Source organism: Nocardioides lijunqiniae (assembly GCF_015024225.1).
GTDB classification, from domain to species: Bacteria; Actinomycetota; Actinomycetes; order Propionibacteriales; family Nocardioidaceae; genus Nocardioides; species Nocardioides lijunqiniae.
In genome coordinates, this window is the sequence record NZ_JACJGM010000018.1 from 1 (window position 1) to 54,223 (window position 54,223).

The 54,223-nt window shown below is 72.8% G+C and carries 53 protein-coding genes and 1 other RNA gene; 26 read left to right on the top strand and 28 right to left on the bottom strand.

Annotated elements, in window-relative coordinates; genetic code table 11:
* Positions 1-516 precede the first annotated feature (516 nt).
* From IRQ30_RS11975 to IRQ30_RS11990, 4 genes are read right to left on the bottom strand one after another with little or no spacing between them, the layout of a single operon-like run.
* Positions 517-3,492: a bifunctional [glutamine synthetase] adenylyltransferase/[glutamine synthetase]-adenylyl-L-tyrosine phosphorylase gene (locus tag IRQ30_RS11975; protein ID WP_193613189.1), complete on the bottom strand. Its 2,976-nt coding sequence runs from the start codon at positions 3,490-3,492 to the stop codon at positions 517-519.
* Entirely contained in the window at positions 3,489-4,199 is a 711-nt protein-coding gene (locus tag IRQ30_RS11980) for a type 1 glutamine amidotransferase (RefSeq protein WP_193613080.1), read from the bottom strand. The genes IRQ30_RS11975 and IRQ30_RS11980 overlap by 4 nt, the downstream gene beginning before the upstream one ends.
* A 14-nt stretch (positions 4,200-4,213) precedes the next feature.
* Positions 4,214-5,554: a type I glutamate--ammonia ligase gene (glnA, locus tag IRQ30_RS11985; RefSeq protein ID WP_193609843.1), complete on the bottom strand. Its 1,341-nt coding sequence runs from the start codon at positions 5,552-5,554 to the stop codon at positions 4,214-4,216.
* A 41-nt stretch (positions 5,555-5,595) separates the two neighbouring features.
* Positions 5,596-6,048 carry a hypothetical protein gene (locus tag IRQ30_RS11990; protein ID WP_193609844.1) on the bottom strand — a complete coding sequence of 151 codons (453 nt, stop codon included), beginning with the start codon at positions 6,046-6,048 and terminating at the stop codon, positions 5,596-5,598.
* 101 nt (positions 6,049-6,149) lie between these two features.
* On the opposite strand from IRQ30_RS11990, the gene IRQ30_RS11995 reads away from it, so the two are divergent.
* On the top strand, positions 6,150-6,842 hold the full coding sequence (locus IRQ30_RS11995) for a response regulator (protein WP_193613081.1): 693 nt from the start codon (positions 6,150-6,152) through the stop codon (positions 6,840-6,842).
* Position 6,843: 1 nt separating this feature from the next.
* The gene (locus IRQ30_RS12000) at positions 6,844-8,160 is read left to right on the top strand and encodes an ATP-binding protein (RefSeq protein WP_193613082.1); all 1,317 of its coding nucleotides are present in this window, start codon (positions 6,844-6,846) and stop codon (positions 8,158-8,160) included.
* 10 nt (positions 8,161-8,170) lie between these two features.
* On the opposite strand, the gene IRQ30_RS12005 is transcribed toward IRQ30_RS12000, so the two are convergent.
* The 3 genes from IRQ30_RS12005 to IRQ30_RS12015 all read right to left on the bottom strand — a co-directional run bounded on the left by IRQ30_RS12005 (position 8,171) and on the right by IRQ30_RS12015 (position 11,113).
* Complete coding sequence (locus tag IRQ30_RS12005) at positions 8,171-8,554, bottom strand: hypothetical protein (RefSeq protein WP_193613083.1); 384 nt, start codon at positions 8,552-8,554, stop codon at positions 8,171-8,173.
* 47 nt (positions 8,555-8,601) lie between these two features.
* Positions 8,602-8,976, bottom strand: a complete 375-nt coding sequence (locus IRQ30_RS12010; RefSeq protein ID WP_193613084.1) for a hypothetical protein — start codon at positions 8,974-8,976, stop codon at positions 8,602-8,604.
* Between the two features lie 97 nt (positions 8,977-9,073).
* The gene (locus IRQ30_RS12015; RefSeq protein WP_193613085.1) at positions 9,074-11,113 is read right to left on the bottom strand and encodes an NAD(+) synthase; all 2,040 of its coding nucleotides are present in this window, start codon (positions 11,111-11,113) and stop codon (positions 9,074-9,076) included.
* An 866-nt stretch (positions 11,114-11,979) separates the two neighbouring features.
* Here IRQ30_RS12015 and IRQ30_RS12020 point away from each other — a divergent pair.
* Complete coding sequence (locus IRQ30_RS12020; protein WP_193613086.1) at positions 11,980-13,254, top strand: HNH endonuclease signature motif containing protein; 1,275 nt, start codon at positions 11,980-11,982, stop codon at positions 13,252-13,254.
* Positions 13,255-13,311: 57 nt separating this feature from the next.
* Here IRQ30_RS12020 and IRQ30_RS12025 read toward each other — a convergent pair whose 3' ends face one another.
* Positions 13,312-13,890, bottom strand: a complete 579-nt coding sequence (locus tag IRQ30_RS12025) for a GrpB family protein (RefSeq protein ID WP_193613087.1) — start codon at positions 13,888-13,890, stop codon at positions 13,312-13,314.
* A 98-nt stretch (positions 13,891-13,988) separates the two neighbouring features.
* Between IRQ30_RS12025 and IRQ30_RS12030 the strand changes: the two genes are divergently transcribed.
* The 3 genes from IRQ30_RS12030 (at position 13,989) to IRQ30_RS12040 (ending at position 16,645) form a co-directional block, all read left to right on the top strand.
* Positions 13,989-14,456 carry a VOC family protein gene (locus IRQ30_RS12030; RefSeq protein ID WP_193613088.1) on the top strand — a complete coding sequence of 156 codons (468 nt, stop codon included), beginning with the start codon at positions 13,989-13,991 and terminating at the stop codon, positions 14,454-14,456.
* Positions 14,457-14,556: 100 nt separating this feature from the next.
* Positions 14,557-15,429 carry a 3-methyl-2-oxobutanoate hydroxymethyltransferase gene (gene panB, locus IRQ30_RS12035; RefSeq protein ID WP_193613089.1) on the top strand — a complete coding sequence of 291 codons (873 nt, stop codon included), beginning with the start codon at positions 14,557-14,559 and terminating at the stop codon, positions 15,427-15,429.
* 19 nt (positions 15,430-15,448) lie between these two features.
* The gene (locus tag IRQ30_RS12040; protein ID WP_193613090.1) at positions 15,449-16,645 is read left to right on the top strand and encodes a PQQ-dependent sugar dehydrogenase; all 1,197 of its coding nucleotides are present in this window, start codon (positions 15,449-15,451) and stop codon (positions 16,643-16,645) included.
* 13 nt (positions 16,646-16,658) lie between these two features.
* Here the strand turns inward: IRQ30_RS12040 and IRQ30_RS12045 are convergent, their stop codons facing one another.
* Positions 16,659-16,874, bottom strand: coding sequence for a hypothetical protein (locus IRQ30_RS12045; RefSeq protein ID WP_193613091.1), 216 nt, complete (start codon positions 16,872-16,874; stop codon positions 16,659-16,661).
* An 80-nt stretch (positions 16,875-16,954) separates the two neighbouring features.
* The gene (locus IRQ30_RS12050; RefSeq protein WP_193613092.1) at positions 16,955-17,140 is read right to left on the bottom strand and encodes a hypothetical protein; all 186 of its coding nucleotides are present in this window, start codon (positions 17,138-17,140) and stop codon (positions 16,955-16,957) included.
* Positions 17,141-17,351: 211 nt separating this feature from the next.
* On the opposite strand from IRQ30_RS12050, the gene IRQ30_RS12055 reads away from it, so the two are divergent.
* Together IRQ30_RS12055 and IRQ30_RS12060 are read left to right on the top strand one after the other, a co-directional pair.
* On the top strand, positions 17,352-18,011 hold the full coding sequence (locus IRQ30_RS12055) for a hypothetical protein (RefSeq protein ID WP_193613093.1): 660 nt from the start codon (positions 17,352-17,354) through the stop codon (positions 18,009-18,011).
* Between the two features lie 48 nt (positions 18,012-18,059).
* Entirely contained in the window at positions 18,060-21,626 is a 3,567-nt protein-coding gene (locus IRQ30_RS12060; RefSeq protein ID WP_193613094.1) for a PKD domain-containing protein, read from the top strand.
* A gap of 9 nt (positions 21,627-21,635) precedes the next feature.
* On the opposite strand, the gene IRQ30_RS12065 is transcribed toward IRQ30_RS12060, so the two are convergent.
* Complete coding sequence (locus IRQ30_RS12065; protein ID WP_193613095.1) at positions 21,636-22,079, bottom strand: tetratricopeptide repeat protein; 444 nt, start codon at positions 22,077-22,079, stop codon at positions 21,636-21,638.
* A 208-nt stretch (positions 22,080-22,287) separates the two neighbouring features.
* Here IRQ30_RS12065 and rnpB point away from each other — a divergent pair.
* Positions 22,288-22,658, top strand: an RNA gene (rnpB, locus tag IRQ30_RS12070) — RNase P RNA component class A.
* Between the two features lie 49 nt (positions 22,659-22,707).
* Positions 22,708-23,616, top strand: a complete 909-nt coding sequence (locus tag IRQ30_RS12075) for an NAD(P)H-binding protein (protein ID WP_193613096.1) — start codon at positions 22,708-22,710, stop codon at positions 23,614-23,616.
* Here IRQ30_RS12075 and IRQ30_RS12080 read toward each other — a convergent pair.
* The 5 genes from IRQ30_RS12080 to IRQ30_RS12100 all read right to left on the bottom strand — a co-directional run bounded on the left by IRQ30_RS12080 (position 23,570) and on the right by IRQ30_RS12100 (position 31,299).
* Positions 23,570-24,733 carry a hypothetical protein gene (locus IRQ30_RS12080; RefSeq protein ID WP_193613097.1) on the bottom strand — a complete coding sequence of 388 codons (1,164 nt, stop codon included), beginning with the start codon at positions 24,731-24,733 and terminating at the stop codon, positions 23,570-23,572. The two genes, IRQ30_RS12075 and IRQ30_RS12080, sit on opposite strands and share 47 nt — an antisense overlap.
* A 1-nt stretch (position 24,734) precedes the next feature.
* The gene (locus tag IRQ30_RS12085) at positions 24,735-25,265 is read right to left on the bottom strand and encodes a SigE family RNA polymerase sigma factor (RefSeq protein ID WP_193609862.1); all 531 of its coding nucleotides are present in this window, start codon (positions 25,263-25,265) and stop codon (positions 24,735-24,737) included.
* Between the two features lie 147 nt (positions 25,266-25,412).
* Positions 25,413-28,265, bottom strand: coding sequence for an Ig-like domain repeat protein (locus IRQ30_RS23795; protein ID WP_193613098.1), 2,853 nt, complete (start codon positions 28,263-28,265; stop codon positions 25,413-25,415).
* Positions 28,266-28,477: 212 nt separating this feature from the next.
* Entirely contained in the window at positions 28,478-29,764 is a 1,287-nt protein-coding gene (locus IRQ30_RS12095; protein WP_193613099.1) for a fibronectin type III domain-containing protein, read from the bottom strand.
* Positions 29,761-31,299 (bottom strand): dicarboxylate/amino acid:cation symporter, encoded by a 1,539-nt coding sequence (locus IRQ30_RS12100; protein WP_193613100.1) that lies wholly within the window; start codon positions 31,297-31,299, stop codon positions 29,761-29,763. The genes IRQ30_RS12095 and IRQ30_RS12100 overlap by 4 nt, the downstream gene beginning before the upstream one ends.
* A gap of 129 nt (positions 31,300-31,428) precedes the next feature.
* Between IRQ30_RS12100 and IRQ30_RS12105 the strand changes: the two genes are divergently transcribed.
* From IRQ30_RS12105 to IRQ30_RS12125, 5 genes are read left to right on the top strand one after another with little or no spacing between them, the layout of a single operon-like run.
* Positions 31,429-32,013 (top strand): sugar O-acetyltransferase, encoded by a 585-nt coding sequence (locus IRQ30_RS12105; RefSeq protein ID WP_276529950.1) that lies wholly within the window; start codon positions 31,429-31,431, stop codon positions 32,011-32,013.
* A 15-nt stretch (positions 32,014-32,028) separates the two neighbouring features.
* Positions 32,029-32,304 (top strand): YciI family protein, encoded by a 276-nt coding sequence (locus tag IRQ30_RS12110; protein WP_227467498.1) that lies wholly within the window; start codon positions 32,029-32,031, stop codon positions 32,302-32,304.
* Between the two features lie 7 nt (positions 32,305-32,311).
* The gene (locus tag IRQ30_RS12115) at positions 32,312-33,454 is read left to right on the top strand and encodes a DUF6596 domain-containing protein (protein ID WP_193613101.1); all 1,143 of its coding nucleotides are present in this window, start codon (positions 32,312-32,314) and stop codon (positions 33,452-33,454) included.
* A 49-nt stretch (positions 33,455-33,503) separates the two neighbouring features.
* Positions 33,504-33,659: a hypothetical protein gene (locus tag IRQ30_RS12120; RefSeq protein ID WP_193613102.1), complete on the top strand. Its 156-nt coding sequence runs from the start codon at positions 33,504-33,506 to the stop codon at positions 33,657-33,659.
* A gap of 48 nt (positions 33,660-33,707) precedes the next feature.
* Positions 33,708-34,154 (top strand): NUDIX domain-containing protein, encoded by a 447-nt coding sequence (locus IRQ30_RS12125; protein ID WP_193613103.1) that lies wholly within the window; start codon positions 33,708-33,710, stop codon positions 34,152-34,154.
* 7 nt (positions 34,155-34,161) lie between these two features.
* Here the strand turns inward: IRQ30_RS12125 and IRQ30_RS12130 are convergent, their stop codons facing one another.
* Complete coding sequence (locus IRQ30_RS12130) at positions 34,162-35,625, bottom strand: RNB domain-containing ribonuclease (RefSeq protein WP_193613104.1); 1,464 nt, start codon at positions 35,623-35,625, stop codon at positions 34,162-34,164.
* Positions 35,626-35,663: 38 nt separating this feature from the next.
* Between IRQ30_RS12130 and yaaA the strand changes: the two genes are divergently transcribed.
* Entirely contained in the window at positions 35,664-36,443 is a 780-nt protein-coding gene (gene yaaA, locus IRQ30_RS12135) for a peroxide stress protein YaaA (protein ID WP_193613105.1), read from the top strand.
* Here the strand turns inward: yaaA and IRQ30_RS12140 are convergent.
* The gene (locus IRQ30_RS12140) at positions 36,440-37,324 is read right to left on the bottom strand and encodes a MarR family transcriptional regulator (protein ID WP_193613106.1); all 885 of its coding nucleotides are present in this window, start codon (positions 37,322-37,324) and stop codon (positions 36,440-36,442) included. The two genes, yaaA and IRQ30_RS12140, sit on opposite strands and share 4 nt — an antisense overlap.
* A gap of 106 nt (positions 37,325-37,430) precedes the next feature.
* Between IRQ30_RS12140 and IRQ30_RS12145 the strand changes: the two genes are divergently transcribed.
* The gene (locus IRQ30_RS12145) at positions 37,431-39,005 is read left to right on the top strand and encodes an MFS transporter (RefSeq protein WP_193613107.1); all 1,575 of its coding nucleotides are present in this window, start codon (positions 37,431-37,433) and stop codon (positions 39,003-39,005) included.
* Positions 39,006-39,023: 18 nt separating this feature from the next.
* On the opposite strand, the gene IRQ30_RS12150 is transcribed toward IRQ30_RS12145, so the two are convergent.
* Entirely contained in the window at positions 39,024-39,749 is a 726-nt protein-coding gene (locus tag IRQ30_RS12150) for a TetR/AcrR family transcriptional regulator (RefSeq protein WP_227467499.1), read from the bottom strand.
* Between the two features lie 98 nt (positions 39,750-39,847).
* On the opposite strand from IRQ30_RS12150, the gene IRQ30_RS12155 reads away from it, so the two are divergent.
* Positions 39,848-41,311: an MFS transporter gene (locus tag IRQ30_RS12155; protein WP_193613108.1), complete on the top strand. Its 1,464-nt coding sequence runs from the start codon at positions 39,848-39,850 to the stop codon at positions 41,309-41,311.
* Positions 41,312-41,320: 9 nt separating this feature from the next.
* On the opposite strand, the gene IRQ30_RS12160 is transcribed toward IRQ30_RS12155, so the two are convergent.
* The 3 genes from IRQ30_RS12160 to IRQ30_RS12170 are packed head-to-tail and all read right to left on the bottom strand — an operon-like array spanning position 41,321 to position 44,424.
* On the bottom strand, positions 41,321-42,529 hold the full coding sequence (locus IRQ30_RS12160) for a bifunctional RNase H/acid phosphatase (protein ID WP_193613109.1): 1,209 nt from the start codon (positions 42,527-42,529) through the stop codon (positions 41,321-41,323).
* A 22-nt stretch (positions 42,530-42,551) separates the two neighbouring features.
* A complete protein-coding gene (locus IRQ30_RS12165) occupies positions 42,552-43,295 on the bottom strand; it encodes a zinc ribbon domain-containing protein (protein ID WP_193613191.1) in 744 nt (247 codons plus the stop codon).
* A 10-nt stretch (positions 43,296-43,305) separates the two neighbouring features.
* Positions 43,306-44,424: a Nif3-like dinuclear metal center hexameric protein gene (locus IRQ30_RS12170; protein ID WP_193613110.1), complete on the bottom strand. Its 1,119-nt coding sequence runs from the start codon at positions 44,422-44,424 to the stop codon at positions 43,306-43,308.
* A gap of 189 nt (positions 44,425-44,613) precedes the next feature.
* Here IRQ30_RS12170 and IRQ30_RS12175 point away from each other — a divergent pair, with 189 nt between their 5' ends.
* The gene (locus tag IRQ30_RS12175) at positions 44,614-44,931 is read left to right on the top strand and encodes an antibiotic biosynthesis monooxygenase family protein (RefSeq protein ID WP_193609880.1); all 318 of its coding nucleotides are present in this window, start codon (positions 44,614-44,616) and stop codon (positions 44,929-44,931) included.
* A 197-nt stretch (positions 44,932-45,128) separates the two neighbouring features.
* Here IRQ30_RS12175 and IRQ30_RS12180 read toward each other — a convergent pair whose 3' ends face one another.
* Positions 45,129-46,697, bottom strand: coding sequence for an AMP-binding protein (locus IRQ30_RS12180; RefSeq protein ID WP_193613111.1), 1,569 nt, complete (start codon positions 46,695-46,697; stop codon positions 45,129-45,131).
* Between the two features lie 150 nt (positions 46,698-46,847).
* On the opposite strand from IRQ30_RS12180, the gene IRQ30_RS12185 reads away from it, so the two are divergent.
* The 4 genes from IRQ30_RS12185 to IRQ30_RS12200 are packed head-to-tail and all read left to right on the top strand — an operon-like array spanning position 46,848 to position 49,918.
* On the top strand, positions 46,848-47,228 hold the full coding sequence (locus IRQ30_RS12185; RefSeq protein ID WP_193613112.1) for a hypothetical protein: 381 nt from the start codon (positions 46,848-46,850) through the stop codon (positions 47,226-47,228).
* Entirely contained in the window at positions 47,212-48,693 is a 1,482-nt protein-coding gene (locus tag IRQ30_RS12190) for a sensor histidine kinase (RefSeq protein WP_338089681.1), read from the top strand. Before IRQ30_RS12185 ends, IRQ30_RS12190 begins: the two co-directional genes overlap by 17 nt.
* Positions 48,678-49,349: a winged helix-turn-helix domain-containing protein gene (locus tag IRQ30_RS12195; protein WP_193613114.1), complete on the top strand. Its 672-nt coding sequence runs from the start codon at positions 48,678-48,680 to the stop codon at positions 49,347-49,349. The genes IRQ30_RS12190 and IRQ30_RS12195 overlap by 16 nt, the downstream gene beginning before the upstream one ends.
* Positions 49,350-49,384: 35 nt before the next feature.
* Positions 49,385-49,918 carry a hypothetical protein gene (locus tag IRQ30_RS12200; RefSeq protein WP_193613115.1) on the top strand — a complete coding sequence of 178 codons (534 nt, stop codon included), beginning with the start codon at positions 49,385-49,387 and terminating at the stop codon, positions 49,916-49,918.
* Here IRQ30_RS12200 and IRQ30_RS12205 read toward each other — a convergent pair.
* Together IRQ30_RS12205 and IRQ30_RS12210 are read right to left on the bottom strand one after the other, a co-directional pair.
* Positions 49,902-50,783 carry a serine/threonine-protein kinase gene (locus IRQ30_RS12205; RefSeq protein ID WP_193613116.1) on the bottom strand — a complete coding sequence of 294 codons (882 nt, stop codon included), beginning with the start codon at positions 50,781-50,783 and terminating at the stop codon, positions 49,902-49,904. The genes IRQ30_RS12200 and IRQ30_RS12205 overlap by 17 nt on opposite strands.
* 43 nt (positions 50,784-50,826) lie before the next feature.
* The gene (locus IRQ30_RS12210; protein ID WP_193609886.1) at positions 50,827-51,216 is read right to left on the bottom strand and encodes a hypothetical protein; all 390 of its coding nucleotides are present in this window, start codon (positions 51,214-51,216) and stop codon (positions 50,827-50,829) included.
* Between the two features lie 317 nt (positions 51,217-51,533).
* Between IRQ30_RS12210 and IRQ30_RS12215 the strand changes: the two genes are divergently transcribed.
* Positions 51,534-51,722: a hypothetical protein gene (locus IRQ30_RS12215; protein WP_193613117.1), complete on the top strand. Its 189-nt coding sequence runs from the start codon at positions 51,534-51,536 to the stop codon at positions 51,720-51,722.
* Between the two features lie 141 nt (positions 51,723-51,863).
* On the opposite strand, the gene IRQ30_RS12220 is transcribed toward IRQ30_RS12215, so the two are convergent.
* Genes IRQ30_RS12220 through IRQ30_RS12230 form a run of 3 tightly spaced genes read right to left on the bottom strand, consistent with a single transcriptional unit; the run spans position 51,864 to position 53,442 of the window.
* Entirely contained in the window at positions 51,864-52,421 is a 558-nt protein-coding gene (locus IRQ30_RS12220; RefSeq protein WP_227467500.1) for a DUF2510 domain-containing protein, read from the bottom strand.
* The gene (locus tag IRQ30_RS12225) at positions 52,390-52,872 is read right to left on the bottom strand and encodes an ImmA/IrrE family metallo-endopeptidase (RefSeq protein ID WP_193613118.1); all 483 of its coding nucleotides are present in this window, start codon (positions 52,870-52,872) and stop codon (positions 52,390-52,392) included. The genes IRQ30_RS12220 and IRQ30_RS12225 overlap by 32 nt, the downstream gene beginning before the upstream one ends.
* 42 nt (positions 52,873-52,914) lie before the next feature.
* A complete protein-coding gene (locus IRQ30_RS12230; RefSeq protein WP_193613119.1) occupies positions 52,915-53,442 on the bottom strand; it encodes a hypothetical protein in 528 nt (175 codons plus the stop codon).
* Positions 53,443-53,714: 272 nt separating this feature from the next.
* Between IRQ30_RS12230 and IRQ30_RS12235 the strand changes: the two genes are divergently transcribed.
* Both IRQ30_RS12235 and IRQ30_RS12240 read left to right on the top strand, forming a co-directional pair.
* Complete coding sequence (locus IRQ30_RS12235) at positions 53,715-53,972, top strand: helix-turn-helix domain-containing protein (protein ID WP_193613120.1); 258 nt, start codon at positions 53,715-53,717, stop codon at positions 53,970-53,972.
* Positions 53,969-54,214 carry a hypothetical protein gene (locus IRQ30_RS12240; protein ID WP_193613121.1) on the top strand — a complete coding sequence of 82 codons (246 nt, stop codon included), beginning with the start codon at positions 53,969-53,971 and terminating at the stop codon, positions 54,212-54,214. The genes IRQ30_RS12235 and IRQ30_RS12240 overlap by 4 nt, the downstream gene beginning before the upstream one ends.
* Positions 54,215-54,223: the final 9 nt, after the last annotated feature.

The window sequence follows — 54,223 nt, forward strand, 5'->3', positions numbered from 1 at the left end:
GCGACGAGGACGACGGAGGCGAGGATCTTGGTGGAGCTGGCCTTGAGGGCGGTCTTCTTCATGGGGGGCTTCTCTCTGGTCCGGGTGGTGGCCGTGGTGGCCGTCGTGCTGATGACCAGAACTCTGCCGCCCTCAGATCAAGCCGCCCCCAGGCAAAGCCGCACGTTTCCTCAAGCAACCATCAAGGCTTGCGAGCGGCCCCGTGACCACCGTCACCCGGGAGGTTTGACGAGCCACCCAACGGGCACCGTGAGGAAGCACGCGCGCCACCGCTCGGCCTCGTCTCGGACGTTCCACAGCCAGCCCGCAATCCCGGGGGCGGACTGCCACTCGCAGGCCTGGAGCGGGGCGCGCGTCGCGGCGTACCGGACGCATCAGCGCAGGTGAGAGGCCCCTAGAGGGGCCGCGACGGGGCCGGAAGCCGAACGAGCCAGGACGCGACCCCTGGGGGGCAGTCGGTCGCGTCCCGGCTCTTCATGGATTCTCTCACAAACTCGGACGGATGGCGTGTTCGGCTCAGCCCCAGAACACGCGCTCGACCACGCCCCGGGCCCGCCGCATCCGTCGCAGGTAGTCGTTGACCATCTCGTCGGTGGCGCCGGGCGGGTAGCCCAGGACGCTCGCCACGGCCGCGCGCTGGCGCGCGTCGCGCGGCAGCTCGTCGGCCGCCTGCCCCCGCACCAGCGTCACCGCGTTGCGCACCCGGCTGACGGTGCGCCAGCCGAGGGCGAGGACCTCGGCGTCGTCCTCGGAGATGAGCCCGGCCTCGGCGGCGCCCGCGAGGGCCCCCAGGGTCTGCGGGGTGCGCAGCCCCGGGACGCGTCCGGCGTGCTGCATCTGGAGCAGCTGCACCGTCCACTCGATGTCCGCGAGGCCGCCGCGCCCGAGCTTGAGGTGCAGCTGCGGGTCGGCGCCGCGCGGCAGGCGCTCCTTGTCGACGCGCGCCTTGATCCGTCGCACCTCGACGACGTCGTCGTCGGAGAGCCCGTCCTCGGGGAAGCGCAGCGGGTCGATGAGCTCGACGAAGCGGCGCCGGACGTCCTCGTCGCCCACCACGGCGTCGGCCCGCAGCAGCGCCTGGGCCTCCCACACCTTCGACCACTTCGCGTAGTAGGCGGCGTAGGAGTCGAGGGTGCGCACGAGCGCCCCCTGCTTGCCCTCGGGGCGCAGGTCGGCGTCCACCTGGAGCGGCGGGTCCCCGCCGGGCAGCGCGAGCAGGCGCCGGATCTCGTTGGCGACGGCCTGCGCGTACGACGTCGCCTGCTGCAGGTCGGCGCCCTCCACGGGCTCGTGCACGAAGAGCACGTCGGCGTCGCTGGAGTAGGAGAGCTCGAAGCCGCCGTAGCGCCCCATCGCGATGATCGCGATCCGGGTCGGCGTCTCCTCCAGGGAGCGCTGCTCGCGCACGGTCCGCGCGGCGACGTGCAGCGTGGCCTGGAGCGTGGCGTCGGTCAGGCGCGAGAGCCCCTGCCCGACGTCGGCCACGTCGGTGAGGCCGAGCGCGTCCCCGGCGGCGATCCGGTAGAGCTCGCGGCGGCGTACGGCGCGGATGCCGCGCACGGCCTTCTCGAGGTCGTCGTGCCGTCCGGCGGCCGCGAGCATCTCCTGCGCGACGGGCTCGGCGGACAGCGGCGTGAGGTCCTCGCCCAGCATCTGCACGCCGAGCGGCTCGCGCTCCAGCAGGCTGGTGACGTAGCGCGACGACGAGAGCAGGTGGGCCAGCCGCTCCGCGACCTGGCCCTCGTCGCGCAGGGTCTTGAGGTACCACGGCGTGCGGCCGAGGGTCTCGCTGATGCGGCGGAAGCCGAACAGGCCGGCGTCGGGGTCCGGTCCCTCCGCGAACCAGTCCAGCATCGCCGGCAGGATCGCGCGCTGGATGGTCGCCGTGCGCGAGACGCCGCTGGTGAGGGCCTCGAGGTGGCGCAGCGCGGCCTGCGGGTCGGCGTAGCCCAGCGCCGCGAGCCGCGCGCCGGCCGCCTCCGAGGACAGCCGCGCCTCGGACCCGGGGATGCTCGCCACCGCGGTCAACAGCGGGCGGTAGAAGAGCTTCTCGTGCAGGCGCCGCACCTCGCGCCGGTGGTGCTGCCAGGCGCGGTCGAGCGCCACGACCGGCTCCTTGAGGAACCGCATGCTGCGCCCCAGGCGGCGCAACGACGGCTCGTCGGAGGGGACCACGTGGATGCGACGCAGCTGGAAGAGCTGGATGCGGTGCTCGAGGGTCCGCAGGAACGAGTAGGCCTCGTGCAGCGCCTCGCCGTCCTCGCGGCCGACGTAGCCGCGGGCGGTGAGCTGGGCGAGCGCGCTGAGCGTCGTGGCCGGCCGGATCGCCTCGTCCATGCGCCCGTGCACGAGCTGCAGCAGCTGGACCGCGAACTCCACGTCGCGCAGCCCGCCGGAGCCGAGCTTGAGCTGGCGGTCGGCCTCGCGCGCCGGGATGTGCTCGATGACGCGGCGGCGCATCGCCTGGGCGTCACTGACGAAGCCGTCGCGCTCGGCGGCGCTCCAGACCATCGGCGCCACCATCTCGACGTACTCGCGCCCCAGCGCGAGGTCGCCCGCCACCGGGCGGGCCTTGAGCAGTGCCTGGAACTCCCAGGTCTTGGCCCACCGCTCGTAGTAGCCGCGGTGGCTCGCCAGGGTGCGCACCAGCGGGCCGGCCTTGCCCTCGGGTCGCAGGGCGGCGTCGACCGGCCAGATCGTGCCCTCACCCGTGTGGTCGGAGCAGACCCGGATCATCTGGCTGGCCAGCTGGGTCGCGGCGCGCAGGGCGGGCTGCTCGGCGGCGCCCTCCACGGGCTCGTAGACGAAGATCACGTCGACGTCGGAGACGTAGTTGAGCTCGTGGCCGCCGAGCTTGCCCATCGCGATGACCGCGAGGCGGGCCAGCGCCGCCGGCTCCCCCACCCGCTGGCGCGCGATCGCGAGACCGGCCTCGAGGGTGCCGGCCGCCAGGTCGGACAGCTCGGCCGCGGCGTCGTCGATACCGACGTCGTGCGAGAGGTCGCGCGAGGCCAGGCGCAGCAGCACCCGGCGGTACTCCACGCGCAGGGCGTCGACCGCCTCGGCGTCGGGCAGCGTGGCCGTCGGGTGATCGTCGTGCGGGTCGGCGCCCACCGCCTCCAGCAGACCCGCGCGCACGGCGAACGCCGCCGGTCGGGTCGAGCCCAGCGTCGGGTCGGTCAGCTCGCGCCAGTGCTCGGGATGGCGCACCAGGTGGTCGGCCAGGGCCGTGCTCGCGCCCAGGACGGACAGCAGCCTCATGGCCGTGCCCTCGTCGTCGACCAGCTCGTCGAGCAACTCGGCCGGCTCCGCCACGACCTCGCGCAGCCGGACCAGCTCGTGCAGCGCGATGTCGGGGTCGGCGGTGCGTCCGATCATGGCGAGCAGCGGGTCGGCGGCCCCGCCGAGCTCCTGCAGGTGGCTCAGCGCGGTGTCGGTGTCGGCGAACCCCAGGCGCAGCAGGCTGCCCTTCGTGGTCGCGGCGCGGATCACCGGGTGCCCGCCACGATCTCGGCGAAGGCCGTCGCCAGAGGTCGCCACGACGCGCTCAGCTCCTCGGCGGCGTCCTCGACGGAGGCGAGCAGCGCCTCGTGGTCGACGCCCCGCAGGACGTGGGCCTCCCGGTCGTCGTCGGCCCAGGGGCGCAGCGTGGCGGCGTCGACCTCGGGGTGCAGCTGCACGCCCCACATCCGCGGGGCGAAGCGCGCCGCCTGGAGCTCGCCGGCCGGCGCCTCGGCCAGCACGACCGCGCCGTCGGGCAGCTCGGTGACGACGTCGTCGTTCCAGTGCACGCCGCGGCGCCACGAGGCCACGGACGACGTCAGCGGGTCCGCCGCGGCCGCGGGCGTCCAGCCCACCTCCAGCAGCCCGAGCTGCTGCCCGCGCGGGTTGCGCCCGACGCGCCCGCCCAGGGCGGAGGCCACGAGCTGGTGACCGAGGCAGATGCCGAGCGTGGGGAGGCTGGTGTCACGCGCCTCGCGCAACCGGTCCTTGAGCGGGCCGAACCACGCCACCGAGTCGTCCTCGGCCGACTGCGGCCCGCCGAGCACCAGCAGCCCGTCGTACGCCGCCGGGTCGGGCAGCCCTTCGCCGGCGTAGGGACGCGCGACGTGCAGGGTGCACCCGGCGTCGCGCAGCCAGTCGCCGACGAGCGCCGGAGGGCACTCGTCCTCGTGCTGCACGACCAGGACCGACGTCATGGCGGGCCCGACGGTCAGATCACCGGGAGCATCTGGTCGCGCTCGAACGTCGAGACCTGGCCGCGGTACTCGTCCCACTCGGCGCGCTTGTTCTTGAGGAAGAAGTCGAAGACCTGCTCCCCCAGCGTCTCGGCCAGCAGCTCGGAGTCCTCGGCGATCGCGATCGCGCTCTGCAGGCTCGTGGGCAGCGGCTCGATGCCCAGGCTGGTGCGCTCGCGCTCGGTGAGCTGCCAGACGTCGTCCTCGGCCTCGCGGGGCAGCTCGTAGCCGTTCTCGATGCCCTTCATGCCGGCGGCGAGCACCACGGCGTAGGCGAGGTAGGGGTTGCAGGCGGCGTCGAGCGTGCGCAGCTCGACGCGCGTCGACTGGCCCTTCAGCGGCTTGTACATCGGCACCCGGACCATGGCCGAGCGGTTGTTGTGGCCCCAGCAGATGTAGGAGGGCGCCTCGCTGCCGAACATCATCCGCTTGTAGCTGTTGACCCACTGGTTGGTCACGACGCTGATCTCGCGGGCGTGGGTGAGGATGCCGGCGATGAACTGGCGCCCGGTGCGGGACAGCTGGTACTCCGCGCCCGCCTCGTAGAAGGCGTTCTCGTCGCCCTCGAAGAGCGAGACGTGGGTGTGCATGCCGGAGCCGGGGTGGGTCGTGAACGGCTTGGGCATGAACGTCGCCCAGACGCCCTGGCTCAGCGCGACCTCACGGATGACGGTGCGGAACGTCATCACGTTGTCGGCGGTGGTGAGCGCGTCGGCGTAGCGCAGGTCGATCTCCTGCTGGCCCGGGCCGTGCTCGTGGTGGCTGAACTCCACCGAGATGCCCATCGACTCCAGCATCGAGATCGCCTCGCGGCGGAAGTCGGCGCCGCGCGACTGGGCGGTGTGGTCGAAGTAGCCGCTGCGGTCGACCGGCACCGGCTCGGCCCCCGGCTCGGGGCTGTCCTTGAAGAGGTAGAACTCGATCTCGGGGTGCGTGTAGAAGGTGAACCCCTTGTCGGCCGCCTTGCTGAGCGTGCGCTTCAGCACGTTGCGCGGATCGGCGTACGACGGGGCGCCGTCGGGCATCACGATGTCGCAGAACATGCGGGCCGTCGACGGGCCGTCGCCCTCGCGCCACGGCAGGATCTGGAACGTCGAGGGGTCGGGCTTGGCGAGCATGTCGGACTCGTAGACGCGCGCGAAGCCCTCGATGGCGGAGCCGTCGAAGCCGATGCCCTCGTCGAAGGCGCCCTCGAGCTCGGCCGGGGCGACCGCCACCGACTTCAGCGAGCCCAGCACGTCGGTGAACCACAGCCGCACGAAGCGGACGTCACGCTCCTCGAGAGCGCGGAGTACGAAGTCCTCTTGCTTGCCCATGCGCCCAGCGTAGGGGCAGCACGCCCCCGCCCTGCACCAGGTCAGTCGTCCTCGGGGAGGGTGTTGCGCTCGACCTCGCCGATCGCGGGACGGCCGCGGTTGCAGAAGACCTCGATCTCGACCGACTCGGCCTGGCGCGCCAGCACCGCGTCGACGTCGTCGTCGGGGCCGCTGTCGTAGCTGACGGTGCGCCAGCCGGTGGCCGGCTCCACGCTCACGCCGTAGGCGACGGCGTCACGGCACTCGACGACGAAGCTGCCGAAGTCGTCCTGGAAGGTCTTGCGCACCGCGGTCGCGTCCGCGGCGGGGGTGAGCTGCCCCTCGCTGTCGACCTGGGCGTCGCGGGCCGCCTCGGTGACCACCGGGCCGCGGTCGCGGATGCTCGCCCCCAGCGACGAGACGGCCAGCACGCCGACCGCCACGGCCAGCACGGCCGCGACCAGCCACCCGGCGGCGTACCCCCAGGCGCGCGAGGTCCTGCGCTCGTCGCTCATGGCCCCATCGTGCCCGCCCCGGTGCTGCGAGGTCACCAAGCCACGGTTAAGGGAGTGCTAAGGCGGCGGGGACCGGCACGGCACTGGGCTAGGTTCGACGCGTGGCGCAGGTGCTGATCATCGAGGACGACGCGCGCATCCGGCCGCTGCTGATGCGCGCGCTCGACGAGCGCGGGTACGCCGTCTCGTCGGCCGCCACCGGGATGCTGGGGCTGTCGATGGCCGTCGAGAACCGGCCCGACCTGGTCATCCTCGACCTCGGGCTGCCCGACGTGGACGGCACCCAGGTGCTCTCGATGCTGCGCGCCGTGAGCGACGTGCCGGTCATCGTGGCCAGCGCCCGCGACGACGACCCGTCGCTGGTGAGCTGCCTCGACGCCGGCGCCGACGACTACGTGGTCAAGCCCTACACGACCGCCCAGCTCGAGGCCCGGATCCGTGCGGTCATGCGACGGGTGGGGTCCGGGGCGCGCACCCCACGCACCAACCTGGTCGTCGGCGAGCTCGAGATCGACGTCGCGGCCCGGCGCACCGCGCTGGACGGGCGCGAGCTCGACCTGAGCCCGCGCGAGTTCGACCTGCTGCGCCACCTCGCGGAGCGCGCGGGCGAGGTCGTCACCAAGCGGGAGCTCCTCACCGACGTGTGGCACCAGGCGTGGGGCGGCTCCGACAAGACCGTCGACGTGCACCTGTCGTGGCTGCGCCGCAAGCTGGGCGAGTCGGCCTCGGAGCCGCGCTACCTGCACACCGTGCGTGGCGTCGGCGTCCGCCTGACCGCCCCCGACGAGACCTGACGTGCGGCGCAGCCTGATCCTCACGGTCGCCGCCGCCGTCACGATGGTGCTGCTGGCGATGCTCGTGCCGATGGCGGTGCTCCTGCGCGACTACGCGCTCGAGGACCGGCTGTCGCGGGCCGCGCTGGAGGTGCAGGCGACCGAGTCGGTCGTCTCCGGGCAGGACCGCGGTGCCGTGTCGCTCTACCTCGAGAGCATCAACGAGGACCCCGACACCCGGACGACCGTGCTCTACCCGCCCGACGAGGTGCACCCCGACGGCCAGGACGTGGGCCCCGACCCCGGCCAGGACTCCCGCGTCATCCAGGCACGGGCCACCGGCCAGGCGCGGGTCGACGACGTCGACGGCGGCGCCGAGTTCCTCGTTCCGGTCTCGCTCAGCGGGAGCTCGGCCGCGCCCGAGCGGACCCCGGTCATCCGGGTGGTGGTGGCGCAGCCGGGGCTGCAGTCGACCGTCGCCCGCAGCTGGCTGGTGCTGCTGGCGCTCGGCATCGTGCTGCTCGCCGGCGCCCTGCTCCTGGCCGACCGCCTGGGGCGCTCGTTCGTCGTGCCGATCCGCGGGCTGGCGACCTACGCGCAGCAGCTCGGCGACCGCCGCCGACCGGCACCCCTGGTGACCGAAGGCCCCCCGGAGGTCCGCGAGCTCGCCCAGGCCATGACCCGGCTGGTCGAGCGCATCGAGGTCCTGCTGGAGCGCGAGCGTGCGGGCGTCGCGGACCTCTCCCACCGGCTGCGCACCCCGATCACGGCGCTGCGGCTGCGCGTCGACGGGGTGGACGACGCCGAGGCGCGCGCCCGCCTGGGCGCCGACCTCGACGAGCTGGAGCAGATGGTCGACCACGTGGTGCGCGAGGCCCGGCGCTCGGAGCGCGAGGGGCTGGTCCCCGAGTGCGACGCGGTCGCCGTGCTGCGCGAGCGGGCCGGCTTCTGGCAGCCGCTGGCGGAGGACCAGGACCGAGAGCTCACCGTCGAGATCACCGCCGACTCCCCCACCCCGGTGCGCGCCTCCGAGGAGGATCTCTCGGCGGTGGCCGACGTGCTGCTCGACAACGTCTTCTCCCACACCCCGGACGGCGCACCGGTGCGGGTCGCCGTCGCGGCCCGTCCTGGTGGCGGCGTCGTCCTCACCGTCGAGGACGGCGGGCCCGGGCTGCCCGGCGACCTGGACGTCGCCGGTCGCGGCACGTCCGGTGCGGGCTCGACCGGGCTGGGGCTCGCCATCGTCGACAAGACCGCCACCGAGTCCGGTGGCGGTCTGTCGCTGTCGCGGTCGTCGTACGGCGGGGCGCGCGTCGTGGTCGAGCTCGGCGCTCCCTAGCGGCCGACGGTCAGCCGACGGTGATGGTGCGGGCGCACGTCGCCGTGCCGTTGACGCGCTTGGCCACGAGGCGGAACGAGTCCTTGCCTGCGGTGTCGCGACGGAAGCGCTCGACGTCGAGGTCGCCCTCGCGGTCGGCGGTGCGGACCTTCGAGTAGAACGTCCTGCCGTCGTGCTTGAGCACGACCCTCCAGCGCGACCCGGGCGCCACGCGGTCGAGGTCGGCGTTGACCTCCCACCCGGCGCCCTCGCGGTCGACGGAGAGCTCGTAGCGGCCGCCGCCGCAGGCGCCGCTGCGCTCGACGTCGGCGCTGGCGGGGGCGGCCACGAGGGTGACGGCGGGGACGGCGAGCAGGGCGCTGCCGGCGATCAGGGCGGTGGTGCGCTTCAGCATGGGGACTCCTGGAGGTGGGGGTGGACGTGGGTGCGTGGCGGGGTGGGTCAGCGGGTGAGGGTGGCGGTGCAGGGCTCGCCCTCGGCCGGGGTGGCCGTGACGGTGAAGGTGTCGGAGCCGCTCTCCTTGGCGACGACGTCGAGGTCGAGCTCGGCGTCCTCGTCGGTGCGGCGCTCCCCCTCGAGCAGCGTGCTGTCGCCCTGCTCCACGACGACGCTCCAGGTCTCGTCGGGCGCGCCCGACTGGAGCTCGTAGGCGACCTCGAGGCCCTCGTCGTCCTTCTCGACGCTGAGCTCGTACGACGTCGCGCCGCACGTGCCGCGCTCGACGGTCTCGTCGTCGCCGCGGGTCAGCGCCCAGGCGCCGCCCCCGATGAGCACCAGCACGATCGCGGCGAGCACGATCAGGACTGTCCTCTTCATGATGTCTCCTCTGTCGGTTCCTTGATGACAGGAGGAGACTCGCAAGCACGCCGCTAACGGCGAACCATGTCGCTGCTAAGACCAGGCAAAGGCCGGCCTATGTCGGGATGTTGGCCTCGATCTCGGCCAGCCAGGCGTCGGGCTTGGCGTCCGACGGCATCCGCCAGTCGCCGCGCGGCGACATCGTCCCGCCGGCGCTGACCTTGGGACCGTTGGGCAGCGCGGACCGCTTGAACTGGCTGAGGAAGAAGCGCTTGGTGAAGACCACGAGCCACGACCTGATCGTCGCGAGGTCGTACTCCACCCGGCGCTCGTCGGGGAAGCCCGGCGGCCACTCCCCTTCGCCCGCATCGCGCCACGCGTGCCACGCGAGGAACGCGATCTTGCTGGGCCGCTGGCCGTGGCGGACGGTGTGGAAGAGCGTGAAGTCCTGCAGCGCGTAGGGGCCGACGGTGTCCTCGGTGGCCTGCGGCTTGGTGCCCTCGACGGTGGGGACCAGCTCGGGGGTGATCTCCTGCTCGAGGATGCCGCGGAGCAGCTCGTTGGTCTCCTCGTCGAACTGGTCGGAGTCGGCGACCCAGCGGATCAGGTGCTGGACGAGGGTCTTGGGCACGCCGGCGTTGACGTTGTAGTGCGACATCTGGTCGCCCACGCCGTAGGTGCACCAGCCCAGCGCGAGCTCGGAGAGGTCGCCGGTGCCGACCACGATCCCGCGGCGGTGGTTGGCGATGCGGAACAGGTAGTCGTAGCGCAGCCCGGCCTGGACGTTCTCGAACGTCACGTCGTAGACCGGCTCGCCGTCGGCGAACGGGTGGTCGATGTCGGCCAGCATCTGCGTGGCGGCGGGGCGGATGTCGAGCTCCTCGAACGTCACGCCGAGGCTCTGCGCCAGCCGGGTGGCGTACGACTTGCTCGTGTCGCCGGTCGCGAAGCCCGGCATCGTGATCGCCTGGATGTCGCTGCGCGGGCGGCCGAGGCGGTCCATGGCGCGCGCGATGACGATGAGCGCGTGGGTGGAGTCGAGACCGCCGCTGACGCCGATGACCGGCTTGGTGTCACCGATGGCCTGGATGCGCTGCTCGAGGCCCGAGACCTGGATGCTGTAGGCCTCGTAGCAGTCCTGCGCGAGGCGGGACGGGTCGTCGGGCACGAACGGGAACCGGTCGACCTTGCGGCGCAACCCGAGGTCGCCCGTCGGCGGCTTCAGCTCGAAGGGGATCCGGCGGAACTCCCGGACCCGGTCGTCGTAGGTGCGCCGGTTGTCGTCGACCGTGCCCTGCCGCATCCGCTCCTGGCGGATGCGGTCGAGGTCGACGTCAGCGACCGAGCGCCGCGCCTCGTCGGGGAAGCGCTCGCTCTCCGCCAGCAGGTCGCCGCACTCGTAGACCATCGTCTGGCCGTCCCACGACAGGTCGGTCGTCGACTCGCCCTGGCCGGCGGCGGCGTAGAGGTAGGCCGCCGAGCAGCGGGCGCTCTGGCTGCGCACCAGCAGGCGGCGGTCCTCGGCGCGGGCCACCGTGATCGGGCTGCCCGAGAGGTTGAGCAGCACCGTGGCCCCCGCGAGCGCGGCCTCGGAGCTCGGGGGGATGGGGACCCAGAAGTCCTCGCAGATCTCGACGTGCACCTCGAGCCCGCGCACGTCGGTCGCGGTGAAGATCAGGTCGGGCCCGAACGGCACCGTCTCGCCGTTCAGGACGATCGTGCTGCCGCGGGTGTCGTCGCCCGGCGCGAACCACCGGCGCTCGTAGAACTCCCGGTACGTCGGCAGGTAGCTCTTGGGCGCCACGCCCAGCACCCGCCCACGGTGGATGACGACCGCGCAGTTCATCACCCGCGTGCCGTGCACCAGCGGCGCCCCGACCACGATCACCGGCAGCAGCTCGGTGGAGGCCTCGACGATCGTGGCCACGGCCGTCTCCACCGCCTCCAGCAGCGTGCTCTGCAGGAACAGGTCGTCGATGGAGTACCCCGACAGCCCCAGCTCCGGGAACAGCGCCACCGCCACCCCGTCCTCGTGGCACAGCCGCGCCTGCTCCAGCACCCGCTCCGCATTGACCGCCGGATCCACGATCGCCACCGGCAGCGTGCACGCCGCCACGCGGGCGAACCCGTGTGCGTACGCCGAGTAGAAGTCCACGCCGCGAGTCTAGGCACCCCCCTCCCCGACACCCGCGACGGTGGAGCTGCGAGCGCAGCGAGCCTCGAAACCACCACCGGTGGTCGAGCAGCGACGAGCCCCAGCGAGGAGCGCCCGTCGAGACCCCCGCACCTCTGTCCGCCTGCTCGGGGAACGGTTCCTCGGCTTGCGGCGCCACCGTGGTCGCCGCTCTCGCAGCTACCGGGACGGGGTGGGCGACGGTCGCGCGCCGTCGCCGGGCCGCCGGTCCGCCGGTCCGCCGGGGCGGCCGGGCGTCGGGTGGGTTGGTTTCGAGACGGTTGCTAGCGCAACCTCCTCAACCAACGGGGCCGACCTCGGTGGTTGAGGTGCGAGCGCAGCGAGCCTCGAAACCACCCTCGGTGGTCGAGCAGCGACGAGCGCCAGCGAGGAGCGCCCGTCGAGACCCCGGCACCTCTGTCGCCTGCTCGGGGAACGGCTCCTCGGCTTGCGGCGCCACCGTGGTCGCCGCTCTCGCAGCTACCGGGACGGGGTAGGCGACGGTCGCGCGCCGTCGCCGGCCGCCGGGCCGCCGGCCGTCGGGTGGGTTGGTTTCGAGACGGTTGCTAGCGCAACCTCCTCAACCAACGGGGCCGACCCCGGTGGTTGAGGTGCGAGCGCAGCGAGCCTCGAAACCACCCAGCCGTCGGGTGGGTTGGTTTCGAGACGGTTGCTAGCGCAACCTCCTCAACCAACGGGGCCGACCACGGTGGTTGAGGTGCGAGCGCAGCGAGCCTCGAAACCACCCTCGGAAAAGATCGAGATATTCTCGACAGCCCTTGTGGATAAGGCCTCCTGGGCCCTCGTTCAGGGCTTCGACTGTCGGTGGCGAGTGCTTGAGTGGAGCCATGACCAGCTCCGCCGCCGACCTCCTCGAGGTCATGCGCCACGAGACCCACGCCGCTGCCGCGGCCGAGGTCCGACGCCTGCGCGCGGTCATCGACTGGTCCACCCTGCACACCACCGACGAGGAGGCCGACGCCGCGTTCGGCGACCACGGCATCCCGCTGGCCGGCCCGGGCGCGCCCTGGGTGAGCGAGTTCGCCGTGATGGAGCTCGGAGCCGCGCTGGGCATGTCCACCGACTCCGCCAAGCGCTACGTCGGCGCCGCTCTCGAGGTCCGCTTCCGACTGCCCCGGCTCTGGGGCGCCGTCGACAGCGGACGGCTGCCGTTCTGGAAGGCCCGGTGGATCGCCGAACACACCATGAGCCTGTCGCAGGCCGCCGCGTCGTTCGTCGACGAGCGCATCGGCGCCTACGCCCACCGCATCTCCTACGCCGAGATCGAGCGCCAGATCAACGCCGCCGTCGAGCGCTTCGACCCCGAGAACGCCGAGAAGCGCCGCCGCGAAGAGGCCGACGGGCGCCACTTCACCGTCCACAAGGCCGACGTCACGATCGCCGGCAGCGTCGAGGTCACCGGCACCCTGGACGCCCGCGACGCCCACGACCTCGACCTGGCCGTGGGGCAGCGCGCGGAGGACCTCAAGACCGCCGGGTCGACGGAGTCCCTCGACGTGCGCCGCGCCCAGGCCGTCGGGGACCTGGCCCGCGGCTACGACCCCCTGCCCTTCGACAACACCTCGGAGGGCGAGGACCACACCGCACCGCGCCCCAGGACGAAGCGCACCGTCGAGCTGGTCGTCCACCTCCACGCAGACACGGTCTTCGGCAACCCCGCCGCCAACGTCGGACGCTGCGAGACCACCCGGACCCCGATCAACGCCGAGACCATCCGCCAGTGGTGCGGCAACCCCGACACGATCGTGCGCGTCCGCCCGGTCCTCGACCTCGCCGACCACGTCCACGTCGCCGCCTACGAGCACCCCGACCGCCTGGTCGAGCAGGACGAGTTCGTCGACCTCACCTGCGTCTTCCCCTATTGCACCCGTCCAGCCCCACGCTGCGACAAGGACCACGCGATCGCCTACGACGACGGCGGCCCCACCTGCTCCTGCAACAGCGCACCCCTGTGCCGAGGACATCACCGGCTCAAGACCCACGGCGCCTGGAGCTACGACGTCCTCGACCGCGGCACCTACCTGTGGCACTCACCCCACGGCCACCGCTACCGCCGCGACCACACCGGCACCGAAGCCCTCGCGTCCCGCCGACGACCCTGACCGCTCCACACCCCGCCGGACCACCACCGGCGGGGCATCTGCACGCCCAGCCACCCGTCAACGTGTCGGCACGGACCAGCCCACGTCGGCGGCCCACCGCTCCGCGGCGTCCATGACGAGGTCGCAGACGGGGTCCTTGACGTCGTAGTAGGCGTCCGCATCGTCAGGGTGGAGGCGGGCGAGGGCGGTCTTGACCTGGGCATAGGCGTCCGCGGCCGGGTCCGAGTGGCGCAGGTAGTCGCGGAAGAGGAGGGCGTAGCGCTGGTTGGCACGGCCCTCGGCGCGGACGTGGAGGTGCGTGGGCCGCCACGAGGGCGGCGCCCGGAAGTAGCGCTTCTCCCACTCCTCGGGGCCGCCGGTGCTGCCGGGCGGGACGTGGTCCGTCGCGATGTCGGTGGGCGAGGCGCCGAGACCCTCGAAGCCGGCCACCACCCGAGGGTCGTCCAGGTCGGCGACGCTGACCTGGACGTCGATGACGTCCTTCGCCGCGAGTCCCGGGACCGACGTGGAGCCGATGTGGTCGACCCGGAGGGCGGCCTCGCCCAGCGCGGCACGCAGCCGCTGCTCGACCGCGGCGAACTCGGCCGGCCACCGCTCGTCGTACGGGCGGATCACGATGCGCGGTGACGGAGGCATCCCCGGAGTGTGCCCCGACGGCCGCACGACCCGCCAACGATGAGTCCACGCCTCAGCGGCGGTCTCATCCGCAACGCACCCGTCCCGAGGGAGAACCCATGACCAGCATCTCGCCCTGCCTGTGGTTCGACGACAACCTCGAGGAGGCGGCGACGTTCTACACGCGGATCTTCCCGCGCTCCTCGGTACGCCACCTGGCCCGGCTGCCCAGCGGGGACGCGATGGCGGCCGAGTTCGACCTCGACGGGCTGACCTTCCGTGGCATCAACGGCGGTCCGGTGCACGCGCACTTCACGGAGGCGGTGTCGTTCAGCGTGACCTGCAAGGACCAGTCGGAGGTCGACTACTACTGGGACTCGCTCGTCGACGGCGGCGAGGAGTCGATGTGCGGCTGGCTCAAGGACCGCTTCGGGCTGTCGTGGCAGATCGTGCCGCAGCGGCTGTACGAGCTGCTGTCGGACCCGACCCCCGCCCGCGCCCAGGCCGCGTCGGAGTCGCTGCTCCGGATGCAGCGGATCGTCGTGGGCGAGCTCGAGGCTGCGGCGGACGCCGCCGGGCGGGCGTGACCGGCGACACAGCGCCTCGAGCGACCATCCGGGGCTAGCCTGGACAGCGGTCCGTGGACTCCATCAGGGAGCTGCGAGATGACGCGAACGGAGCTCGACGATGAGCACTCCCACCCCGGAGGAAGCCGCGCCCTACGGCAGCGGTCCGACCAAGTCCGCCGCGCAGGCGCCGACCGCGATCAAGCGGGTCCGCACCCATCACCTGCGCGAGCTCAAGGAGCGGGGTGAGCGGTTCTCGATGCTCACCGCCTACGAGCAGCACGCCGCGCAGACGTTCGACGAGGCCGGCATCGAGGTGCTCCTGGTCGGCGACTCCGCCAGCAACAACGTCTACGGCAACGAGACCTCGCTGCCCGTGACGGTCGACGAGCTGATCCCGCTGACCCGGGCGGTCAGCCGGTCCGTTCAGCGGGCCCTGGTGGTGGGCGACCTGCCCTTCGGGTCCTACCAGGCCTCCCCCGAGCAGGCCTACCTGACCGCCGTCCGCTTCATGAAGGAGGGCGGCGCCCACGCGATCAAGCTCGAGGGCGGCGTCGAGATGGCCCCGCAGATCGAGAGGCTGACCCGCGGCGGCATCCCGGTGATGGCCCACATCGGCTTCACGCCCCAGTCCGAGCACACGCTCGGCGGCTACCGCGTCCAGGGACGCGGCGACACGGCCAGCCGGGTGCTCGCCGACGCGCTCGCCGTCCAGGAGGCCGGTGCCTTCGCCGTCGTGATGGAGATGGTGCCCGGCGACGTCGCCGCCCAGGTGACGAAGGAGCTGGCGATCCCGACCATCGGGATCGGCGCCGGCCCCGAGTGCGACGGACAGGTGCTGGTCTGGCAGGACGCGTTCGGGCTGCGCACCGGCCGGATGGCGCGCTTCGTCAAGCAGTACGCCGACCTGCACGGCGTCCTGCTCGAGGCCGCCCGCGCGTTCGACGCCGACGTCAAGGGCGGCACGTTCCCCGGTCCCGACCACACCTTCTGATCACCGGCTACCGTGTGGCATGCGCATCGTCACACTCGGAGTCATGCTCAGCCTGGTCCTCGCGGCACCTGCCGGTGCCGCCTCCGCCGCCGAGGCCGGCCCCACCGGCGCGTCGGCACGCGCCGGTGATGTCATCACGCTGGCCGAGTCTCAGCGGCGCGTCGTCCCCCGCCTGGTCGTGACCAAGCGGGTCGCCGGCCTCAGCAAGCCCTGGGACGTCAAGTCCCTGCCGGGTGGCCGTCTTCTGATCACCGAGCGCGACACCGCCCGTCTCATCGTCGCCGGCAAGCGCGGCGGCAAGCGCGTCGTGAGGTTCCCCTCGCGACGGGTGTGGAGGTCAGGCGAGACCGGCCTGATGTCGCTCGAGGTCGACCCGCGGTTCAAGAGCAACCGCCGCTTCTACACCTGCTCCGGCGGCTTCCTGGCCGGCGGCGGTCACGACGTCCGGGTCAACGTGTGGCGCCTGAACAAGAAGATGACGCGGGCCGCCTACGTGCGCAAGCTCATCGGCGGACTCCCCACCACGAGCGGCCGTCACGGCGGCTGCCGCCTGCTCATCACCAAGGACGGCTCGATGCTCGTCGGCACCGGCGACGCCGCCGTCGGCACCAACCCGCGCAACCTCGACTCGCTCGGCGGCAAGACCCTGCGCCTGAACCGCGTCACCGGTCGCCCCTGGCCCACCAACAAGTACGCCGGCTCCGACCGCCCCCGGCGCTTCGTCCACACCTTCGGCCACCGCAACGTCCAGGGCCTCGCCCAGCGCCGCGACGGCAGCCTCTGGTCGGCCGAGCACGGCTCCTCGCGCGACGACGAGATCAACAGGCTGGTCAACGGCGGCGACTACGGCTGGAACCCGGTCCCCGGCTACGACGAGTCGGTCCCGATGACCGACCAGAGCCTGCCGGGCCGGCAGATCGCGGCGAAGTGGCGCTCCGGCGACCCCACGATCGCCACCTCGGGCGCCGCGTTCGTCCAGGGCCGCCGGTGGGGCGCCCTCAACGGCGCGCTCGCCGTGGCGGCCCTCAAGGCCTCGCGGATGCTCTTCCTCACCTTTGACTCCCGCGGCGACCTCGTCCGCAAGCGGGTGCCGGCGGCGCTCAAGCGCTACGGGCGCCTGCGCTCGGTCACCGTCGCACCCAACGGCGACCTGCTGGTCACCACCGACGGCGACGACCGCACCGGTCTCGTGCTGCGGGTCCGCCCGGCCCGCTAGGCCGCTAGGCCTGCTAGGCCGTCCACCCGAGGAAAGCGCCACCGGCGTTGAGGGCGGCGAACCAGAACGCGACGCTGAACAGCGCCACCCACGGCAGCCGATGCGGGTGGGGCGTCCACCACGCGAAGCACAGCAGCAGCAGCCCCAGCCAGACCAGCAGCAGCACGCCGACGCCCCAGGGCGGCGCGAGCAGGCCGCTGGCGGCGTAGAGGAAGAACGACGCTGCCATCAGGCCCATCCCCACGAACGGCCACGGGGACACCGTGCGCGGCGCGGTGACACGCCGACGGCGCGAGAGCACCCGGGTCGTCAGTCCTCGAGCTTCTCGTCGTTCCAGTCCGGGTCGTGGTCCCACTCCTCGGTGCGCTCGGCCGCCTTCTCCAGCGCGCGGGAGGCGTCGGCCTCGGTGTCGTAGGGGCCGAGGCGGTCCTTGTTGGGACAGCCGTCCTCGCCCTCGACGCGGCTGTGCTTGATGCAGTACCAGTACTGGCTCATGCGGCCGAAACTACACGCGCTCGTCATCGCGACCGGCCGCCACCACCGCGACGTCGAGCCGCTCCGCGGGACCTAGTGCGGCTCGTCCACGGTCCGGCCCTCCCCAATTGAGGGGATAGCCGAGGCCAACTGGTGCGGTGGAGCCGGGCCGCGGCGTGCCCTGGGGTGCGCGACCGCGCCGTGCGGTCGATCACCTCGGAGGGCCAGCCCGATGCGCACCATCCCCAGCCCCGCGCCACGTCGTACGTCGGTCCTGCTCGGCGTCGTCCTGACCGCCCTCGTGACCCTGGTCGCCGGGGTCGTCTGGGCACTGTCGCCGGGCTCGAACGCCGACCCGGACCGTGCACGCGCCGCGGCACCGTCGACCACCGGCGCCGCCCAGCCGGCCGCACCCGCGACGCCGACCCGCTCCGCGTCCCCGGGGACCTCGGGCTCCCCCGGCTCGCTGCAGCCCGCGCCGTACGAGGAGGTCACGCCGCGGCCGGCGGTGCCGCTGTCGGCGACCGCCGACTTCGGCACCGGGCTCACCCTGCGGATCGTCGAGGTGGAGGCGGTGCGCAGCGAGGCCAGGAGCCCCGGTGAGGTCTCCGCCCCGGCGGTGCGGCTCACGATGCGCGCACGCAACGCCTCCGACCGGCCGATCGCCGTCGACGGGCTGGCGGTCACCCTCGAGCACGGCGCCGCCCGCACCCCGGCTGTCGGGGTCACCGAACCCGGCGGGGCGCCGTTCACCGGCGTCCTGGAGCCGGGCGCGACGGCCCGCGGCGTCTACGTGTTCAACGTGCCGCCGGGCGAGCGCGACCTGGTCCGGGTCACCACGAGCTACACCGGCGCAGCGCCGACCCTCGTCCTCGCCGGCTCCCTGGCGTGACGACCGAACCATGCACCAGCACCGAGACCGCGATCGAAGGATGAGCCGATGAGACTGACAGCACGGCGTGGCACGACGAGCGACGACCGCCGCGGGTCGAGAAGGGGGACGCGCGTCCTGGCGGTGACCGCCGCCGGAGTGCTGGGCGCCGCCTGCCTCGGCGGCCTCGGTGGTCCCGCGAGTGCGGACTGGTCGCCCCAGGACCCGGACGACCCGGCGACCCCGCCCACCGTCACCGCCGACGCCCTGCCCACGGTGCAGATCGACGGGGTCGTCTGGTCCCAGGCCATGCACGGGGACACCGTCTACGCAGGTGGCGACTTCGAGAACGCCCGCCCAGCAGGCACGGGCGTCGCGGCGAACGTCCCTCGCGCCCACCTGGTCGCCTACGACGTGACCACCGGCGTGATGACGGACTTCGCCCCCGAGTTCAACCAGCAGGTCCGGACGGTCGCCGTCAGCGGCGACCGGCTGTACGTCGGCGGCGAGTTCACGACGGTCGACGGCGAGCCACGCAGCCGGCTGGCGGCGTTCGACCTCACCACCGGTGAGGTCGTCGAGGGCTTCGACCCGCAGGTCAACGGCGCCGTCCAGGCACTCACGGTGACCGACAACGCGGTCTACGTCGGCGGTGCGTTCGGCGGCGTGGGGAACCAGGACCGGGGCAACCTCGCGGCGTTCGACCTCGACGGGGACCTGCTCGCGTGGGCACCCACGGTCGGCGGCGGGGCCGTCACCGCGATCACGGCGAATCCCGACGGCACCTCGATCGCCGTGGGCGGCACGTTCCTCGTCGTCAACGGCGACCCCGGGCAGGACGCGGACCCGACCGCGGCCGAGCCCGGTGACGGCCTGGCGCTGCTCAGCGCGACGACGGGGGCGGCCCTGCCGCTGCCCGCCGGCCTCCACCTCTACAACGGCAACGGGCAGGGCGACGCCGACGGCGGCATCACCGCGCTGGCGGCAGACGACGACGCCTTCTACGGCGCCGGCTACACCTACTCCTCCATCGACGCCGGCACCATCGAGGGCGTCTTCGCCGTGAGCTGGGACGACGGCTCCATCAAGTGGGTCGCGGACTGCCACGGGGACAGCTACTCGGTGCACCCCCAGGGCGACCTCGTCTACGCCGCCAACCACTCCCACTACTGCGAGAACATCGGTGGCGTCGCCCAGGGACCCGGTGGCGTCGGCGACTACCCGTACTACCGCGCCGTCGCCTTCGGCAAGCAGGCCACGGGCACCGTGACCTGGGAGCCGGACACCCGGCGCTACTACAACTTCGAGGGCCAGCCGAGCCCCTCGATGCAGACCTGGTTCCCCTCGATCAACGTCGGCACCTTCACCGGCCAGAGCCAAGGATCCTGGAGCGTCACCGGCAACGAGGACTACGTCGTCATGGGCGGCGAGTTCACCCGGGTCAACGGGCAGGACCAGCAGGGCCTGGTCCGCTTCGCGCGTGCCGACCTCGCCCCGAAGCAGCAGGGCCCGACGCTCTTCAACGCCGCCTACCCGCTCCAGGTGGCGTCGACCGAGCCGAGGAAGGTCCGGATCAGCTGGCGCTCCAACCAGGACCTCGACAACGACTACCTGGAGTACCGGCTGTCCCGCCGGCTCCCCGGGGCCACGGCCGCGACCCTCGTGCACTCCCGGCGGATGCGCGCGAGCTTCTGGAACCCCCTGGGGATGACCTTCACCGACAGCGGGGTGGCGCCCGGCACCTACGAGTACCGGCTGCAGGCCCGCGATCCCGGCGGGCTGACCGCCAACTCGCCCTGGACCTCCGTCACGGTGAGCGCCGCGGGGGCAGACAGCGCCTACCTGGACGCCGTGCACGGTGACGAGCCCACGCACTGGTGGCGGTTCGGGGAGCCGGCGGGCTCCACCGACCCGGCTGCCGACTCGGTCGGCTTCAGCCCGCTCGCCGTGGGCAGCGGAGTGGCGCGCGGCGCGTCCGGTGCGGTGCCCTCCGACCCGACGAACCGCGGTGCCACCTTCACCGGCGCCGGTGCCGCCAGCGTGGCCACCTCGTCGGTCCAGGACAGCCCGCCCGACCTGATGACCGTCGAGGCGTGGTTCCGCACGACGTCGACGACGGGCGGTCGCATCGTCGGCCGCGACACGGCGGCCGCCCGCGGCGCCAAGGTGGACCGGCTGCTGTACCTCGACGCCCCCGGCCACGTGGTCTTCGGCGTCAAGCCGAACGCCACCCTGGCCACCGTGGCCAGCCCGGCGACGTACAACGACGGCCGGTGGCACCACGTCGCCGGAGTCCTGTCCCCCGCCGGCATGAAGCTGTACGTCGACGGCCAGCTCGCCGGCGCGCAGCCCGACGTGACCGTGGGCGAGCACCTGGCGCTCGGCTACTGGCGGATCGGGGGCGGCAGCGCCGTCACCGGCCTGCCCGGCGCCCTGGCCGGCAGCATCGACGAGGTGGCGGTCTACAAGCGGGCCCTCACGCCGGCCGAGCTCGCCCAGCACGTGGCCGCCGCGGGCCACGGGGCCACGCCGCCGAACGTGCCGCCCACCGCGTCGTTCACGCACTCGCCCACTGCCCTGGCCACGACGTTCCGGTCCACCTCGACGGACTCCGACGGCACCATCGCGTCCTTCCTCTGGCAGTTCGGCGACGGCACGACGTCCTCCGAGGCGACCCCGACGCACACCTACGCCGACGCCGGCACGTACGAGGTCGCGCTCACCGTGATCGACGACGACGGGGCGCAGCACACGACCACGGGCGCGGTCACCGTCACGGACCCGACCAACACGGCACCGACGGCGGCCTTCACGCTCCTGGCGCCGCTCGAGGCGGGGCTCCGGCCGCGGTTCGACGCCGGTGCGTCGGCCGACCCGGACGGGACCGTCACGGGCTGGACGTGGGACTTCGGCAACGGCCGGACCAGCACCCAGGCCGCGGGGCGCGGCGACTACCGGACGTCCGGGCCCGGCACCTATCTGGTGAGACTGACGGTGACCGACAACGACGGCGCCACGCACCAGGTGGCCCGCAACGTAACGGTCTCGGAGGCGGGGATGCCCGTGCTCGGCGACCCGGTGGTGAACCAGCCTCCTGCCGCCGGCTTCCAGGTCGGTCTCCGCGGCCTGACGCTGGACGTCCGGTCGACGTCGACCGATCCGGACGGCGTGATCAGCAGCGTGCAGTGGAGCTTCGGCGACGGACAGACGGCCACCGGCGCCCAAGCGCGACACGTGTACGCCAAGGCGGGCCGGTACCAGGTGACGATGACCGTCACGGACGACCAGGGAGCGAGCCGGAGCACCTCCCAGGTGGTCACGGTGCGGCAGGTGGCGACCAGGACGTCGCTCACCGCCGCAGCGCGGCAGGTCCGCAAGGGCCGCCCGCTGCGGCTGGCCGTCGCGGTGCGGCCCACCGTCGCCGTACCGATCACCGGCACCGTCCAGGTCGTCGACAGGGGCCGCGTGCTCCGCACCGTCCGCCTGCGCGGCACCCCGGCCGGCGCGAGGACGATGCGCCTCGCCCTGCGCGGCCTGTCCGTGGGCAAGCACCGGCTGCGGGTCGTCTACTCGGGCTCGCCCAGTGTCAGCGGCTCACGCTCCGGCGTGGTCGTCGTCCGGGTGGTGCGCCGCTGACGCGACGACTCAGGCCAGCTCGTCCCACCGCTTCTCGCCGCGCTCGGCGAGCAGCCGCTCGACGCGCAGGACGGCGAGCTCGTGCTCGGGGTCCCCGCTCATCACTGCGGCCAGGCGCAGGTGCGGCAGCGCCTCGGCCAGCCGCGACTGACGCTCGAGGCTGCGGCCCAGGGCGTGGCGGGCCCAGACGTCGTCGGGGTAGTCCTCGACGACCGCGGTCAGCTCCGCCTCCGCCTTCCGCAGCTGGGCGCGCATCAGGTAGGCCCAGGCGCGCAACAGCCGCAGCCCGGTGTTGCTCGGCTCGGCATCGAGCGCCGGCTCGAGCACGGCCATCGCCTCCCGCGGGGCACGGCGCGACAGCAGGTCGTAGGCCGTGCCGTAGGCGGACTCGGGTGCGTGTCGCTGCCCCGGGAACACCACCGGAGGAGCCTGGAGGATGCGGTCGTCGTTCATGCCTGCTCAACAGTCCGACCGGGCCCGGCATTCCTCGGGCGCGGGCGGCCCGACAGGGTGCCGTTTCCCCAAGGTATGCAGCCCGAGCGTCACTTCCCTCGCGCTGCAGACCGAGGGAAGTGTCGCTTCGCCGACATACCTTGGTGAAACGGCCGCGTCCGCCGACGCGACGCCCACCACCGCGTTGCCCTACAGTGCGGGATGCGAACGGGCTGGCCGGGCGACCGCGTGGAGGAGACTCCCCGAGGAAGGTCCGGGCTCCGCAGAGCGAGGTGGTGGGTAACACCCACCCGGGGCAACCCGCGGGAAAGTGCCACAGAGAACAGACCGCCGGTCCTCTCCTCCGGGAGGGAGTCGGTAAGGGTGAAACGGTGGAGCAAGAGACCACCAGCGACCCGGGCGACCGGGCCGGCTCGGCAAACCCCACCTGGAGCAAGATCAGACAGTGCACGTCCGAGGGCTGCTCGCCCGAGTGCACGGGTAGATCGCTGGAGGCTGTCGGCAACGGCAGCCGTAGATGGATGGTCGCCCCTCGGTCTCGACCGAGGACAGAACCCGGCCTACAGGCCAGCCCGTTCGCCCCGGCTCACGCCAGCGGAACTTTTGGCCGGGTCGACACACTGGACTGATGACTTCATCCACCCGACCCGGAGCAACCGTCACGACGCGCGTCCTGGTGACCGGCGTCCGCGGCAAGACCGGCGTGCCGCTGGCGGAGCTGCTCGCCGCGCGGCCTGACGTCGAGGTGCTCGGCGGCAGCAGCACGCCGTCCACGGTGACCGCGGACGGCGTACTCCCCACCGCGTTCTCCTGGGACGAGCCCGACGCGTGGCCGAGCGCGCTCGACGGGGTCGACGCGGTGTACGTCGTGCGGCCCGACCGCGTCGACGCCCCGGGGCTCATCGCGGACCTGCTCGCCATGACCGCGCCCGCGACCCGCGTCGTCCTGCTGTCGGAGAGGGCGGCCGAGGACGTGCCCGAGGGGACGGACGGATGGGCCGTGCGGGCCGAGCGCGCGGTCCGCGACAGCGGCCGGGCGTGGACGATCCTGCGGCCGGGCTGGTTCATGCAGGTCCTCACCGACCCGCGCTTCTTCCTCGACGAGATCGCCGCCGGGGAGCTGCGCTACTCCAGCGGTGGTGCGTCGCTGGCCTGGATCGACGCCCGTGACATCGCGGCGGTGGCCGAGCGGGCCCTGCTCGGCGACAACCGAGACGGGGAGGTGCTCGAGCTGACAGGACCCGAGGCCCTGACCCTCGAGACCACCGCGAGGCTCATCGCCGAGGCCGGCGGCCGGCCAGTCACCCACGTCGAGATCCCGATCGACGAGGCGCTGACCGGCACGGAGGGGTTCGAGCGCGAGCTCACCCGCGTGACGTTCGAGCGGGTCCACGCCGGCACCTTCGCGGTGGTCACCGAGACCGTCGAGCGCGTGACCGGCCGACCGGCTCGCACGCTCCAGGGCTTCCTCGACGACCACCGGCAGGTCCTCAGCCCTGGGACGGGTCGTCCAGCAGCACGCAGTCCCCGATCCTGATGTTGCAGCGGGCCGCCTGACCCCCGTCGTCCCGACCTGCGGGCATCACCCACGCGATCAGGTTGTCGTCGTCCTCCCAGTGCCAGCTGGAGTTGCCGAAGGCTCCGCCCTGCGGCGCCCGGAGGACGACCTCGTCGCCACCCTCGGTCGGCTGCGCCTGCAGCGTCCCCGTGCCCGTGACGTCGCCGACGGTGGTCCCAGCAGCCGAGCGCACCAGCCAGGTGCCTCCGGTGCTGACCTCCACGGAGTCGAACGTCGGCAGCTGCGTCACCTCGTCGATCCGGCCCTCCCCGGAGACGGTGGCGAGGTACGGCGCGGTCGTCGCGGAGTCGGTGGGACCGTCGGACTCGTCGACCACGACCAGACCGGCCGTCGTCGCCTGCAGGACCCGCTGGCCCGGGGCCGTGTCGGCGAGGTCCACGACGCTCCGCTGGTCCTCGAACTGCGCGCGCCACATCAGGCGGGTGCGCCAACCGGTGACGAACACGTCGCCCTCGTTGGTGACGGCCGGGACCGTCAGACCGACACCCTCCTCGGACGTCGGCAGGTCCTCGATCGGCGCGTCCCCGAAGCCCTCGCCGGCAGGCTGGGTGTCGGCGCCGGTAAGCACCGCCTGGCCGCTGCTGACGTCGATCCAGGCGACGTAGCGGCCGTCGGGCGAGAGGGCCGGCGACTGCTGCACCTCGCCCTCGAGCCGGCGCGGCTCCCCGCCCGGTCTGCCCCACCACCAGGAGCCGTCCGACTGCGCCGCGAGCCAGACCTCACCGCCGGTCTGCAGCGCCCACCACTCCCCCGGCACCTGCTCGCCGCCGGAGTAGAGGCGTCCGTCGACGACGTACGGGACGGTCGGCGCCGCGGTCGAGACGGACGTCGGGTCGGTGACGGTCGGGCTCGGAGAGGGGGCGGGCTGCGGCTTGTCGTCGCCACCGCGTCCGGCGACCGCGGCCACCAGCCCGACGACCAGGGCCACCACGGCGGCGGCCAGCAGCGGCTTGGCGTAGCGGGTGACGCGCGGCGTCGGCTCCTCCGTGGGCAGCGCCGGCATCGGGGGCACCTGCACGGCGCCGGCCACGTCGTGCAGCTCGCGGGTCAGCATGTCTTCGATCTGCGTGGTCATGTCAGACCTCCTCTCCCTCGTGTGCCTCGGGGCCGACGGCGGCTCGCAGCGCCTGGAGCGCGCGGTGCGCCGTGGACTTCACGTTGCCGGTGGAGCAGTCCAGCGCGTCGGCGATCTCGCGCTCGCTGAGCTGCTCGTAGTAGCGCAGGACGATCACCGCCCGCTGCCGCGGCGGCAGGGAGGCGACGTGCGGCCAGAGCACCATCCGGTCCTCGGGTCCTGGCTGCTGCATCGCCGCGCGCGGCTCGGGTGGCGCGTCCGTGAGCAGCTCCAGCCGCCGGCCCTGGGGGCGGCGCTGGGAGATGTAGAGGTTGGTCAGCATCCGTCGCAGGTAGGCGCGCGGCTCGTCGGCGCGGCTCACCTTGGACCAGGACCGGTAGGCCTGCAGCAGGGTCTGCTGCGCCAGGTCCTCGGCGTCCGCGTGGTTGCCGCTGAGCAGGTACGCGCAGCGGTAGAGCCACGGCCAGGCCGACGCCGCGTACTCGTCGTACGCCGGCGCGGCTGGTGCTTGCTTGGTGGTCGAGAAGGCCATCGGGGCACCCCTTTCGTACTCCACCTGACGACACCTCCCGGCGGAAGGTTGCGTGCGACACGCAAGTTCCTGGGCCGGGTACGCCGACGGGCCGGCCTCCCGAGGAGACCGGCCCGTGGCGCGGGGTCCGCGGTCGCGGACCGCCGACTACTTCTTGACGCTCACCCGCACGGCGGCCGACCTCACCGCGGTCCAGGTGCCGTCGCCGGCGTAGGACACGACCGCCTTCCAGGCGCCCTTCGTGAGCCGCGGCAGCGACACCTGGGCGACGCCCCTGACCAGGGTGGCCCTGACCACCTTGGTGACCTTGCCCTTGGTGAGGGTCACGGTCACCTGGCCGCCCGCCTTGGCCAGGCCGGCCGCGGTCGGGACGGCGACCGTCGCCTTGCCCTTCCTGGCCGCAGACACCTTGCCCTTCGGCTTGAACGACGGGCGGCCGGGCGCGGCCTTGCTGACCGTGAACGACACCTGCGACTGCGAGGCGTTCAGGTTCGCCGTGCCCGCGTAGGCGATCTTGGCGGAGTACTTCGCCACCGCCAGCGTCCGCGGCAGCGTGAAGGTGGCGCTGCCGCCGGACAGCTCCCTGGTCTGCGCCGGGCCGACGCCGGACAGCGTCACCGGACCGGTCACCGCCGCGCCGCCGGGGCTCGTCAGGCTGACCTTGAGAGCGCCGCCCCTGCCGTAGACGACCGAGCCGGACGCGGCCTTGACGATGGTCAGCGCCTTGCCGACGACCAGGTCCTTCGCGGCCGACGTCGAGGACGCGTACGTCTCGTCGCCGGCGTACGTCGCGCTCAGGCTGTAGGTCCCGGCCGGCACCGTGGCCGGCACCGCGAACGTGGCGGTGCCGGACTGCACCGGCGCCACCACCGCTCCGCCGGGCAGGCCGGTGAGCGTGGCGGTGCCCGTGGCGCCCGAGGTGACCGTGGCCGTGACCTGGCCCGCGGTGCCGTACCTCAGCGGTGCGGGGTCGGCCAGCGTGGTGGTCGAGGAGCTCGCCACGACCGTGAGCGGCTGCGTGACCTCGGAGTCCTTCACCAGGCCGCCGTCGGCGGCCTCGTAGACCGCGCGCAGCTCGTGCTCACCGGTCGTGAGCGCCGGGATCGACCCGGTGAGCGACACCGTCCGGTCCTCGGCGACGTCGCCCTGGGTGACCAGGGTCTCGTCGACGTACAGCTTCACGGCGCCGCCCAGCGGCACGTCACCGACCAGCGGCGCCGCAGTGGCGCTCGCGGTGCGGTCGGAGTAGAAGCCGTCGAAGATCGACTCGACCGTGACCTCGGCGTCGACCTCGGCCTGCTGGCCCACCGGCACCGAGACCGGGAGGCCCGTGGCGGTCACCGAGCTGTCGTAGCCGCCGGCGACGCCGGCGATCACGTCGCGCACGTCGCGGATGGCCTCCTTGGCGAAGTTGCGCTGGTTGCGCAGGGCGTTCTGACCGGCCGCCGCGGTGACGTTGTTGTTGCCCCGCAGCCGGTCGGGAGCGGTCGCGTCGAAGGGCTCGTCCTTGCCGAGGGTGTACCACCACTCGGTCATGTACTCGACGTTGCCGGCGTACTCGGGAGCCGGCGTGGTGCCGGCCTCGGGGTTGGTCCAGTCGGCACGGATCGCCTGGTCCAGGACGGGGGCGGGCTGCCCGGCGTCCTGCGCGTCCTTGTCGTAGGACAGGAGGTGACCCACCTGGATCTTGCGGGCCAGCTTCTCCCCCGTCGCCGGGTTGGCGGGGTCGGGGACGACACCGTCGTCGTAGTAGCGCACCGGGCTCACGGACTGGGTGCCCGTCTCGGCGGTGGTGGTGCGGTACTGCGTGCGGGCGTTGGAGAGCCTCTCCAGGATGCGGCCGTAGAGGTAGGAGGGCCGGGTCTTCTGCGAGGTGCCGGCCACGGTGCGGAAGGCGTTGTCGCGGATGTGCTTGTCGAGGCTGCCGCCGTTGCCGGTGGAGTCGAGCGAGAAGTCGAAGTTGTAGACCTTCTTGATGCCGAAGTCCCGGGCGTACTGGGCCGTCTGCTTGATGACGGCCGCGGTGTTGTGGCACCACGTGCCACCGAAGAGGAGGACGAAGTCGCCGTCGCTGTCGAGGATGTGGAGGAGCTCGGGGTAGGTGATGCTCTCGATCCGGAAGTCCTCCTCGTCACCGTCGGTCAGGTCGTCGGCGGCGTTGAAGATGTCACCTCCGAAGCGCGCCCGGTTGGCCGCCTCGGTCGCCGGGTCTGCGTTCTTGACGTAGCGCTCGAAGTGCCGGCGGTTGTGCTCGGCGCTGAGGAAGTCCCACTGGGTGTCGACGTCCAGCTCGGCGGAGCCGAGCACCCGCGCGACGTCCTGGCGGTACGTCGTGACGGCCGCGGGTGTGCCCAGGTCCGCAGGCGGCGTCGTCAGACCGTCGACGATGCGGGCGCTGTCGCCGCCGGCGGCGTCGTAGACGAAGAGGTAGGGGTAGCCGTCGGCGACCCGCTGGTCCGGCCTGGTGACGTCGGTGGCGAGCCGGAACGGCGTCTCGGCGTCCTTGCCGAGGTAGTCGGTCACCAGGCGCTGGCCCAGGTCGAGGAACTGGTCCTTGCCCGCGTTGTCGGCGCTGGCGAGGTCGAAGCCGGTCAGGTCGAAGACGCTGAGCGCCTCGCCGTCCAGGTTGGGGTCGAAGTTGTAGATCTTCTCGATGCCCTGGGCCTTGGCCACGGCGTCGATGTGGCCGATCGTCTGCTGCAGGTAGTCGTCCTCGGGACCGCCGACGACGAACGCCCAGCGACCGGTGTTCTTCCTCAGGAGGTACTCGAAGCGCTCAAAGGTGACGGTCTCGAAGACGTGGTCCGCCCCGAGGGCGGGGTAGGCGTCGTCGAACCAGTCCACCGTGGCGCCGTGGGTGGGCTCGGGGGCGATGGTGGTCGGCGCGGCGGGTGCGGCGGCCTGCGCGGGGGTGGAGACCCCCAGCAGACCGGACGCGACCAGCGCGAGCGCGAGACCGGTGGCGGCGCCGGTGCGCCGTACGAGGGTGCGCGGGTTCATGTGGTGACTGCACTTTCTGCTGCCATGATGGGCAGGCCTGAGGTGTCGTGTTGCGATGTGTCGGGCGGCTGGGCTGCCGGATCTCCTGCCAGGGGTCGGCGGCCCAGCGTCGTCGTGCGGGCGTCGTCGTGCCCGCTCAGGGGAGGTCGCGGGCCTCACCCCGCTCCCGGCGACCGAGGGTCACCCGGGCCGAGCGCCCGGGGACCGATGCCTCAGGACGCACCCGGCACCGCGGGGTGGCCAACGGCGGGAAGGGACACGCGGCGGCGGCCGCGCAGGGTCCGCCAGAGCAGGGACAGCACCCCGGCTCCGGCCAGGGCGCCCAGGATGACCAGGCCCGCCTGGTCGGGCACGGGTGCGGAGTCGCCGCCGGTCGTCGCGACGTCGGCGGCCTGCTCCTCGGGTGCGGCGGCGGCACCCGTGCCGACCGTCACCGGCGAGGAGGAGACCTCCTGGCCCCCGAAGAGCACGACGACCGAGTGCTCGCCGGCCGGGACGGTGGTCGGGATGACCACCTGCGAGGTGAAGCCACCCTTGTCGTCCGTGGCGACGGTGCCGAGGAGCACGGGGTCGGAGTGCAGCTCGACGGCGAACCCCTCGATGCGCGGAGCGAAGCCGGCGCCGGTGACCGTGACGGTCGCGCCGGGGGCCACGTCGCCGGTGACGGTGACCTCGCCCTTCACGGTGCTCGGGTCGGCACCGACGATGACCGGCTCCGACGGCAGCGAGCCGAGGGACTCGCCCGCGGCGTTCTTGGCCCAGACGGCGGCGCGGTAGCTGCCGGGCTTGAGCTTGGGGAAGTCGTGGCTGAACGTCGTCGCGTCGACCTCGATCGCGGCCTTGCCCGTGAAGCGGATCAGGTAGTTCGTCACCTGCTCGAGCTCGGCGTTGGGCGTCGCCGCCCAGGAGACGGTGACGGTGCGCCCCTGCACGGTCAGGGTCGGAGCGGCCGGCGCGGTCGGCGCACCCGCGACCGCGACGGGAGCGGCGGTCCCGGCGCCGGGGACGCCGGTCGTCGCGCCCGGGACGCCGGTCGTCGTGCCGGGGACGACGCCCGTGCCCGTGCCCGTGCCCGTCCCGGTGCCGCCGCCCGAGGCGCCCCCGGAGCCACCGGAACCGCCGGAGCCGCCCGACCCACCGGAGCCACCGGACCCTCCCGACCCACCGGGCGCCGGGGTCGGCGTCGGGGTGGGGGTCGGGGTGGGCGTCGGGGTGTGCTCGTCCGCGTAGCTGTAGGAGCCCGCCGGGTAGGACGTCGAGCCGTTGCGGTTGGGGTAGATCGGGCGCTGGTTCTCGTCGAGCTCGCAGTTCTCGATCCACAGGCACGTCACGTCGTCGAGGCACGGGAACTCGTCGGCGCCGTCGACCCAGCCGTCCGCGGCCGCGCGAGCGGCCGGCTCGGACGCCTGGACGGGCGCGGTCGAGCCCAGGCCACCGGCCAGGAGCGCTGCCGCGAGGGCTGCGAGGGAGAGGATCCGTCGGGATCGTCGGGGGGTCATACGGTCACTCCTTGAGGGCGGGCTTCGACCACGTCGGCGTCAGCGGGATGGGATGTTCGTGCAGGCTCTGGCGACGCCGCTCGGGCAGGCGCGGCGTCGCGGGAGGGCAGCGCGCAGGCGCCCACAGGGACCGCGTAGACCTCCTCGACGGGGTCGCGCCGGGCCGTGGCCGGGGCCGCGTGGGCGCCGCCCGGGACCGACGCGTCGGGCGGGCTGTCGGGCCCGTGGTCGGTGTCGAAGACCGCGTCGTCCAGCCGTCCCTCCCCACGAGCCACGAGCGTGGCCGCGACCGCGGCCGACGTGACGTTGTCGAGGGTGCGGGCCATGTCGGCGAGCATGCTGACAGGCAGCGTGATCGCGACCAGCTCGAGCGGCAGGCCGGCCGCGGTCAGGACCGTGGTCGCGGTGATGGTCGCGGTGCCGGGGACGCCGGCGGTGCCGACGGAGACGATGACGCCCAGCAGCACCAGGACCACGTAGTCCTGGATGCCCCACTGGAGGTTGAGCGCGTTGACGCCGTAGACGGCGATCAGGACCGGCCACACCCCGGCGCAGCCGGGCATGCCGATCGTGGTGCCGAGCGGGGCGGTGAAGCCCGCGATGTCGGCCGGCACCCCCACGCGCTCGCGCAGCACCCGGGTCGTCACGGGCAGCGTGCCGGCGCTGCTCTGCGTGGTGAACGCCGTGACCTGGGCCGGCACGATCTTGCGGAAGAAGCGCAGCGGGTTGACGTCCGCGAAGACCCGCAGCAGGACACCGTTGACCACGAAGGCGTGCAGGAAGCAGGCGACGTAGGCGAGGGCGAGCACGCCGAGCAGCGAGACCATCTGCGACCACTGGCCGGCCGCGCGGGAGACCGCCACGGCGGTCAGCGAGAGCACGGCGTACGGCGTCAGGGCGATCACGAACCCCACGGCGCGGTAGATGATCTCGCGCGCCGCCTCGACGATCCCCTTGAACGGCGCGACGGTCTCGGGACGGCGATCCGCGATCAGTGAGTAGGCGACCGCCACCATCAGGCTGAAGACGATGATCGGGATGACGTTCGTCTCGGCGATGTCGGTGACGATGTTGGTGGGGAAGAAGTCGATGAACACCTCGGTGAACGGCTTCTTGATGTTCTCCAGCGCCGAGACGTCCCGGTCGCCGACGGCGATGTCGGCGCCCTTGCCCAGCCCGAGCTGGAGAGCGAGGCCCAAGGTCAGCAGCACGGCGATGGCGTTCAGCGTCATCAGCCAGAACACCGACCGGGCGCCGATCGTCTTCAGCTGGGCGGTCGTGCCCAGCGAGGTGATGCTGGACAGGATCGACACGATGATGAGCGGCGCGACGATCGCCAGCAGCAGGTTCAGGTAGACCTTGCCCACCGGCTCGACGTAGTCGACGTGGCCCTCGAAGACCACCCCGACGCCGGCGCCGACGACGAGCGCGCCGATCGTGAGGACGCTGAAGTTCACCTGGCGGCGCCCGAGGACGTAGAGGCCGGCGAACAGCCCCAGGGTGATGAGCAGGGCGAGCGTCGGATAGCTGAGCATCAAGCCAGAGGCCTCTCGTGTGGGTGGCCCCCGATGGCCATGTCTACTATTTCAGTAGTATTACACACTTTTGTCGACAGGTTGGCACAACCCCCGTGGATGCTGAGGAAAGTCGGTAGCGTGCCGGTCATGGCTGACTCCCCCATCGATCCGACCGACCAGCGCTCGATGCGCGAGCGCATGGTCGCCGGCGACCTCTACCTCGCCGACGACCCCGAGCTGGACGAGGAGAGCCACGTCGCCCAGGACCTGATGGAGGCCTACAACGCCACCCGGTCGCGCCAGAGGCCCCTGCGCCGCGCCCTGCTCGAGCAGCTGCTCGGATCGATCGGCGAGGACACCGCGATCCGCCCGCCCCTCCGCGTCGACTTCGGCAGCCACATCAGCATCGGCGCCCGCTGCTTCGCCAACTACGGCCTCGTGGCGCTGGACGTCGCCACGATCACGATCGGCGACGACGTTCAGATCGGGCCGAACGTCCAGCTGCTCACACCGACCCACCCCCTGGAGCCGGGACCCCGGCGTGACAAGTGGGAGGCCGCCGAGCCGATCACGATCGGGGACAACGTCTGGCTCGGCGGCGGCGTCATCGTGTGCCCCGGCGTCAGCATCGGCGCCAACACCGTCGTGGGCGCGGGCTCCGTGGTCACCAAGGATCTCCCCGCCGACGTCGTCGCCGTCGGCAACCCCGCGCGGGTCATCAAGCACCTCTGACCCGATCCGTCGCGGATGTCGAGAACGCCGCTCGTCGACGGTCAGGCCCTGTCCCCCGAGGGGACGTGGGTGCGGTACGACGGCGAGGGTCGCCCGCCGCTCACCGACGGGCCCTTCGCCGAGACCAAGGACCTCATCGCCGGCTGGATGGTCATCGACGTCGACACGCACGAGCGTGCGCTCGAGCTGGCCGGGGACCTGTCGGCCGCCCCCGGGGCGGGCGGGAAGCCGATCCACGAGTGGCTCGAGCTGCGGCCCTTCCTGACGCAGCCGCCCACCATCTCGGACTGACACCCGGGTGGACGCGCTGCTGCTCCGAAGCCTGACGCCGAGCGTGCTCGGGGTTCTCGTCCGCCGCGGAGCCGACTTCGCGGCGGCCGAGGACGCCGTGCAGGACGCCCTGGTCGAGGCGGTCCGCGTGTGGCCCGACGACCCGCCGCGGGACCCCCAGGGCTGGCTGGTCACCACGGCCTGGAGGCGGTTCCTCGACGGGACCCGGGCCGACGCCGCCCGCCGACGCCGGGAGGACGTCGTCGACGGGCAGCCGGCGCCGCCCGGTCCCGCGACGGGGGTGGACGACACGCTCCAGCTCTACTTCCTGTGCGCCTACCCGTCCCTGAGCTCGTCGTCCGCGGTGGCGCTCACCTTGCGCGCCGTCGGCGGGCTGACGACGCGCCAGATCGCCCGGGCGTACCTGGTGCCCGAGGCGACGATGGCGCAGCGCATCAGTCGGGCGAAGCGCACGGTGGCGGGGGTCCGGCTGAACCAGCCCGGTGACGTCGCGACCGTGCTGCGGGTCCTCTACCTGGTCTTCAACGAGGGCTACTCCGGGGACGTCGACCTCGCGGCCGAGGCCATCCGGCTCGCGCGGCAGGTCGCCGCGGCCGTGGACCATCCCGAGGTGGACGGGCTGCTGGCCCTCATGCTGCTCCACCACGCCCGGCGCCCCGCGCGGACCGCCCCCGACGGCGGCCTCGTGCCGCTGGCCGACCAGGACCGTGCTCGTTGGGACACCGCCTCGATCGCCGAGGGAGTCCGGATCCTGCAGCACGCCCTCTCCCGAGACCGGCTGGGCGAGTTCCAGGCGCAGGCAGCCATCGCGGCCCTGCACGCCGACGCCCGCTCGACCGAGGAGACCGACTGGGTGCAGGTCGTCGAGTGGTACGACGAGCTGGTGCGCCTGACCGGCAACCCGGTCGCGCGGCTCAACCGGGCCGTCGCCGTCGGGGAGGCCGACGGGCCGCGGGCCGGACTCGCGGCGCTCGCCGAGCTGGACGGCTCGCTCCCCCGCCACACCGCGGTGGCCGCGTACCTCCACGAGAAGGACGGGGACCTGACGACCGCGGCGCGCCTCTACGCCGAGGCCGCCCACCAGGCTCACGACCTCGCCGAGCGCGACCACCTGACCCGGCAGGCGGCGCGACTCAACGCGCGGCGGTGACCGGGGGGATGCGCGGCATGGTGGCCCGGCGGGCGGGGTACGGGGCGTCATGACCACGAACCCCACCGAGCCCCTGCCCGACCCCGACGTGGTCCCGAGCCCGGGCCCCAGCAGTCCCGGCGACCCCGCCGTCCCGCCCGACCCGGGCCCCGGCGAGACGCCGCCGGACCCGACGCTGCCCGACACCGAGCCCGTGCTTCCCTGACCGCACGAGGACGACGCCCGCCTTTCGCCCGCGCCTAGGCTGGGACTCATGACCTGGGCGACGTGCGACCGCGGGCACGCCCACTGGGGCAGACGCGGGGCCGCCGGCCTGCTCCTGGCCGAGGGCGGCCGGGTGCTGCTCCAGCTGCGCGCCCGCTGGGCGCACCAGGGCGGGACCTGGTCGATCCCCGGCGGCGCCCGCGAGCGGGGCGAGAGCTGGGTCGAGGCCGCCCTGCGCGAGGCCGGCGAGGAGCTGGGCGTCGCGGCACACGAGGTCGAGGTGCGAGGCTCCTCGACGGCCAGCTGCGGCGGCTGGACCTACGAGACGGTGCTCGCCGTGCCCACCGGGCGCCTGGAGCTCGCCGACCTCTCGGAGAGCGACGGCCACGCCTGGGTGCCGGCGTCGGAGGTCGAGGACCTGCCCCTGCACCCGAGCTTCCGCACGGCGTGGTCGGCGCCGGACTCCGCCCTGGCGGAGTTCGTGGCCGCGTCCTAGCCGGCCCCTAGGGGCGGACGAGGCTCAGCTCGACCTTGCGGGTGTCGACGTCGGCCTTCTCCAGCCGCACGCGTACGTCGGTCCCGAGCGGGAGGTCCTCGCCCACGACCCGGGCCTCCACGCCGAGCTCGGCCAGCATGACCACCCCGTGGTCGGGCCGCTTCTCGTCGACGCTGACCACCACGCCGTCGAACTCCTCGCCGACCCGGGCGGCCAGCAGGCCGGCCTCCACGAGGTCGAGCACGGCGCGCTCGTAGCCCTTGGCGCGCTGGCTCGACTGCTGCATCGTCTTGGGCAGCCCGGGCAGCGCGGCCAGCACCCAGTCGGGCACGGGCTCCCCGGCGCACAGCGCCACGCACACCTCGCCGGTGTAGCGGTCGGCCAGGCGCCGCAGCGGCGCGGTGACGTGGGCGTACTCCGAGGCCAGCGCGGAGTGCAGCGGCTCGGCGGGGACCTCGCCGTCGAAGGCGACGTAGCCACTGCCGCGCAGCAGCCGCGCGCTCGCGACGACCATGGCCGCGTGGGTGGGCCTGGTCGGGTCCAGCGAGCGGATGAAGTCGGGGTAGAGGATCTCGGCCGGCCACTCGATGCCGAGCGCGCGGGCCGTGCGGTGCAGCCGCTGCACGTCGCGGGGGTCGGGCGCGGGCAGGGTGCGGAGCAGCCCGACGCGGCCGTAGACCATGAGCGTCGCGGCGCCGAAGCCGGTGAGCAGGGAGATCTGCGAGTTCCAGAGCTCCACGGGCAGCAGGCTGCGGAACTCCAGGCTCCAGTGTCCGCCCTGGATGTCGATCTCCTGCTCGGGCAGCGGGAGGGAGACACCGCCGCGGGCCGCGTCGCGGGCCAGTCGCAGCTCGCCGATCTCCTGCAGCAGCCCGAGCACCTCGCCGGCCGTGCCGTCGTCGACGGCGGCCTGGGCGGCCTCGTAGGACAGCTTGGCCGTGGAGCGCACCCGCGCGCGCTCGACCCGGACGTCGGTGCCCTCGCCGGTGTCGTCGACCCGGATCGTCCAGAGCAGGGCGGGTCGCACCTCGCCGGCGACGAGCGAGCCGGCGTCCTCGGAGATGACCTTGGGGTGCAGCGGCACCTTGGAGTCGGCGCCGTAGAGGGTCTCCCCGCGCCGGTGCGACTCCAGGTCGATCGGGTCGCCCGGGCTCACGAAGGCCGCCACGTCGGCGATGGCGTAGTGGACGACGTAGCCGTCGCCGTCACGCTCGATGTGTAGGGCCTGGTCGAGGTCCATCGCCCCCTCGGGGTCGATGGTGACGAACGGGATGTCGGTGCGGTCCAGGTCGGGCAGGCGTGGCGCCGCCGCCGCGGCGGCGGCTGCGGCCTCGACCTCCGGCGGGAACTCCGGGCTCACGTCGAGCTCGGCGCGGATCCGCTCGATGCCCTCCCGCAGCGTGGCCACGACGGCGCCGTCCTCGGCGGTCTCGTCGGCGACCTTGATGTGGACGACCCGGTTGCTCGGCATGTGCTCGACCCTAGATCACCGCCCCCTAGGGTTGCCGGGTGCTCATCCTGCTGCCGCCCAGCGAGGGCAAGGTCGCCCCGCGCCGGGGCAAGCCCCTCGACCTCACGACCCTGGGCAGCCCCGAGCTGACGGCCGCCCGCGAGCGGGTGCTGGACGCCCTCGTGGAGCTCTGCGAGGGCGACCCCGACGTCGCCGCGACGACGCTCGGGGTGCCCAAGACCCAGCTCGATCTCGTCCGGCTCAACGCCGACGCACGCCGCACGCCGACGGCGCGCGGCGACCAGGTCTACCGCGGCGTGGTCTACGAGGCACTGGACTTCGCGACCCTGTCCACGGCCGGGAAGCGGCGCGCCACCGGTCGCGTGGCGGTGACCAGCAGCCTGTTCGGCCTGGTCCGGCCCTCCGACCGGATCCCGGCCTACCGGCTGTCCGGCGACGCGTCGCTGCCCGGGCTGGGCGGGGTCGCCGCCCACTGGCGCGCCCACCTAGGCGCCGCCGTCACCGCCGCCCTGGGCACCGGGCTGCTGGTCGACCTCCGGTCGGGGACCTACGCCGCCTTCTGGCGCCCCGCGCCCGAGCTGGCCCGGCGCGTGGCGACGGTGAGGGTGCTGCACGAGGTCGACGGCCGCCGCCAGGTCGTCAGCCACTTCAACAAGGCGACCAAGGGGCGCATCGTGCGGGCCCTCCTCGAGGACGGACGCGACCCGCGTACGCCGGCGCGCCTGGCCGAGGTGCTCCGCGACCTCGGATGGGTCGTCGAGGTCGGCGAGCCCACACCCCAGGGCACCCAGCTGGACGTGGTGGTCGCGCAGCTCTAGGAGCCGCTCGGGGAGCCGCTCGGGGACCCGCCGGTCACGACCCGGACCAGGAGCCGGCGCAACCGGTCGCGCTGCCCGGCCGAGAGCCGTCCGAGGACCCGGTCGGCGGCCGCGTCGGCGCGGCCGTGGACGGTCGGCAGCAGCTCCTCCCCCAGCGGCAGCAGGTGCAGCAGCTGCGTGCGTCGGTCGGTCGTCGAGCGGCGCCGCTCGAGGGCGCCCCGTCGCTCCAGCTGGTCGACGATCTCGACCACGCTCGGGCCGCTGATGCCCAGGTGCCTCGCGAGCTCGGCCTGCGCGACCGGCCCGGTGCGGCGCAGCACGAGGAACGTGCCGAGGTGGCGCGGCTCGACGTCGAGCTCGCCCAGGTCCGCCGCGACCTCCGCGTGCAGCCGAGCGTGCAGACGGGTGACCAGGAAGGCGGTGCTGGCCAGGAGCGGCGTCGGCGTCTCCTCGGCCAGGTCCTGCCCGACCTGCGCGACCAGCAGCGAGTGCAGCTCGACGCGCTCGGCGTCGGTGAGGCCGGCGACCAGCGAGTCCTCGACCACGGCGACGTGGCGCGCCCAGCTGGTCATCGCGGTCGCGCCGGCCGGAGTGCGGGTCAGGGCGTAGGCCCGGCGGTCGTCGGCGTTGCGCACCCGCTCGACGAGCCCGTCCGCGACCAGCTGCCCCGCGACCCGGGTCAGGGTGGTGCGGCTGGTCGCGACGGCGTCGGCCAGCCACTGCTGCGAGCGCGGCGGCTCGTCGGCGAGGGCGACCAGCACGGCGTACGCGTGGATGTCGACGCCGGGTGGCAGCGTGTCCGCCAGGGCCGACGTCACCCGCGCGGCGGCTCGCCAGACCACGTGGCCGGGCGAGTCGGCGAGCGCGGGGAGCAGGGCCACCGTGATCCCTCTCTCACTGAATCATTAGGTACTTGACGGACAGCAGGACTCGGATACCGTTCCTAGGGTAATCGTGAGGCACGTGATGAAATCGAGAGGTCCCCGCATGACCGACCAGGCCGCCCCGGCGCCCGACCGCACCGGAGCCCGCGACCCCAAGTGGTGGACGCTCATCGCCGTCTGCACGGGCGTGTTCATCCTGCTGCTCGACATCACGATCGTGAACGTCGCGCTGCCCGACATCCAGATGGAGCTCGACGCCTCGCTGTCGGACCTGCAGTGGGTCATCGACGCCTACGCGCTCAGCCTGGCCGCCCTCCTGCTCACCGCGGGGTCGCTGGCCGACCTCTACGGACGGCGGATGGTGTTCGTCATCGGCACCGGCCTGTTCATGCTCGGGTCGATCGCCTGCGGCGCCGCGCAGGACGTCTTCTTCCTCCAGGTCGCCCGCGCCTTCCAGGGCGTGGGCGGCGCCGCGATGTTCGCGACCGCCCTCGCGCTGATCGCCTCGGCCTACACCGGACGCGACCGGGGCGTTGCGTTCGGCGCCTTCGGTGCGACCACCGGCGTGGCCGTCGCGATCGGCCCGGTGCTCGGCGGCGTGCTGACCTCCGGACTGTCGTGGCGCTGGATCTTCTTCGTCAACATCCCGATCTGCCTGGGCGCGATGGCCATCGGGCTGTGGCGGGTGAAGGAGTCGCACGACCCGCGCGCCGGCCGCCCCGACTGGATCGGCTTCGTGACGTTCTCCGTCGCGCTCGGCTCGCTCGTCTACGCCCTCATCCGCGCCGGGCAGGAGTCCTGGGGCGACGGCCGGGTGCTGGTCTGCCTGGTCGCGACCGTCGTGCTGCTGGCGGCGTTCGTGGTGAGCCAGCTGCTGCAGGAGCACCCGATGTTCGACCTCGCCCTGCTGCGCAAGCCGACCTTCACCGGCGGCCTGATCGCGGCGTTCGGCGTCTCGGCGTCGATCTTCTCCCTGCTGACCTACCTCGTGCTGTACCTGCAGAACGTGCAGGGCTACTCCGCCGTCGGCACCGGCACGCGGCTGCTCTTCCTCTCCGGCGCGTCCTTCGTCGCGGCCGCGATCGCGGGCCGGCTCACCGCCAGGCTGCCCGCGAAGTGGCTGATCGTGCCCGGCTTCGCCCTCACCGGCACCGGCCTGCTCCTGATGAGCGGCCTCGAGCCCGACTCGTCCTGGACGCACCTGATCCCGGGGCTGCTGGTCGCCGGGGTGGGCATCGGCATGATCAACACCCCGCTGGCCTCGACGGCCGTGGGCGTGGTGCCGGTCGAGCGGTCGGGCATGGCCTCCGGCATCAACTCGACGTTCCGCCAGGTCGGGATCGCGACCGGCATCGCCGCGCTCGGGTCGCTGTTCAGCCACCAGGTGGCCGACGGCGTGCGCGACGGTCTCGCCGGCACGCCCGCCGCGGGTCAGTCGGCCGGCATCGCGGAGGCGGTGACCGGCGGCCAGATCCGCGCGGTGCTGGCCCAGGCGCCGGCCGACGTGCGCGACCAGCTCGCGGCCGTGGCGACGTCCAGCTTCGTCGACGCCCTCAACCACATCATCGTGATCGGCGCCGTCATCGCCTACGTCGCCGGCGCCTGTTGCCTGGTGCTCATCCGCCAGCGGGACTTCGTGCCGCAGGGGCCCGCGAAGCAGGCCACCCAGGACGCGTAGGCGCCGGGGCGAGCCCCGTCAGCCCTCGGCCTGCAGGCGCAGGCCGGCCAGGATCAGGTCGAGACCGGCGCGGAACTGCTCGGCGTCGTCGTGCGTGGCGAACTCGTCGACGATGTGGTGGACGAAGGGATAGGTCTTCGCATCGAGCGCCCGCCACTCCTCCGCCCAGCGGGCGAGGTACTGGTCGCGGCTGACCTCGCCCTCCACCACCTCGCGCGGCGGCTCCTGCCCCATGTCGGCGGCGGTGCCGACGACGAACCCGATGACCGCCGAGACCGCGTGGAAGCGCTGGCGCGGCGTGAGGTCGAGCCGGAGCGTCTGCTGGCCGAGCTGCTCGTACAGCTTGAGGCCGTGGGGCTGCAGCCCGGTGTCGCGCATGAAGTAGGCGCCGAGCCACGGCCGCTCGGCGACGGCGTCGAAGAGCGTGACCGCGATCGCGCGCATCCCGTCGATGGGGTCGTCGCGCTCCACCTGGAGCTCGGCGTCGGCGAGGACGTCGGCCAGCACGTGGTCGGCGGCCCGGTCGAGCAGCTCGTCCTTGCTGGCGACGTACCAGTAGATGCTGGCGACGCCACCGCCGAGACGGGCGGCGAGCGCGCGGAAGGTGAGGGCGGCCTCCCCCGCCTCGTCCAGGAGGGCGACGGCCTCGGTCAGCACCGCCTCCATCGAGTGCGAGGCGCGCCGGCGGGCGCCCGTGGGACCGGACGAGGTGCGAGCGGAGGATCGTCCGGTGGGGGGTGCCATGAGTCACAGTCCATCACACCTTGCTCCGTATCGAACAATGTTCTAGATTGTGGAACATTGTTCGATTCTCGAACGTCGTTCGATGTCAGGAGCCCGCCATGACCACTGCCACCACCACTGCCACCACCACCCCTCCCCGGACCTACCCCTCCCTCCGCGCCGCGTGGATGCCGCTCGCCGCGCTCTGCCTCGCCTTCTTCGTCGAGATGGTCGACAACACCCTGCTCACGATCGCGCTGCCCACGATCGGCCGTGACCTCGGCAGCGGCACCACGGCGCTGCAGTGGGTCACCGGCGTCTACTCGCTCACCTTCGGCGGACTGCTGCTCACCGCCGGGTCCATGGCCGACCGTCTCGGGCGCCGACGGGTGCTGCTCGTCGGGCTCGTCGCCTTCGGCGTCATCAGCGCCCTGGTGGTCACCGTCGAGAGCGGTGGCGAGCTGATCGCCCTGCGCGCGGCGCTCGGCCTGTGTGCCGCGGCGATGGCGCCGATCACCAACTCCCTGGTGTTCAGGCTCTTCGACGACGAGGCGCTGCGGATGCGCGCCATGACGCTGATGATCGTCGTCGGCATGTCGGGCTTCATCCTGGGCCCGGTGCTCGGAGGCACCGCCCTGGCCCACGTGAGCTGGGAGTGGCTGCTGGTGGTCAACGCCCCGATCGCGCTCATCGCCTTCCTGGGGGTGCGGCTCGGCGTCCCCGCGGACCGACCGGAGGACCTCACGCGGGACCGGCTCGACCTGCCGGGAGCCGTGCTCAGCATCGCCACCATCGGCCTGGCCTGCTACGCCCTCACCAGCGGTGTCGAGCACGGCTGGGCGTCCGCGGCCACCCTCGTCACGGTCCTCGGCGCGGTGCTCGCCGGCGTCGCGTTCGTCCGGCACGAGCGGCGCACGCCGTCCCCCATGCTCGACCTCCGGCTGTTCTCCTCCGGCACCGTCCGCGGCGCCGCCATCGCGCAGCTCGGGACGTCGATCGCGATGTCGAGCGTGATGTTCGGGCTGATCCTGCACTTCCAGTACGCCTACGGCTGGAGCCCGGTCAGGGCCGGACTGGCCAACCTGCCGCTGATCGCCACGATGGTCCTGGCGACCCCCGTCTCGGAGTGGCTGGCGCGACGGTTCGGTCACCGCGTCGCCTGCCTGGTGGGCGCCGCGCTGATGGGGGGTGCGCTGGCCGGCCTCGCCTGGGGCGTCGGCCACGGGTACGCCGCCGTCGCGGCCTGCATGGTCGTGCTGACGGTCGGCCTCCGCACGGTCATGACGATCTGCGCCGTGGCGCTCGTCGACGCCATGCCGAGCAACCGCACGTCGATCGGCGCCGCGCTCAACGACACCGCCCAGGAGGTCGGCACCAGCATCGGCACCGCCGTGGTGGGCACCCTGATCGCCGTCCTGGTCACCACCCGGCTGCCCCCGGGCGCGTGGAGCGACGACCTCGTGGCGTCGTTCTTCCACGGCGAGCGGGTGATCTACGCGGTGCTCGCGGTGGTGGTCGGTCTCGTCGCGGCCGGCGGTGCGCTCACGCTCACCGACTCCCGCAGCACCGACGAGCACCCCTGAGGCGGGCGGCTACCAGGCGGAGGGGTCGGAGAAGGCGTCGCGGTGCGGCGGCAGCGCGTTGTAGAGCCGCAGCGACGTGCGCGGCTCGTCGTCGTCGGAGGAGAAGAAGGACACCACGGTGACCGACGCCGGGGTCAGCTCCATGCGGAACACCGAGTCCAGCGGGGCGTCGACGGCGTGGCCGACCAGCGTCTTGATGGGTGTCACGTGGCTGACGACGACCACGGTCTCGCCGGCATGCGCCTCGAGCACCCGACGCAGGCCCGCCAGCACCCGCTCCTGCACGACCCGGAACGACTCGCCGCCCTCCGGCGCCGCGTCGAGCGAGCCCAGCCACTGCTTCAGGGCGTCGGGGTGCTGCTCGGCGACCTCGGCGAAGGTCAGGCCGTCCCAGATCCCGAACTCCATCTCGGCGAAGCCCGGCTCCACCTCGACCTGCTTGTCCAGCACCTCGGCCACGATGTCGGCCGACTCGCGGGTGCGGCGCACCGGCGAGGCGATGACCGCGCCGACCCGCTCGGCGAGCGGCGCGAGCCACTCGGCCGTGGCCCGCACCTGGTCGCGGCCCTCGTCGCTCAGGGCGGGGTTGGCGCTCGCCAGCCCGCCGGAGAAGCGCTTCTCGAGCGTGTGGGCGGTGACGCCGTGGCGCACGAGGATCAGCGTGGTGGTCGCTCCCCCGCCGGCCGACCAGCCCCGCGCCTGGCTCTGCACGGTCGCCGGCCGGTCGCCCTCGGCCGCGGCGGCCGGGCTCTCGATCTCCTCGATCAGCGAGTCCTCGTCGTCGCTCGGCTCCGGCGACGTGACGCCCTCGCGGACGCCGTCGAGCGCCTCGTTGACCAGACGGTCCGCGTGGGCGTTGTCGCCCCGCGGGATCCAGGTGTACGTCGTGCCGGGCGGCGCCAGCCGCGTGGCCTCCGCGGCCAGCGGGCGCATGTCGGGGTGCTTGATCTTCCAGCGACCCGACATCTGCTCGACGACGAGCTTGGAGTCCATCCGCGCCTCGACCACCGCCTCGGGCGCGAACTCCTGGGCCAGGCGCAGACCGGCGATGAGACCGGAGTACTCGGCGACGTTGTTGGTCGCACGTCCGATCGTGCTGCCGTCCTCCGCCAGGACCGCGCCGGTGTCGGCGTCGCGCAGCACCGCGCCGTACGCCGCCGGGCCGGGGTTGCCGCGCGAGCCGCCGTCCGCCTCGATGACGACGCGGCGGGCGCTCACAGCACCTTCTCGTTCGCTTCGCTCACAGGCCGGACTCGCCGGTGCGCACCAGGATCCGCTGGCACTCCTCGCAGCGGACGACCTCGTCGGTCGGCTTGGCCCGGATGATCGCGAGCTCGGCGTGGTCGATGGTGAGCTGGCAGCCGCTGCAGCGGCGCTGGCGCAGCTCGGCCGCGCCGACGCCGTGCTTGCTCGCGCGCAGCCGGTCGTAGAGCGCCAGCAGGTCCTCGGGCATGCCCTCGACCGCGGGCGCGCGCTCGGCGACGACGGCCTCGAGCTCGACGTCGAGCGCGGCGGTCTTCTCGTCGCGGGCGGCGACCAGGTCGGCCATCCGGATGTCGACGGCGCTGAGCTGCTCGGTGACCCGGGTGAGCGCCGCCTGGGCCGCCTCGAGCTGCTCCATCACCTCGAGCTCCTCGTCCTCGAGCGTCGAGATCCGACGCTCCAGGGAGGCGAGCTCGTGCTGCATGCGCTCGAGGTCCTTGGGGTTGGTGATCGCGCCGGAGTCCATGCGGTCGCGGTCGCGGGTGCGACGGGCCTTGACCTGCTCGACGTCGGCGTCGGCCTTCGCCTGGGCGGCTGCGAGGTCGTCGACCACGATCCGGGCGTCACGGGCCTGGTCGTCGAGCTCCTTGCGCTGCACGGTGAGCGTGGCGATCTCGGCCAGCTCGGGCAGGTGGGAGCGCTGGTGCCGCAGCTGGTCGGCCTTCGCGTCCAGGGCCTGGACGTCGAGCAGCTTCAGTTGGGCGAACGGGTCGGCTTTCAGCGGGTGCTCCTCAGAGGCGGGTGGTCCACGGGTCGGTGACGGTCGTGCTCACGCGGGTGCCCACCGTATCGCCCAGCGCCGCACGCACCTTCGCCTCCACCACCGGGAGCCACGTGGACTCCGCCGCCCAGTGGGCCACGTCGACCAGCGCCGGGCCGCCGCGCTCGACGAACTCGCTCGCCGGGTGGTGGCGCAGGTCGCTGGTGAGGTAGACGTCGGCGTCCGTGCGCAGGACGTCGTCGAGCAGGAAGTCCCCCGCGCCCCCGCACACCGCCACCCGTCGTACGACGCGGTCGGGGTCACCCGCGACCCGCACGCCCTGCGCGGTCTCGGGCAGCGCCTCGGCGACGTGGGCGGCGAACTCGCCCAGCGTGGTCGGCGCGACCGAGCCGATCCGGCCGGTGCCGGTCGTGGCGTCGCCCACGTCGGCGAGCTCGACGACGTCGTAGGCCGGCATCTCGTAGGGGTGGGAGCGAAGCGCGGCGCGGACCACGTCGGCGCGCAGCTCGCGATCGAGGATGACCTCGATCCGGACCTCCTCGACGGTCTCGATCGAGCCGACGGTGCCGACCACGGGGTCGGCACCCTCCAGCGGCCGGAAGCGGCCCTGGCCCGGCGAGGTGAACGACGCGAAGTCGTAGGCGCCGATGCGCCCGGCGCCGGCCTCCGCGATCGCGGCACGCAGCGGCGCCGCGGCGTCCGCGGGGACGTAGACGGTGAGCTTGTCGCGCGCGGGACCCGTGCTCGGCACGATCGGCGTGACGCCGGTGAGCCCCAGCGCCTCGGCCAGCGCGGTCGAGACGCCGTGGTCGGCGCGGTCGGCGTTGGTGTGGGCGGTCAGCAGCGCGCAGCCCGCCGCCGCGAGCGTCGCGAGCGTGCGCCCCTTGGGGGTGGTCGCGGCGACTCCGTGCACCGGCTTGAGGAAGAGCGGGTGGTGCACGACGAGCAGGTCGGCGCCCCACTCGGCCGCCTCCCGCGCCACCTCGGCCGTCGGGTCGACGGCGAACATCACCTTGGCCACGGAGGCGGCGGGGTCGCCGTGCACGAGGCCGACGGCGTCCCACTCGTCCGCCGTGCTCGGCGGGTACCAGCCGTGCAGCAGGTCGGTCAGGTCCTGGAGGGTCGGCATGCGCGCCAGGGTAGTGGCGAACCTCCGGGTCCGCGGGTCGCGGGTGGGCTGCTCCCGGTCCTGCTCCGGGAGGTTCTGGGCATGGTGGCGAGGTTCTGGGGCGTCGCGACGGCCCAGAACCTCGCCGGTACCAGCAGATGCTGGTACCGGACGCCGTCGCCGGCCACCGACGCCGCCTAGGCTCGACCCATGCCCGTCGTGAAGATCAACGCCATCAGTGTCCCGCCGCAGGCCCACGAGGAGCTCGAGAAGCGCTTCGCCGCCCGAGCCGGCACGATCGACGGCACGCCCGGCTTCCTGGGCTTCCAGCTACTGCGGCCGGTCCAGGGCGAGGAGCGCTACTTCGTGGTGACCCAGTGGGAGGACGAGGAGTCGTTCGCCGCCTGGCGCGACGGCGACGCCCGCGCCGCGCACGCCGGCCCGCAGGACGGCAGCGAGCGGAAGCCCGTCGCCAGTGGCGCCGAGCTGCTGGAGTTCGAGGTCGTGCTCGACGTCCGGCCGAGCTGACCGGGCACGCAGCCGGAGCCGAAGACGATCCCGGACCTCGGCGTCCGCGAGAGCCCGCGACCCTTCGCCCCAGCGCTCACACTGCCCCGACGAAACTCACGCTCCCGGCGTGAAGTTTCGCACCGGAAGCGTGAGTTTCACCGGGTACCCGGTGAAACTCCCCCACGCCGTCGCCGCAATCCGCAGCCGCAGGACCGTCAGTTGACCTGCCGGTCGTAGCCCTCCCAGTAGGCCTCGCGCAGCTTGAACTTCTGCAGCTTGCCCGTCGCCGTGCGCGCCAGCTCCTCGCGGAACTCCACCGACGTCGGCGCCTTGTAGCCGGCTGCCTTCTGCTTGCACCAGGCGATGAGGTCCGCCTCGGTGGCCTGCCCGCCCTCGGCCAGCACCACCAGTGCCTTGATCGTCTCGCCCCACTTCTCGCTCGGGACCCCGATGACGGCGACCTCGGCGACGGCGGGGTGGGAGAACAGCACGTCCTCGACCTCGATCGAGGAGACGTTCTCCCCACCGGTGATGATCACGTCCTTCTTGCGGTCCTGGATGGTGAGGTAGCCGTCGTCGCCGATCACACCGCCGTCGCCGGTGTGGAACCACCCGTCGCGCAGGGCCGTCGCGCTCTCCTCGGGCTGCTCCCAGTAGCCCTCGAGCACGACGTTGGAGCGCGCCAGCACCTCTCCCCCGCCCTCGGGTGAGTCGTCCGTCTCCAGGCGTACGCCGAGCGCCGGCGCCCCTGCCCGCACCAGCTTGGCGGCGCGGTCCTCGGCGGACAGGTCGTCCCACTCCTCGCGAGTGCGGTTGATGGTCAGCAGCGGCGAGGTCTCGGTGAGGCCGTAGATCTGGATGAACTCCCAGCCCAGCTCCTCCTGCACGCGCACGACGGTCTTCGTCGGGGGCGGCGCGCCGGCCATGATGATGCGCACCCGGTCGCGACCCGGGATCTCGCCGTCCCAGTCCTGGGCGGCCTCGAGGACCGCGGCCGCGACCGCGGGAGCAGCGCACATCACGGTCACCCCGTGCTGCTCCACCCGGCGCAGGATCTCGGCCCCGTCGATCTTGCGCATCACCACCTGCTTCGCGCCGAGACCCGTCATCGCGAAAGGCATGCCCCAGCCGTTGGCGTGGAACATCGGCAGGGTGTGGAGGTAGACGTCGCGGTCGGTGACACCGGCGTGCATCGCGAAGGTGACCGCGTTGACCCAGATGTTGCGGTGGGTGATCTGCACGCCCTTGGGCCGCGCGGTCGTGCCGGAGGTGTAGTTGATGGTGGCCGTGGCGTTCTCGTCGGGCTCCCACGGCCGCGGCTCGGCGCCGCCCTCCTCGGGCGGAGCGGCGTAGAGCAGGGCGTCGTCGCCGATGACGATCCGGTGCTCGGCGGTGACGTCCTTCAGCGCCTCGTCCAGCTCGGGGTCGACCACCAGCACGCGCGCACCGGAGTGCTCCACGATGTAGCGCACCTCGTCCGGGCTCAGCCGGAAGTTGACCGGGACCAGCACCCGCCCGAAGCCCGCGACGCCGAAGAAGGACGTCAGGAGCCGCGAGCTGTTGTGGCTGACCACCGCGACGCGCTCGCCCACGCCGATGCCCAGCTCGTCCAGCTTGGCGGCCTGGCGCCGGGCCAGCGCGCCGATCTCGGCGTACGTGAGCTCGCCGCCCTCCGCGCCTAGAGGCGACGCCGGCTGGACCGGCTCGTCCACGGCGCCGACGCGGTCGCCGTAGACCTGCACCGCACGGTCGATGAAGTCGGAGATGCTGAAGGGCACGATCATCGCAAGCCTCCTAGGTGACGCTGTGACGACAGCCACTGTAGTGAGGCTCGTGCTGCCCGGCGGTTGCCCCGCTGGGCGGCGGGGTGCCGCATGAGAGTCCTCTCATGCAGGTCTCACCGATGCCCCACGATGAGAGAGGATCCTGGGGACATGAGCAGGCTCTGGAAGGTCGTCCTCACGCTCGGCCTCGTGCTGCCCGTCGCGGCGTTCGTGGCCGGGTCGCTGGCCGCGTCGTCGGCCGACGAGCCGGCGCCCCGGGAGACCATCCTGATCCAGGACGCGAGCCCCAGCAGCTCCCCCACGACGCGCCCCAGCCCCACGCCGACCGGTCGGCCCTCGCCCACCGGGAGCGGCGACGACCGGGGCGACCGGCCGCCGCGCGTGGTCACCCCCGAGCCCAACCGCGCTGACGGCGGCGGGTCGGGACGGGGCAGTGGCGGCGACGACGGGGACGACGACCGCGACGACCGCGATGACGACGGGGACGACGACCGGGACGACGACGACCGCGGTGGTGACGACGACGACTGAGCCCGTCCCGTCCCGCTCGACCGCCCGACTGCGTCGGTCGGGCGTGTCCGTGCGCCTGCGCATCACCGCCACGGTGGCGGTCCTGGTCGGCATCACCCTCGGCTCGGCCGGCTTCATGGCCTACCTGATCGAGGACCAGCGGCTCGAGGCGCAGACCACCGAGGAGATCGAGCAGGAGCTCGACGAGTTCGGACGGCTCAGCGAGGAGGGGACCGACCCCGCCACCGGCGCGCCGTTCGCCTCGGTCGACCGGCTGCTCGAGCTGTTCATGCTGCGCAACGTGCCCGACGACGACGAGCTCCTCGTGGGCTGGGTGGGCGACGGGGTGGTCAGCTACTTCCCCAACGACGACCTCGTGCGTGACCCCGAGTTCCTGGCGGCGGCGCGGCCGCTCGTCACCGCCAGCAGCAGCGCGCGTCTCGAGACCGCCGAGGGCGAGGTCATGGTCACCAGCCAGCCCGTGCGCCGCGGCGACGAGCGCGGGGCGCTGCTGGTGGTGGTCTACCTCGACGAGGACCGCGCCGAGCTGCTCGACACGATGCGCACGTACACCGCCGTCGCCGCCCTGTCGATGCTGCTGCTGGTGGTCGTGGCCTTCTGGCAGTCGGGCCGGCTGCTGGCGCCCCTGCGGGTGCTGCGCGAGACCGCCGACGAGATCGGCGAGACCGACCTGTCGCGACGGATCCCGCTGACCGGCAACGACGACATCACCGCGCTGACCCGCACCGTCAACAGCATGCTGGACCGGCTCGAGGACGCGTTCGTCGACCAGCGCCGGTTCCTCGACGACGCGGGACACGAGCTGCGCACCCCCCTCACGGTCCTGCGCGGGCACCTCGAGCTGCTGGACGCCGCCGACCCGGCGGAGGTCGAGGAGACCAAGGCGCTGCTGCTCGACGAGGTGGACCGCATGGCGCGCCTCGTCGGCGACCTGATCCTGCTCGCCAAGAGCGACCGCCCGGACTTCGTCACCCCCGGTCCCGTCGAGCTCGACGAGCTCACCGAGGACGTCCTCGCCAAGGCGCGGGGGCTCGCGGAGCGGCAGTGGCTGCTCGACGCGAGCGCCGAGGTCGCAGTGCGCCTCGACGCGCAGCGGCTGACCCAGGCCCTGCTCCAGCTGGCCGACAACGCGGTCAAGCACACGCGTCCCGGCGACGTGGTGGCGCTCGGCTCGTCCTACGACGACGGCGTGGCACGCCTGTGGGTGCGCGACACCGGTCCGGGCGTCGCGCCCGAGGACCGGGCCAAGATCTTCGAGCGGTTCGGCCGCGGCCGGGTCCCCGACCACGACGAGGGCTTCGGGCTCGGGCTCTCGATCGTCAGCGCGATCGCCCACGCGCACGGCGGGTCCGTGGCCGTGGAGGACGCCCACCCCCGAGGCGCCCGCTTCGTCATCACGATCCCCGGTCCGGCCGCCGCCGCGCCGACCGCCGTACCCGAGGAGGAGCCGTGGCCCGCATCCTGATCGTCGAGGACGAGGCGCGCATCGCGTCGTTCGTCGCCAAGGGCCTGCGCGCCGACGGGCACGTCGCCACCGTCGTCGGCGACGGAGTGCTGGGCCTCGACCACGCCCTCAGCGGCGAGCACGACCTGATGATCCTCGACATCGGGCTGCCGCGACTCGACGGCTTCGACGTGCTCGACCAGCTGCGGTCCCAGGGCTCGCGGATGCCGGTCATCGTGCTGACCGCACGCGACTCGGTGACCGACACCGTGACGGCCCTGGAGGGCGGGGCGGACGACTACATGCCCAAGCCGTTCCGGTTCGCCGAGCTCCTCGCCCGGGTGCGGCTGCGGCTGCGCCAGGCCCACGAGGGCGACGGGGGCAACGCGACCGAGGCGCTCGAGGCCGGCGGCGTAAGGCTCGACCTGCGCACGCGCCGGGCCACCGTGGGCGGCCGGGAGCTCGACCTGTCGGCGCGCGAGTTCGCGCTGGCCGAGATCTTCCTGCTCAACCCCGGGCAGGTGCTCTCGCGCGAGCAGCTGCTCGACCACGTGTGGGGCTACGACTTCGACCCGGGGTCGAACGTCGTGGACGTCTACGTCGGCTACCTGCGCCGCAAGCTCGGCGCCGAGTCGATCGTGACCGTGCGCGGGATGGGCTACCGCCTGAGCACGTGAGTTTGGTGCCGCCGCGACGGTGGCAGGCTCCGGCGATGACGACGTTCGGGCCGGTGCGCGGACCCCACGGGCGCGTCGACGTGACGGTCGGGCCCTCCTCGATCACCCTCCGCCCCCGCGGCTCCGCCCTGGACGCCGTCGACGGCGGCGAGATCCTGCTCGTGCTGGGCGCTGTCGTGATCGTCGTCGTGGGGGCGCTGCTCCCCGAGCCCTTCAGCTACGTCTGCTTCGCCGTAGCCGGTCTGATCGTCCTGGGGCTGGCCCTGACGTACGTCGTGGCGTACGCGACCGCGGCGGTGATGCTCGTCGTGACCGCCGTGCGGCTGCTGACCGAGGACGGCCGGCGACGCGTGCGGGGGTCGCTGAAGGACCTGATGAGCGTCACGGCGGTCGAGCACGGCGAGCTCTCACGGGCGGAGATCCTGTGGGTGTCTCCCGTCGAGCGGCGGCTCAGGCCGCGGATCCGGCTCGGTCACGCTCGCGGGGAGCTCGTGCTCAGCGCCTGGGCGTGGCGCGCAGGCGAGCTGGAGGGTCTCGCGCGGGAGCTGGAGGTCAGCGCCGCACCTTGAACGTCAACCGCGCCGGCGGCTGGGCGGTGAGCGCGGGCTCGAGGGCACCGGCCACCTCGTGCGGCTCGGGCCGGTCCCCGGGCGCGGGGGCGAGCATCGCGTAGACGGTCTTGGCGACGTCGGCGCGCACCGTGTCGGGCAGCACGTAGGGCTCCTCGACCAGCTGCGGGAAGCGCACGGCGGGGTCCTCGGACTCGCGGTCGCCCTCGTCGAAGGCGCGGTAGCCGGCGATCGCCTCGAAGAGGGTGACCCCCAGGCCCCAGACGTCACTGGCGTAGCCGGGCGCCCCGGCCCTGCCCGGGTCGCACTGCTCCGGCGCCATGTAGCCGTCGGTCCCGATGGTGCTGGTGAGCTCCGCGGCGCGGTGGCCCGGGCGGGCGACCGAGAGGTCGATGAGCCGGGCGGGAGCGCCCATGATCACGTTGCTGGGCTTGATGTCGAGGTGCACCACGTCGACGTGGCGGAAGTAGTGCAGCGCCGAGGCCACGTCGACGGCCAGTGGCAGGTACTGCTGCTCCTGCAGGGGCCCGTAGCGCCGGATCAGCGTCGAGAGCCGCGGCCCGTCGACGTTCTCCAGCACCAGGTGCGGCCGCTCCCCCTCGAGCTCGTGGCGCAGCCGCCGCACCACCACCGGATGGTTGGCCTGGTCGAGCGCGGCCGCCTCGCGGGCAAGGCCCTCGAGGGTGGCCTCGTCGTCGACCTCGGTGGGCCGGACGACCTTGACCACGACGGGCGAGTAGGTGATCTCGTCGAAGGCCAGGTAGGCCTCGTACGCCGATCCCCCGCCGAGCAGCCGCATCGCGGTCAGCTCGGCGGTGATCGGGTCACCCTCGCGGAAGTGCCAGCTCTCGTCGGCGTGCGTCATGGTCGTCTCCGGTGGTGGTGGGCGGTACGGCGGTCGGGTCGCGTCAGCCGCGCGTGTTGTTGCGCGAGCGGTCGTTGGTCTTGTTCTGCGACCAGTCGACCTTGCGCTTGCCGGGACCGTCCTGCGTCCAGTCCTTCTTCTGCTTGGCGCGGCTCTTGTCGCGACCGGAGTTGGCGCCGGAGCGGGTGTTGTCGCGGGTGTTGCTCTGGCCGCCGGTGCGCGTGTTGGTGTTCGTGTTGCTGTTGTCGCGCTTGGCCAGGCCGGTGTCGTCGTCATCGTCGTCGTCGTTGACGAGCACGAGGTCGGGGGTGTCGTCGTCCCGCTTGAGCCGCGAGTCGTCGGCGGTGGCCGAGGTCAGCGGCAGCGCCAGGAGCCCGGTGGTCACGAGCCCGGCGACCGCCGTGGTGGCGACGCGGAGGGTGGTGATCTTCATGGTGGTGTCCTTCTCTCGGTGGAACTGCTGTCGAGGAAGACACTCGCGGTGCGCGGTGAGCCGTCCATGAGCCGCGCATGAGAGCACTCTCACGAACGCGCAGGTCAGAGGGTGCTGCAGGGCCTCGCGCCACGTCGGCACCCCCGAGGTGGGCGTCGGCCACGGACCCCGTCAGGCGGAAGATTCCGTTCCGCTACCCGTGACCTCCTCCCGCCTCGTCCGTTGACCTCGATGGTGGCCGGGCGATCGGGGGATGGCCCGGCCACACTCACGTCCCGCGCACCCCTCGTCGACGCGCCTCACGTACGGTCGATCGCATGACTCCACGGATGAGGGCCATGGGTGCCGGTGTCGGTCTGGGAGCGGGCCTCGGGCTGGTGTTCTGGCTGCTGTTCGACAACGTCGCGCTCTTCCCGCTCTGGGTCGGCGTCGGGGTGGTCATGGGAGCAGCCAGGGCGAACCAGGCGTCCGACGACCATCCGACCAGCGGTGACGACCGCCGATGAACGGCAGCGGATCGCCGGATGCGGTGGGCGCAGAGGGGATCGAACCCCCGACCACCTCGTTGTAAGGAATGGCCTGCTATGCGTTGTGCCGACCTGCGGTTATGCCGTCGAACCGGTTGCGTTGTGCATTGAGTTATGTGGTCAATCTCTGAGGGCGCCGGCGATCACGGGGATAGCGATCCGTGATCCGACACCTAGGCCGATGAGCACGAACGCGATGAGGCGCTGGGTCGAGATGGCGTCGTTGCACTCTTTCGCGACGGCGGAGATGCGGGCGGCCTCGATCGCGCCGCCCTCGTCCATGATGACCTCCGCCTGACGAATGGCGATCTTGGTGTCGGTGAACTCCGCGCTGATCCAGTTGCCGCAGCTTTCGCCGTCCACCGAGGTGCCCATGAACGTCAGCACCAGCAGTGGTGCGAGGAAGACCAGCGCGATCGCCCAGGAGATCTTCTTGATCGCGCCGGGGGTGTTGCGGCTGGGCGCGGCGTTCGGCGCGATGTTCTCGGTCCACTTGTCCCCGTCCCAGTAGCGGCGCGTGTCGGCCATCGTGGGGTGCGGGTACCAGCCGGCCGGCGGCTTCTGCCTAGCCGGCTGATCTGCGGGCTTCTTCGCCGGCGCGCGCTGTTCCTTCGACAGGGCGGCGTCCATCGCCTTCTTGGAGCGCTCAGACCTCCCCGTCGGCTGCTCGTCCGTCATCGTGTGCCTCCCGGCGTCGTACGGCGTCGCGGACCATGAGCCGCTCCCCCAGGTGCATGTACTCCAGGCGCCGATCGAGGATCCGCCGGGTGACCCACAGCTCGGACGCGGCCTCGTTGCGGTCGTCGGTCCACACCAGCACGTCGGCCAGCTGCTCGACGGTGATCAGCTTCCGCGCCGCCCACGCGTCGGCGTCGGCCTCCGCCCGCGCCCCCTGCCGGCTGGCGTCGGCGTAGTTGCACTGCCCCGTGTGCCCGAGCTCGCGGTGCCCCAGCTCGTGCGCCAGCGCGCACCGGCGCTGCACCTGCTTCAAGCCCGGGCGCATCAGGATCACGTTGTGCGCCGGCACCCACCAGGCGTCGCCCGAGGGGAGATCGGTCTGCTCGTAGATCAGCTCGTCGAGCATCCGCAGCTCGCGCCACGGGTTGTAGCGGCCCCCCGATGTCCCCATGGGTCGAGACCGTAGGTCTCGCCACCGACACGGCCACGACGGTCACTTCTTCTTCGTCTGGTTCTCGCGGGCCCGGCGCGCGATCTCGTCAACCTGCTCGGCGTCCTCGGGGTCGCCCTGCTCGGCCACCGCCTTGAGCGTGCGCTCATGCTCTGCGCGCGCCGCGAGCACCCCGGCCACGGTGGGCTCGATGCTCTCGGCCGGGTCGTCGTACGTCGGCGCCTCACCGCGGCGCGGGTCCTCAACGATGGCGTCGACCAGGTGCGCGATCGCGGCGGCCTGCTGCTCGGAGAGGTCGTTGGCCGTGGTGGGCAGCAGCTGGAAGAGCCGGGGCATGGTGTCTCGCACCTCGAGCCCGAGGGACTGCGCGGCCGCCAGCACGACTGCTCTCTCCGGCACGCGGAGGCCGCGCGCGAGGGCCTTCATGGTGGGCGGGTCCGGGAAGTTCTTGATGGGGTCCTTCACGAGCTGCTGCAGGCGCTTCCCGCTGGGCGTGCCCCCGCAGTCGCGCGACAGCTCGGGGTAGGTCCGACGACCCTTGTGGGTGTCGATGAGTTCGCTGAGGTCCACGCCTACCACTCTCTTGCCCTGCTGCGACGGGCGGCAAGCCGACTGAATCTTGCCCGCCTACCACTAGTTGACGGCTCAGAGTAGTACGACCGCCTACCAGAAATCGGCGGCTTGACCTGCGGTTACGGGCTCACCTGCAGAACTACAACGTGCGTATTAGTTGACAGGTTGCCTACCAGTAGGCACCCTTATGGCAAGCAGCGCTTGACAGATAGGCGCCTACCAGCGGAGGATCGATGCACCGATACAAGAGATGGCCGAAGGGAACGTGGATGCGTCTCGTCAGCAAGGAGCGGCTCCAGTCATTCGTCGGTCCGGAGTCCCACAAGAAGATGAGCCAGCGCCGTCTGGCCCGGTACGCCGACAAGCACCCGTCCTTCATCAACCACCTGACCTCCGGTCGCCGCACCTCGTGCGAGCCGCGGACGGCTGAGCTCATCGCGGAGGCGCTCGACGTGCCCCTCGCTGTTCTCTTCATGCCCGAAACGGCAAGCAGTGGTAGCGCGATCAGCAAGGAGAAGGTGGCATGAGCGACCGCAGCCAGATCGCGAAGATCGCCGCCAACTCGCGGTGGGCGCGCGAGACCGACAGGTCCGCCGCGACCCAGCCGGCCCGCGACGGGCTGAACCGTCGCTTCGAGCTCGAGGTCGACCCCGACGGGGTCCTCCCCGTCAACGAGCGCGCCACCCGCGCGCTGTCCGCGCGGCGCGCGCACTTCCAGCGCCTCGCCCTGAAGTCCGCGCAGGCCCGCCGGGCCAAGCGCTCCGCCTGACCCATCACA

Coding starts and splice junctions, on each gene's coding strand:
- IRQ30_RS12110 (WP_227467498.1), top strand. CDS start 32,029: ATGTCGAGAACGCCGCTCGTCGACGGTCAGGCCCTGTCCCCCGAGGGG.
- IRQ30_RS12020 (WP_193613086.1), top strand. CDS start 11,980: ATGACCAGCTCCGCCGCCGACCTCCTCGAGGTCATGCGCCACGAGACC.
- IRQ30_RS12125 (WP_193613103.1), top strand. CDS start 33,708: ATGACCTGGGCGACGTGCGACCGCGGGCACGCCCACTGGGGCAGACGC.
- IRQ30_RS12225 (WP_193613118.1), bottom strand. CDS start 52,872: ATGGGGACATCGGGGGGCCGCTACAACCCGTGGCGCGAGCTGCGGATG.
- IRQ30_RS12100 (WP_193613100.1), bottom strand. CDS start 31,299: ATGCTCAGCTATCCGACGCTCGCCCTGCTCATCACCCTGGGGCTGTTC.
- glnA (WP_193609843.1), bottom strand. CDS start 5,554: ATGGGCAAGCAAGAGGACTTCGTACTCCGCGCTCTCGAGGAGCGTGAC.
- IRQ30_RS12010 (WP_193613084.1), bottom strand. CDS start 8,976: ATGAAGAGGACAGTCCTGATCGTGCTCGCCGCGATCGTGCTGGTGCTC.
- IRQ30_RS12055 (WP_193613093.1), top strand. CDS start 17,352: ATGCGCACCATCCCCAGCCCCGCGCCACGTCGTACGTCGGTCCTGCTC.
- IRQ30_RS12145 (WP_193613107.1), top strand. CDS start 37,431: ATGACCGACCAGGCCGCCCCGGCGCCCGACCGCACCGGAGCCCGCGAC.
- IRQ30_RS12095 (WP_193613099.1), bottom strand. CDS start 29,764: ATGACCCCCCGACGATCCCGACGGATCCTCTCCCTCGCAGCCCTCGCG.
- IRQ30_RS12185 (WP_193613112.1), top strand. CDS start 46,848: ATGAGCAGGCTCTGGAAGGTCGTCCTCACGCTCGGCCTCGTGCTGCCC.
- IRQ30_RS12200 (WP_193613115.1), top strand. CDS start 49,385: ATGACGACGTTCGGGCCGGTGCGCGGACCCCACGGGCGCGTCGACGTG.
- IRQ30_RS12130 (WP_193613104.1), bottom strand. CDS start 35,625: ATGCCGAGCAACCGGGTCGTCCACATCAAGGTCGCCGACGAGACCGCC.
- IRQ30_RS12240 (WP_193613121.1), top strand. CDS start 53,969: ATGAGCGACCGCAGCCAGATCGCGAAGATCGCCGCCAACTCGCGGTGG.
- IRQ30_RS12210 (WP_193609886.1), bottom strand. CDS start 51,216: ATGAAGATCACCACCCTCCGCGTCGCCACCACGGCGGTCGCCGGGCTC.
- IRQ30_RS12150 (WP_227467499.1), bottom strand. CDS start 39,749: ATGGCACCCCCCACCGGACGATCCTCCGCTCGCACCTCGTCCGGTCCC.
- IRQ30_RS12050 (WP_193613092.1), bottom strand. CDS start 17,140: ATGAGCCAGTACTGGTACTGCATCAAGCACAGCCGCGTCGAGGGCGAG.
- IRQ30_RS12205 (WP_193613116.1), bottom strand. CDS start 50,783: ATGACGCACGCCGACGAGAGCTGGCACTTCCGCGAGGGTGACCCGATC.
- IRQ30_RS12065 (WP_193613095.1), bottom strand. CDS start 22,079: ATGAACGACGACCGCATCCTCCAGGCTCCTCCGGTGGTGTTCCCGGGG.
- IRQ30_RS12235 (WP_193613120.1), top strand. CDS start 53,715: ATGCGTCTCGTCAGCAAGGAGCGGCTCCAGTCATTCGTCGGTCCGGAG.
- IRQ30_RS12175 (WP_193609880.1), top strand. CDS start 44,614: ATGCCCGTCGTGAAGATCAACGCCATCAGTGTCCCGCCGCAGGCCCAC.
- IRQ30_RS12040 (WP_193613090.1), top strand. CDS start 15,449: ATGCGCATCGTCACACTCGGAGTCATGCTCAGCCTGGTCCTCGCGGCA.
- IRQ30_RS12085 (WP_193609862.1), bottom strand. CDS start 25,265: ATGGCCTTCTCGACCACCAAGCAAGCACCAGCCGCGCCGGCGTACGAC.
- IRQ30_RS12045 (WP_193613091.1), bottom strand. CDS start 16,874: ATGGCAGCGTCGTTCTTCCTCTACGCCGCCAGCGGCCTGCTCGCGCCG.
- IRQ30_RS12105 (WP_276529950.1), top strand. CDS start 31,429: ATGGCTGACTCCCCCATCGATCCGACCGACCAGCGCTCGATGCGCGAG.
- IRQ30_RS12030 (WP_193613088.1), top strand. CDS start 13,989: ATGACCAGCATCTCGCCCTGCCTGTGGTTCGACGACAACCTCGAGGAG.
- IRQ30_RS12080 (WP_193613097.1), bottom strand. CDS start 24,733: ATGACCACGCAGATCGAAGACATGCTGACCCGCGAGCTGCACGACGTG.
- IRQ30_RS12075 (WP_193613096.1), top strand. CDS start 22,708: ATGACTTCATCCACCCGACCCGGAGCAACCGTCACGACGCGCGTCCTG.
- IRQ30_RS12170 (WP_193613110.1), bottom strand. CDS start 44,424: ATGCCGACCCTCCAGGACCTGACCGACCTGCTGCACGGCTGGTACCCG.
- IRQ30_RS12215 (WP_193613117.1), top strand. CDS start 51,534: ATGACTCCACGGATGAGGGCCATGGGTGCCGGTGTCGGTCTGGGAGCG.
- IRQ30_RS12005 (WP_193613083.1), bottom strand. CDS start 8,554: ATGCTGAAGCGCACCACCGCCCTGATCGCCGGCAGCGCCCTGCTCGCC.
- IRQ30_RS11990 (WP_193609844.1), bottom strand. CDS start 6,048: ATGAGCGACGAGCGCAGGACCTCGCGCGCCTGGGGGTACGCCGCCGGG.
- IRQ30_RS12120 (WP_193613102.1), top strand. CDS start 33,504: ATGACCACGAACCCCACCGAGCCCCTGCCCGACCCCGACGTGGTCCCG.
- panB (WP_193613089.1), top strand. CDS start 14,557: ATGAGCACTCCCACCCCGGAGGAAGCCGCGCCCTACGGCAGCGGTCCG.
- IRQ30_RS12155 (WP_193613108.1), top strand. CDS start 39,848: ATGACCACTGCCACCACCACTGCCACCACCACCCCTCCCCGGACCTAC.
- IRQ30_RS12220 (WP_227467500.1), bottom strand. CDS start 52,421: ATGACGGACGAGCAGCCGACGGGGAGGTCTGAGCGCTCCAAGAAGGCG.
- IRQ30_RS11980 (WP_193613080.1), bottom strand. CDS start 4,199: ATGACGTCGGTCCTGGTCGTGCAGCACGAGGACGAGTGCCCTCCGGCG.
- IRQ30_RS12180 (WP_193613111.1), bottom strand. CDS start 46,697: ATGATCGTGCCCTTCAGCATCTCCGACTTCATCGACCGTGCGGTGCAG.
- IRQ30_RS23795 (WP_193613098.1), bottom strand. CDS start 28,265: ATGAACCCGCGCACCCTCGTACGGCGCACCGGCGCCGCCACCGGTCTC.
- IRQ30_RS12025 (WP_193613087.1), bottom strand. CDS start 13,890: ATGCCTCCGTCACCGCGCATCGTGATCCGCCCGTACGACGAGCGGTGG.
- IRQ30_RS12060 (WP_193613094.1), top strand. CDS start 18,060: ATGAGACTGACAGCACGGCGTGGCACGACGAGCGACGACCGCCGCGGG.